This is a genomic window from Micromonospora sp. CNZ285 (genome assembly GCF_004637285.1).
Map to the genome: position 1 here is coordinate 3697907 of NZ_SPQD01000001.1, position 54970 is coordinate 3752876.

General features: G+C 73.8%; 59 protein-coding genes and 1 riboswitch (2 of these 60 cut by a window edge). Of the genes, 35 read left to right on the forward strand and 24 right to left on the reverse strand.

Annotation, left to right across the window (positions count from 1 at the left end; genetic code table 11):
* Positions 1-31, forward strand: the end of a protein-coding gene (aceE, locus tag CLT75_RS16610; protein WP_135241457.1) for a pyruvate dehydrogenase (acetyl-transferring), homodimeric type. 2714 nt of this gene lie to the left of the window's left edge; only the last 31 of its 2745 coding nucleotides appear in the window; its start codon lies beyond the left edge, outside the window; the stop codon is at positions 29-31.
* A 132-nt stretch (positions 32-163) separates the two neighbouring features.
* Here the strand turns inward: aceE and CLT75_RS16615 are convergent, their stop codons facing one another.
* Positions 164-610 carry an SRPBCC family protein gene (locus tag CLT75_RS16615; protein WP_013287829.1) on the reverse strand — a complete coding sequence of 149 codons (447 nt, stop codon included), beginning with the start codon at positions 608-610 and terminating at the stop codon, positions 164-166.
* Positions 611-811: 201 nt separating this feature from the next.
* On the opposite strand from CLT75_RS16615, the gene CLT75_RS16620 reads away from it, so the two are divergent.
* The 3 genes from CLT75_RS16620 to gltX are packed head-to-tail and all read left to right on the forward strand — an operon-like array spanning position 812 to position 4858.
* Entirely contained in the window at positions 812-2125 is a 1314-nt protein-coding gene (locus tag CLT75_RS16620) for a GH1 family beta-glucosidase (protein ID WP_135244041.1), read from the forward strand.
* A complete protein-coding gene (locus CLT75_RS16625; RefSeq protein WP_135241458.1) occupies positions 2122-3399 on the forward strand; it encodes an MFS transporter in 1278 nt (425 codons plus the stop codon). Before CLT75_RS16620 ends, CLT75_RS16625 begins: the two co-directional genes overlap by 4 nt.
* Positions 3400-3448: 49 nt before the next feature.
* Entirely contained in the window at positions 3449-4858 is a 1410-nt protein-coding gene (gene gltX, locus CLT75_RS16630; RefSeq protein WP_135241459.1) for a glutamate--tRNA ligase, read from the forward strand.
* Between the two features lie 5 nt (positions 4859-4863).
* Here gltX and CLT75_RS16635 read toward each other — a convergent pair whose 3' ends face one another.
* Positions 4864-5445, reverse strand: a complete 582-nt coding sequence (locus tag CLT75_RS16635) for a copper resistance CopC family protein (protein WP_486485201.1) — start codon at positions 5443-5445, stop codon at positions 4864-4866.
* Between the two features lie 213 nt (positions 5446-5658).
* Between CLT75_RS16635 and CLT75_RS16640 the strand changes: the two genes are divergently transcribed.
* A complete protein-coding gene (locus tag CLT75_RS16640; RefSeq protein ID WP_135241461.1) occupies positions 5659-6321 on the forward strand; it encodes a hypothetical protein in 663 nt (220 codons plus the stop codon).
* An 18-nt stretch (positions 6322-6339) separates the two neighbouring features.
* On the opposite strand, the gene CLT75_RS16645 is transcribed toward CLT75_RS16640, so the two are convergent.
* Positions 6340-6669, reverse strand: coding sequence for a hypothetical protein (locus tag CLT75_RS16645; RefSeq protein WP_135241462.1), 330 nt, complete (start codon positions 6667-6669; stop codon positions 6340-6342).
* A 104-nt stretch (positions 6670-6773) separates the two neighbouring features.
* Here CLT75_RS16645 and CLT75_RS16650 point away from each other — a divergent pair, with 104 nt between their 5' ends.
* From CLT75_RS16650 to fabF, 5 genes are all read left to right on the forward strand, one after another.
* Positions 6774-8048 (forward strand): PucR family transcriptional regulator, encoded by a 1275-nt coding sequence (locus CLT75_RS16650; protein ID WP_318335156.1) that lies wholly within the window; start codon positions 6774-6776, stop codon positions 8046-8048.
* Positions 8049-8145: 97 nt separating this feature from the next.
* A complete protein-coding gene (locus CLT75_RS16655) occupies positions 8146-9315 on the forward strand; it encodes an acyltransferase domain-containing protein (RefSeq protein ID WP_135241464.1) in 1170 nt (389 codons plus the stop codon).
* Positions 9316-10260 carry a beta-ketoacyl-ACP synthase III gene (locus CLT75_RS16660; protein WP_135241465.1) on the forward strand — a complete coding sequence of 315 codons (945 nt, stop codon included), beginning with the start codon at positions 9316-9318 and terminating at the stop codon, positions 10258-10260. It begins immediately after the preceding gene.
* A gap of 82 nt (positions 10261-10342) precedes the next feature.
* Positions 10343-10582, forward strand: coding sequence for an acyl carrier protein (locus CLT75_RS16665; RefSeq protein WP_007072348.1), 240 nt, complete (start codon positions 10343-10345; stop codon positions 10580-10582).
* A 2-nt stretch (positions 10583-10584) separates the two neighbouring features.
* Complete coding sequence (gene fabF, locus CLT75_RS16670; protein ID WP_135241466.1) at positions 10585-11811, forward strand: beta-ketoacyl-ACP synthase II; 1227 nt, start codon at positions 10585-10587, stop codon at positions 11809-11811.
* 54 nt (positions 11812-11865) lie between these two features.
* Here fabF and CLT75_RS16675 read toward each other — a convergent pair whose 3' ends face one another.
* The 3 genes from CLT75_RS16675 to CLT75_RS16685 are packed head-to-tail and all read right to left on the reverse strand — an operon-like array spanning position 11866 to position 14391.
* Positions 11866-12087 (reverse strand): hypothetical protein, encoded by a 222-nt coding sequence (locus CLT75_RS16675; protein WP_013287840.1) that lies wholly within the window; start codon positions 12085-12087, stop codon positions 11866-11868.
* A gap of 54 nt (positions 12088-12141) precedes the next feature.
* Positions 12142-13866, reverse strand: a complete 1725-nt coding sequence (locus CLT75_RS16680; RefSeq protein ID WP_135241467.1) for a glycoside hydrolase family 3 protein — start codon at positions 13864-13866, stop codon at positions 12142-12144.
* A gap of 33 nt (positions 13867-13899) precedes the next feature.
* Positions 13900-14391, reverse strand: coding sequence for a DUF3145 domain-containing protein (locus CLT75_RS16685; protein ID WP_135241468.1), 492 nt, complete (start codon positions 14389-14391; stop codon positions 13900-13902).
* A gap of 327 nt (positions 14392-14718) precedes the next feature.
* Between CLT75_RS16685 and CLT75_RS16690 the strand changes: the two genes are divergently transcribed.
* A complete protein-coding gene (locus CLT75_RS16690; protein WP_099164126.1) occupies positions 14719-15048 on the forward strand; it encodes a hypothetical protein in 330 nt (109 codons plus the stop codon).
* Positions 15049-15085: 37 nt separating this feature from the next.
* Here the strand turns inward: CLT75_RS16690 and CLT75_RS16695 are convergent, their stop codons facing one another.
* Positions 15086-15709: a carbonic anhydrase gene (locus CLT75_RS16695; RefSeq protein WP_135241469.1), complete on the reverse strand. Its 624-nt coding sequence runs from the start codon at positions 15707-15709 to the stop codon at positions 15086-15088.
* 148 nt (positions 15710-15857) lie between these two features.
* Here CLT75_RS16695 and CLT75_RS16700 point away from each other — a divergent pair, with 148 nt between their 5' ends.
* The 4 genes from CLT75_RS16700 (at position 15858) to CLT75_RS16715 (ending at position 21376) form a co-directional block, all read left to right on the forward strand.
* A complete protein-coding gene (locus CLT75_RS16700) occupies positions 15858-16772 on the forward strand; it encodes an alpha/beta fold hydrolase (protein ID WP_135241470.1) in 915 nt (304 codons plus the stop codon).
* A 124-nt stretch (positions 16773-16896) separates the two neighbouring features.
* Complete coding sequence (locus CLT75_RS16705; RefSeq protein ID WP_135241471.1) at positions 16897-19014, forward strand: AAA family ATPase; 2118 nt, start codon at positions 16897-16899, stop codon at positions 19012-19014.
* Positions 19015-19105: 91 nt separating this feature from the next.
* Entirely contained in the window at positions 19106-20020 is a 915-nt protein-coding gene (locus CLT75_RS16710; protein ID WP_135241472.1) for a cation diffusion facilitator family transporter, read from the forward strand.
* Positions 20021-20164: 144 nt separating this feature from the next.
* Positions 20165-20295: riboswitch (cyclic di-AMP (ydaO/yuaA leader) on the forward strand.
* A 4-nt stretch (positions 20296-20299) separates the two neighbouring features.
* The gene (locus tag CLT75_RS16715; RefSeq protein ID WP_135241473.1) at positions 20300-21376 is read left to right on the forward strand and encodes a VldE C-terminal domain-containing protein; all 1077 of its coding nucleotides are present in this window, start codon (positions 20300-20302) and stop codon (positions 21374-21376) included.
* Between the two features lie 25 nt (positions 21377-21401).
* Here the strand turns inward: CLT75_RS16715 and CLT75_RS16720 are convergent, their stop codons facing one another.
* Positions 21402-21854, reverse strand: coding sequence for an SRPBCC family protein (locus CLT75_RS16720; RefSeq protein ID WP_135241474.1), 453 nt, complete (start codon positions 21852-21854; stop codon positions 21402-21404).
* 101 nt (positions 21855-21955) lie between these two features.
* Complete coding sequence (locus CLT75_RS16725; protein ID WP_135241475.1) at positions 21956-22315, reverse strand: STAS domain-containing protein; 360 nt, start codon at positions 22313-22315, stop codon at positions 21956-21958.
* Between the two features lie 419 nt (positions 22316-22734).
* Between CLT75_RS16725 and CLT75_RS16730 the strand changes: the two genes are divergently transcribed.
* The 3 genes from CLT75_RS16730 (at position 22735) to CLT75_RS16740 (ending at position 24667) form a co-directional block, all read left to right on the forward strand.
* The gene (locus tag CLT75_RS16730) at positions 22735-23139 is read left to right on the forward strand and encodes a hypothetical protein (protein WP_135241476.1); all 405 of its coding nucleotides are present in this window, start codon (positions 22735-22737) and stop codon (positions 23137-23139) included.
* A 161-nt stretch (positions 23140-23300) separates the two neighbouring features.
* Complete coding sequence (locus CLT75_RS16735; RefSeq protein ID WP_135241477.1) at positions 23301-23975, forward strand: BON domain-containing protein; 675 nt, start codon at positions 23301-23303, stop codon at positions 23973-23975.
* A gap of 137 nt (positions 23976-24112) precedes the next feature.
* Positions 24113-24667, forward strand: coding sequence for a DsbA family protein (locus CLT75_RS16740; protein WP_135241478.1), 555 nt, complete (start codon positions 24113-24115; stop codon positions 24665-24667).
* 3 nt (positions 24668-24670) lie between these two features.
* Here CLT75_RS16740 and CLT75_RS16745 read toward each other — a convergent pair whose 3' ends face one another.
* Entirely contained in the window at positions 24671-27445 is a 2775-nt protein-coding gene (locus CLT75_RS16745) for a winged helix-turn-helix domain-containing protein (RefSeq protein ID WP_135241479.1), read from the reverse strand.
* 151 nt (positions 27446-27596) lie between these two features.
* On the opposite strand from CLT75_RS16745, the gene CLT75_RS16750 reads away from it, so the two are divergent.
* The 5 genes from CLT75_RS16750 to serS all read left to right on the forward strand — a co-directional run bounded on the left by CLT75_RS16750 (position 27597) and on the right by serS (position 33221).
* The gene (locus CLT75_RS16750; RefSeq protein ID WP_135241480.1) at positions 27597-28040 is read left to right on the forward strand and encodes a hypothetical protein; all 444 of its coding nucleotides are present in this window, start codon (positions 27597-27599) and stop codon (positions 28038-28040) included.
* Positions 28037-29173, forward strand: a complete 1137-nt coding sequence (locus CLT75_RS16755; protein WP_135241481.1) for an alcohol dehydrogenase catalytic domain-containing protein — start codon at positions 28037-28039, stop codon at positions 29171-29173. Before CLT75_RS16750 ends, CLT75_RS16755 begins: the two co-directional genes overlap by 4 nt.
* 31 nt (positions 29174-29204) lie before the next feature.
* On the forward strand, positions 29205-30380 hold the full coding sequence (locus CLT75_RS16760) for a saccharopine dehydrogenase NADP-binding domain-containing protein (RefSeq protein ID WP_135241482.1): 1176 nt from the start codon (positions 29205-29207) through the stop codon (positions 30378-30380).
* Positions 30381-30411: 31 nt separating this feature from the next.
* Positions 30412-31506 carry a DNA polymerase III subunit beta family protein gene (locus tag CLT75_RS16765; protein ID WP_135241483.1) on the forward strand — a complete coding sequence of 365 codons (1095 nt, stop codon included), beginning with the start codon at positions 30412-30414 and terminating at the stop codon, positions 31504-31506.
* Between the two features lie 431 nt (positions 31507-31937).
* On the forward strand, positions 31938-33221 hold the full coding sequence (gene serS / locus CLT75_RS16770; protein WP_135241484.1) for a serine--tRNA ligase: 1284 nt from the start codon (positions 31938-31940) through the stop codon (positions 33219-33221).
* On the opposite strand, the gene CLT75_RS16775 is transcribed toward serS, so the two are convergent.
* The 4 genes from CLT75_RS16775 to CLT75_RS16790 are packed head-to-tail and all read right to left on the reverse strand — an operon-like array spanning position 33208 to position 37940.
* Positions 33208-34185, reverse strand: a complete 978-nt coding sequence (locus CLT75_RS16775) for a sulfite exporter TauE/SafE family protein (RefSeq protein WP_135241485.1) — start codon at positions 34183-34185, stop codon at positions 33208-33210. The genes serS and CLT75_RS16775 overlap by 14 nt on opposite strands.
* Positions 34182-34769 (reverse strand): redoxin family protein, encoded by a 588-nt coding sequence (locus CLT75_RS16780; RefSeq protein WP_135241486.1) that lies wholly within the window; start codon positions 34767-34769, stop codon positions 34182-34184. The genes CLT75_RS16775 and CLT75_RS16780 overlap by 4 nt, the downstream gene beginning before the upstream one ends.
* Positions 34770-34785: 16 nt before the next feature.
* Positions 34786-36252, reverse strand: a complete 1467-nt coding sequence (locus CLT75_RS16785; protein WP_120568599.1) for an NADH-quinone oxidoreductase subunit NuoF family protein — start codon at positions 36250-36252, stop codon at positions 34786-34788.
* On the reverse strand, positions 36249-37940 hold the full coding sequence (locus CLT75_RS16790; RefSeq protein ID WP_486485202.1) for a ferric reductase-like transmembrane domain-containing protein: 1692 nt from the start codon (positions 37938-37940) through the stop codon (positions 36249-36251). The genes CLT75_RS16785 and CLT75_RS16790 overlap by 4 nt, the downstream gene beginning before the upstream one ends.
* Before the next feature lie 238 nt (positions 37941-38178).
* Here CLT75_RS16790 and CLT75_RS16795 point away from each other — a divergent pair, with 238 nt between their 5' ends.
* Positions 38179-39624, forward strand: a complete 1446-nt coding sequence (locus tag CLT75_RS16795) for an alpha-amylase (protein WP_135241487.1) — start codon at positions 38179-38181, stop codon at positions 39622-39624.
* Between the two features lie 72 nt (positions 39625-39696).
* Positions 39697-40587 carry a L,D-transpeptidase gene (locus CLT75_RS16800; protein ID WP_135241488.1) on the forward strand — a complete coding sequence of 297 codons (891 nt, stop codon included), beginning with the start codon at positions 39697-39699 and terminating at the stop codon, positions 40585-40587.
* Between the two features lie 6 nt (positions 40588-40593).
* Here CLT75_RS16800 and CLT75_RS16805 read toward each other — a convergent pair whose 3' ends face one another.
* From CLT75_RS16805 to CLT75_RS16825, 5 genes are all read right to left on the reverse strand, one after another.
* A complete protein-coding gene (locus CLT75_RS16805; RefSeq protein WP_043329150.1) occupies positions 40594-41214 on the reverse strand; it encodes a response regulator transcription factor in 621 nt (206 codons plus the stop codon).
* Entirely contained in the window at positions 41211-42362 is a 1152-nt protein-coding gene (locus tag CLT75_RS16810) for a histidine kinase (RefSeq protein ID WP_135241489.1), read from the reverse strand. Before CLT75_RS16810 ends, CLT75_RS16805 begins: the two co-directional genes overlap by 4 nt.
* A gap of 21 nt (positions 42363-42383) precedes the next feature.
* Positions 42384-43184, reverse strand: a complete 801-nt coding sequence (locus tag CLT75_RS16815) for an ABC transporter permease (RefSeq protein ID WP_135241490.1) — start codon at positions 43182-43184, stop codon at positions 42384-42386.
* 23 nt (positions 43185-43207) lie between these two features.
* Positions 43208-44098 (reverse strand): ABC transporter ATP-binding protein, encoded by an 891-nt coding sequence (locus tag CLT75_RS16820; RefSeq protein ID WP_135241491.1) that lies wholly within the window; start codon positions 44096-44098, stop codon positions 43208-43210.
* 110 nt (positions 44099-44208) lie between these two features.
* The gene (locus tag CLT75_RS16825; protein ID WP_135241492.1) at positions 44209-44952 is read right to left on the reverse strand and encodes an SDR family oxidoreductase; all 744 of its coding nucleotides are present in this window, start codon (positions 44950-44952) and stop codon (positions 44209-44211) included.
* A gap of 139 nt (positions 44953-45091) precedes the next feature.
* On the opposite strand from CLT75_RS16825, the gene CLT75_RS16830 reads away from it, so the two are divergent.
* Positions 45092-45943, forward strand: a complete 852-nt coding sequence (locus CLT75_RS16830) for an alpha/beta fold hydrolase (RefSeq protein WP_135241493.1) — start codon at positions 45092-45094, stop codon at positions 45941-45943.
* Between the two features lie 13 nt (positions 45944-45956).
* Here the strand turns inward: CLT75_RS16830 and CLT75_RS16835 are convergent, their stop codons facing one another.
* Positions 45957-46211, reverse strand: coding sequence for a hypothetical protein (locus tag CLT75_RS16835; protein ID WP_013287870.1), 255 nt, complete (start codon positions 46209-46211; stop codon positions 45957-45959).
* Positions 46208-46522 (reverse strand): DivIVA domain-containing protein, encoded by a 315-nt coding sequence (locus tag CLT75_RS16840; RefSeq protein ID WP_135241494.1) that lies wholly within the window; start codon positions 46520-46522, stop codon positions 46208-46210. The genes CLT75_RS16835 and CLT75_RS16840 overlap by 4 nt, the downstream gene beginning before the upstream one ends.
* 366 nt (positions 46523-46888) lie before the next feature.
* Here CLT75_RS16840 and CLT75_RS16845 point away from each other — a divergent pair, with 366 nt between their 5' ends.
* Both CLT75_RS16845 and CLT75_RS16850 read left to right on the forward strand, forming a co-directional pair.
* The gene (locus tag CLT75_RS16845) at positions 46889-47767 is read left to right on the forward strand and encodes a Scr1 family TA system antitoxin-like transcriptional regulator (RefSeq protein WP_209310337.1); all 879 of its coding nucleotides are present in this window, start codon (positions 46889-46891) and stop codon (positions 47765-47767) included.
* Positions 47760-47960 (forward strand): DUF397 domain-containing protein, encoded by a 201-nt coding sequence (locus CLT75_RS16850; RefSeq protein ID WP_135241496.1) that lies wholly within the window; start codon positions 47760-47762, stop codon positions 47958-47960. Before CLT75_RS16845 ends, CLT75_RS16850 begins: the two co-directional genes overlap by 8 nt.
* A 27-nt stretch (positions 47961-47987) precedes the next feature.
* Here CLT75_RS16850 and CLT75_RS16855 read toward each other — a convergent pair whose 3' ends face one another.
* Entirely contained in the window at positions 47988-48479 is a 492-nt protein-coding gene (locus CLT75_RS16855) for a DUF1648 domain-containing protein (RefSeq protein WP_135241497.1), read from the reverse strand.
* Positions 48480-48657: 178 nt separating this feature from the next.
* Here CLT75_RS16855 and CLT75_RS16860 point away from each other — a divergent pair, with 178 nt between their 5' ends.
* From CLT75_RS16860 to CLT75_RS16875, 4 genes are all read left to right on the forward strand, one after another.
* Entirely contained in the window at positions 48658-49086 is a 429-nt protein-coding gene (locus CLT75_RS16860; RefSeq protein WP_135241498.1) for a hypothetical protein, read from the forward strand.
* Complete coding sequence (locus tag CLT75_RS16865; protein WP_135241499.1) at positions 49080-49307, forward strand: helix-turn-helix transcriptional regulator; 228 nt, start codon at positions 49080-49082, stop codon at positions 49305-49307. Before CLT75_RS16860 ends, CLT75_RS16865 begins: the two co-directional genes overlap by 7 nt.
* Entirely contained in the window at positions 49304-50281 is a 978-nt protein-coding gene (locus tag CLT75_RS16870) for an NAD(P)-dependent alcohol dehydrogenase (protein ID WP_135241500.1), read from the forward strand. The genes CLT75_RS16865 and CLT75_RS16870 overlap by 4 nt, the downstream gene beginning before the upstream one ends.
* Positions 50282-50365: 84 nt before the next feature.
* Positions 50366-51505 carry a site-2 protease family protein gene (locus CLT75_RS16875; protein WP_135241501.1) on the forward strand — a complete coding sequence of 380 codons (1140 nt, stop codon included), beginning with the start codon at positions 50366-50368 and terminating at the stop codon, positions 51503-51505.
* 1 nt (position 51506) lies between these two features.
* Here the strand turns inward: CLT75_RS16875 and CLT75_RS16880 are convergent, their stop codons facing one another.
* Positions 51507-52733 (reverse strand): FAD-binding protein, encoded by a 1227-nt coding sequence (locus CLT75_RS16880; protein WP_135241502.1) that lies wholly within the window; start codon positions 52731-52733, stop codon positions 51507-51509.
* A gap of 67 nt (positions 52734-52800) precedes the next feature.
* Between CLT75_RS16880 and CLT75_RS16885 the strand changes: the two genes are divergently transcribed.
* A complete protein-coding gene (locus tag CLT75_RS16885) occupies positions 52801-53229 on the forward strand; it encodes a hypothetical protein (RefSeq protein WP_135241503.1) in 429 nt (142 codons plus the stop codon).
* A gap of 140 nt (positions 53230-53369) precedes the next feature.
* Here CLT75_RS16885 and CLT75_RS16890 read toward each other — a convergent pair whose 3' ends face one another.
* Positions 53370-54299, reverse strand: coding sequence for an LLM class F420-dependent oxidoreductase (locus tag CLT75_RS16890; RefSeq protein ID WP_135241504.1), 930 nt, complete (start codon positions 54297-54299; stop codon positions 53370-53372).
* Between the two features lie 87 nt (positions 54300-54386).
* Here CLT75_RS16890 and CLT75_RS16895 point away from each other — a divergent pair, with 87 nt between their 5' ends.
* Together CLT75_RS16895 and CLT75_RS16900 are read left to right on the forward strand one after the other, a co-directional pair.
* Positions 54387-54695, forward strand: a complete 309-nt coding sequence (locus tag CLT75_RS16895) for an ArsR/SmtB family transcription factor (protein ID WP_013475589.1) — start codon at positions 54387-54389, stop codon at positions 54693-54695.
* Between the two features lie 3 nt (positions 54696-54698).
* Positions 54699-54970 carry the 5' portion of an SRPBCC family protein gene (locus CLT75_RS16900; RefSeq protein WP_135241506.1) on the forward strand. It continues 259 nt past the right edge of the window, so 272 of the gene's 531 nt are visible here — the first part of the coding sequence; it begins with the start codon at positions 54699-54701; its stop codon lies beyond the right edge, outside the window.

Below are 54970 nucleotides of genomic sequence, written 5' to 3' on the forward strand. Positions count from 1 at the left end.
CCCGGTCGGCGAGACCGGCGGCGACAGCTAGTACCCGTCACGCGAGAAGGGCCCGGCGCCAGGCGCGCCGGGCCCTTCTCGTCCCCCGATGCGACGACGGCCCGGCGTCCCTGGCGGGAACGCCGGGCCGTCACCATCGCGGGCGACGCCGGGACGGGCTCGGTCAGCCGACGGCGGCCAGGTCGGTCAGCCGGGCCAGCGAGTCCTCCAGGTCGGCGCCGACCCGGCGCAGGCCGAGCCGGAGCAGGGCCGCCTTGACGGGTCCGGCGGGCCACCGCACGACGATCAGGCGTACGACGGTGCCGCCGCCCTCCTCGTCCGGGGTCAGCTGGACGTAGATCTCGGTGCGCGCCTCGGCCCGGGCGCCGGCACCCTTCGCGCGTTCGCGCCAGCCGATCAAGGTCGGCTCCTGGAAGGCGATCACCTCGGCCTCGTGCGCGGCGCCGCGTCCGGCCTGGACCAACTGCCGCCGCCCGAATCCCTCCCCGGACAGGACCTCGGCCGCGCGGACTCCCGCCAGCCAGGCCGGCAGCTGCTCGGCGCGCTGCACGACGTCCCAGACCACATCCACCGGCGCCGCCACGTGCGCACTTCGTTCCACGAGGATCATGAGTATCTTTCCCCCACTTAAATCACATCCGCGATATTTGGCACTCTATGTGTAAATCGGACTTAAGCGGACGGGTTCGGAAAAGACACGCCGAACTCCCTTGCGCCACCCAGTCATCTCGGCCTATGGCGCGCCGGTCCGCGGAGCCCTAGAGTCGCGAGCACGCTTCACGTTCTGGAGGGTGACTTGACGACCGCGCCGATGCCCGAGTTCCCCGCCGGCTTCCGCTGGGGGGTCTCCACCTCCGCGTACCAGATCGAGGGCGCGACCTCGGTCGACGGACGCGGTCCGTCCATCTGGGACACGTTCGCCCACGACCCGGGCCGGATCGCCGACGGCAGCACCGGCGACCAGGCGTGCGACCACTACCACAGGTACGCCGAGGACACCGCGCTGCTGGCCGGGCTGGGGGTGTCCGCGTACCGGTTCTCGATCGCCTGGCCCCGGATCCAGCCGGCGGGCACCGGCCCGGCGAACGCCGCCGGGCTGGACTTCTACGACCGGCTGGTGGACGGACTGCTCGCCGCCGGTGTGGACCCGGTCGCCACGCTGTTCCACTGGGACCTGCCACAGGCGCTGGAGGATGCCGGCGGCTGGCTCAACCGGGACACCGCCGCCCGCTTCGCCGAGTACGCCGACCTGACCGCGGCCCGCCTCGGCGACCGGGTGAAGCTCTGGATCACGCTCAACGAGCCGTTCATCCACATGAGCCTCGGTCACGGCATGGGCGAGCACGCGCCGGGCCGGACGCTGCTGTTCGACGCCTTCCCGGTGGCCCACCACCAGCTCCTCGGGCACGGCCTCGCGGTCGCCGCGCTGCGCGCCCGCAGCACGTCCCCGGTGGCGATCGCCAACAACTACTCCCCGGTGCGCCTGGCCGGCGACACCGACGCGGACCGGGCCGCCGCCGCGGCGTACGACGCGCTGCACAACCGGCTGTTCACCGATCCGCTGCTCGGACGCGGCTACCCGGACGCGCTCGGCCCCGACCCGGGCGTGGTGCGCGACGGCGACCTGGACGTCATCGCCGCCCCGATCGACGTGCTCGGCGTGAACTACTACAACCCGACCGGCATCCGGGCGCCCGAGGCGGACTCGCCGCTGCCGTTCGAGATCGTGCCGCTGGAGGGCTACCCGCGTACCGCGTTCGACTGGCCGGTGGCCCCGGACGGCCTGCGCGAGCTGCTGCTCCTCCTGCACGAGCGGTACGGCGACGCGCTGCCGCCGATCCAGGTCACCGAGAGCGGCTGCGCGTACGACGACGCGCCGGACGCCGACGGCCGGGTGCACGACCCGGAGCGGATCGCGTACCTGGACGGGCACATCCGCGCGGTGCGCGAGGCGATGGCCGGGGGCGTGCCGGTGACCGGGTACTTCGTCTGGTCCCTGCTGGACAACTGGGAGTGGGCCGAAGGCTTCACCAAGCGGTTCGGCCTGGTGCACGTCGACTTCGACACGCAGCGGCGGACGCCGAAGTCGTCGTACACCTGGTTCCGGGATCTGGTCCGGCGGTGACCACGATGAACCCGACGCCGGCGTCGCTGCCGGCGGCGCTCGCGGAGCCGACCGTGCCGGTGCGGCGCGGCTGGATCGCGCTGATCTTCGCGGCCAACCTGGGCGTCTGGATGGCGTTCTTCACCCCGATCCAGGTGCTGCTGCCGCAGCAGGTGGAACGGATCGCCCCGGCCGACAAGGAGGCCATGCTGGCGGTGGTCACCGGCATCGGCGCGCTCGCCGCGGTGCTGGCGAACCCGCTCGCCGGGGCGCTGTCCGACCGCACCTCGCTGCGGCTGGCCAACCGCCACTTCGGCCGCCGACACGTCTGGACCGCGCTCGGCGCGGTGATCGGCGCGCTCGCCCTGGTGCTGCTGGCCCGGCAGAACACCATCGCCGGGGTGGCGGTCGCCTGGGTGGCGGCGCAGGTCTGCTTCAACGCGATGCTGGCGAGCCTCACCGCCGCGATCCCGGACCGGGTGCCGGTGGCGCAGCGCGGCGGCGTGTCCGGCTGGGTGGGCATCCCGCAGGCGCTGGGCCTGGTGCTCGGCGCGGTGCTGGTCACCGCCGTGGTCACCGGCAACGCCGCCGGGTACGCGGCGATCGCGCTCGCCGTGCTGCTGCTGTCGCTGCCGTTCGCGCTGCTGACCCAGGACGACCACCTGCCCCGGGAGCACCGCTCCCCGCTGCGGCTGCGGTCCCTGTTCGCCTCGATGTGGATCAGCCCGCGCCGCCACCCCGACTTCGCCTGGGCCTGGTTCACCCGGTTCCTGGTGCAGACCGGAAACGCGCTGGGCACGCTCTACCTGCTCTACTTCCTCACCGACGGGGTACGGGTGGCCGACCCCGAGGGCTCCCTGCTGGTGCTGATCCTGCTCTACACGCTGGGCATGATGCTCACCGCCGTGGTCGCCGGGCGCATGTCCGACCGCTCCGGCCGGCGCAAGGTCTTCGTGATCACCTCCGGGCTGATCATGGCGGTGGCGGCGACGCTGCTGGCGGTGGCGCCCACCTGGCCGATGGCGATCGTCGCGGCGCTGCTGCTCGGCGCCGGGTACGGCGTCTACCTGTCGGTGGACGCCGCGCTGATCACCCAGGTGCTGCCCGCGGCCACCGACCGGGCCAAGGACCTCGGCGTGATCAACATCGCCAACTCGGCGCCGCAGGTGCTCGGGCCGGCGCTGTCCGCGCCGATCGTGGTGCACCTCGGCGGCTACCCGACGCTGTACGCGGTCACCGCGGCGGTCACCCTGCTCGGCAGCGCCCTGGTCGTGAAGATCAAGTCGGTGCCCTGACCCGGCCCCCTGCCGGAAACCCGTCGCGGTCCGCCGTAGGCTGGGGGGCGTGACGGTACGTGTACGCTTCGCCCCTTCCCCGACCGGTATGTTCCACGTCGGCGGCGCCCGGTCGGCGCTGCAGAACTGGATCTTCGCCAAGCAGCAGGGCGGGGTGTTCGTGCTGCGCATCGAGGACACCGACGCGGCACGTAACCGGCCCGAGTGGACCGAGGGCATCCTCTCCGCGCTCGACTGGATCGGCATCGCCCGGGGCAGCTACGAGGGCCCGTACTTCCAGTCCTCCTACGCGGGCGAGCACCGGGCCGCCGCGCAGCGGCTGTACGAGGGCGGCCGGGCCTACTACTGCGACTGCACCCGCGAGGACGTGCAGGCGCGTACCGGGCCGCAGCAGCGCGGCTACGACGGCTTCTGCCGGGACCGCGGCCTGGAGCCGGGCGAGGGCCGGGCGCTGCGCTTCCGTACGCCCGACGAGGGCGAGACAGTGGTGGTCGACCTGGTCCGCGGCGAGCCGACGTTCGAGAACAAGCTGATCGAGGACTTCGTCATCGCCCGCGGCGACGGCTCCCCGGTGTTCCTGCTGGCGAACGTGGTCGACGACATGAGCATGGGGATCACCCACGTGATCCGGGCCGAGGAGCACCTGCCGAACACCCCGAAGCAGCAACTGCTGTGGGACGCGCTCGGCGTCAAGCCGCCGATCTGGGCGCACGTGCCGGTGGTGGTGAACGAGAAGCGGCAGAAGCTGTCCAAGCGGCGGGACAAGGTCGCGCTGGAGGCGTACCGGGACGAGGGCTACCTCGCCGACGCGATGCGCAACTACCTGATGCTGCTGGGCTGGGCACCCTCGGGCGACCGGGAGATCGTGCCCTGGTCGGTGATCGAGGAGGAGTTCCGGCTGGACGAGGTCAACCCGTCCCCGGCGTTCTTCGACGAGAAGAAGCTGCGCGCGTTCAACGGCGACTACATCCGGGCGCTGCCGGTGGCGGACTTCGTCGAGGCGTGCCGGCCGTGGCTCACCGGCACCGAGACCATCGCCCCGCCGCCGTGGCAGCCCGACGAGTTCGACCCGGCCGCGTTCGCGGCGGTGGCCCCGCTGGCGCAGACCCGGATCGCGGTGCTCAGCGAGATCGTGCCGAACGTCGACTTCCTGTTCCTGGCCGACCCGCTGATCGACGAGGCGGCCTGGGCCAAGGCGATGAAGGAGGGCGCCGCCGACCTGCTGGACGCGGCGATCGTCGCGTTCGAGGCGCTGGAGTCCTGGGACGCCGAGTCGCTGAAGGCCACGCTGGAGGCGGTCGGCGCGGAGCGCGGGCTGAAGCTCGGCAAGGCGCAGGCGCCGGTACGCGTCGCTGTCACCGGGCGCACCGTCGGCCTGCCGCTGTTCGAGTCGCTTGAGGTGCTCGGTCGCGACCGCACGCTGACCCGGCTGCGCGCCGCCCGCGTACGCCTGGTCTGAGCCGCTCAGCGCCGGGCGGCGCGGCGGCGCAGCAGCAGTCCGCCGCCCAGCGCGGCCAGCACCACCACGGCCCCGGCCGCCCACAGCCAGCCCGTACCCCCGTCGTCGTCCGCCCCGGCGGCGGCCGGGGTCGGGCTCGCTGGAGACGGCGCGGCGCTGGTGGGCGCGGCGGTCGGTGCGGCGCTGGTGGGCGGCACCGTCGCCGACGGCGACTCGGCCGGCGTGCCGGTGGTCAGGGTGAACCGGACCTCCCCCTTGATCGGGTGCCCGTCGTCGGAGGCCAGCCGGTAGGTGACGATGTAGAGGCCCGCCGCGCCCGGACGGAACGGCACGATCACGCGCTTGCCGGAGAAGGTCGGCGCGCCGCCGGTCGCGGCCACGTTGTCCGGGCCGGTGACGGTGACCTCGGTGGTCGCCTCCTTCGGCGTGGCGAGGAACCGCAGCTCGATCCGCTCCGGCGCGGCGGCCAGCCGGGCCCCGTCGCGCGGATCGCTGCCGGTCAGCGAGTTGTGCGCGGCGGCTGGCGCGGCCGGCAGCAGCGCGAACGCCGCCACCACCCCGAGCACGACCATCCAGGTACGTGTCACACGGGCGACCCTGCCCCCCATGGTTCCCTCCGTCCGGGTAGGATCCGGCCGATGATCATCGACCGCTCATTGGTCGGTCTCAGCTCGCAGATAGTTCCAAATACTCTTCCACCAGCTGCAACCGAGCGCCGTTCTGCGGAGTCTTTGTGGTGGACACCGGTCCAGTGTGACCTGCAGCGGAAGCCAGCCATCGAACGGGGCGAGGAGGCGGCGATGGTCCGAAGGGTGAGACGGTTGCTCGTCGCCGTGACCGGGAGCGTGGCGGCCCTGGCGTGCACGCTGGCCCTGGCCGGCACGGCAGCGGTTCAGGCCGCGCCGAAGCCCAAGCCGGCCCCGACCGGCGTCGACATCACCGGCGAGCGGCTCGACGCGCCGTTGCAGCTGCGCGCCGACGTCAGTCCGAACGAGGTCAACCTGGTGGTCGACCAGGTCAAGTGGCTCGGCACGACCGGTCAGCTGCGCGGCCCGGCCGCCAAGGATCTCGGTCCGAAGTACACGGTGGTGGTGCTCGCCGCCGCCGGCCCGCAGCGCACCTACGACCTGTTCCCGCTGGCCAAGGGCGGTCCCCGGATCTACCGGCCGGGCAAGCAGCCGGACCTGAGCAGCACCCGCGCCGGCTGGTTCTTCGGCCGGCTCAACATGCCCGAGACGCTGCGCTCGGTGGGCGTGCCGATGCCGGCGCAGTTCGACACGCTCGCCGGCGGCATCGGCGGCGGCGAGCGGGTGCTTCCGGAGGAGGCGCTCGACCCGGTGCAGAACATCGACACCGCGCTCGGCGAACTCCAGCGGCTGCTGCTGCTCAACGTGGGCATCGTGCTCGTCATCACCGCCGGGCTGGCCGGCATCGCGCTGCTGGTCCGCCGCCGCACCCGCTGAGCCGCATCGGGCGGCGCGTCAGCACCAGCGGCGCGGCGGGCGCTCCCGGCGGACGGTGCGGTTGCGCGGGCGTACCGCGCCGTGACGGTGGGCGCCCGCCCAGCCCGCGAGATCACTGCGGCAACTCCGGTCGACCGGTTCCTCGTCGGCCGGGTGCGCCGGCTCCGCCGCCCGCTGCCGGGGCACACCCGACTCGTCCTCGGCGCGCTCCGGCGCCCGGCCGGCCGGCTGCTCGCCCTGCTGGTTCAGGCACGGCCGGCGCGGGTGTGTGGCAGTCGCCGGCTGGTCGTGGCCGCGCCGGCAGGCTTCACCCTGGGCGCAACCGTGCTCGGCCTCCCCCTGCGCCATCCCGGCCCCCCTCACGCGTCGCTCTCGCCCGCCCGGCCGGAGTCTGGCCCGGCGTGCCCTGACACCGTACTGGCCCGGCCGGACGAGATCGTCAGCGCGTACCGGTGGAGATCGTCACGCCACCGCGGGCCCGCCGCCTCGAAGTGGATCCGCTGGTCACGCCGTGTCAGGCTGGTGCGGTGAGCGAACCGGGCGGAACGGAGACGTCGGCGACGCTGCGCCGCATCGAACGGGCGGCGGGCGGCCTGGCGACCGCCAGCGTGGCCCGGATGGACGAGACGCTGCCGTGGTTCCGCGAGCTGCCCGCCGACCAGCGCTCCTGGGTCATGCTCGTCGCCCAGGCCGGCGTGCGCTCCCTGGTGCAGTGGCTGCGCCAGGGCGGCGGCGCCACCGACCGCACCCAGGAGGTGTCGGACGAGGTCTTCGCCGCCGCGCCGCAGGCACTGGCCCGCTCGATCAGCCTCCAGCAGACCGTGGCGCTGATCAAGGTGACCATCGACGTGGTCGAGGAGCAGGTGTCGGACCTGGCCGTACCGGGCGAGGAACAGTCGCTGCGGGAGGCGGTACTGCGCTTCTCCCGGGAGATCGCGTTCGCCGCCGCGCGGGTGTACGCCCGGGCCGCCGAGAGCCGCGGCTCCTGGGACGCCCGGTTGCAGGCGCTGCTTGTCGACGCGCTGCTGCGGGGCGACTCCCCGGACGTGCTGGCCAGCCGGGCCGCCGCGCTGGGCTGGACGGACGCGCCGCCGGTGGCGGTGGCGGTGGGCCGCTCCCCCGGCGGCGAGGTGGCGGCCGTGCTGCACACCGTCTACCGGCAGGCCCGGCGGATCGGCGTCGAGGTGATCGGCGGCGTGCACGGCGACCGCCTGGTCATCGTGCTGGGCGGGGCGGCCGATCCGGTGGCGGCCACGGAGAAGCTGCGTACCGCCTTCGGTGAGGGGCCGGTGGTGGTCGGCCCGGCGGTGCCCAGCCTGGACGAGGCCACCGAGTCGGCGCGGGCCGCGCTGGCCGGGTTCCGGGCCGCGCCGGCCTGGCCGACCGCGCCGTGCCCGGTCGCCGCCGACGAGCTGCTCCCGGAACGCGCGCTGGCCGGGGACACCGAGGCCCGCCGCCGGTTGCGCCACGACGTGTACGCGGCACTGGCCCGCTCCGGCGGTGAGCTGCTGGAGACGCTCGACGCGTTCTTCGCCGCCGGCGGCACGCTGGAGAGCGCCGCCCGGGCGCTGTTCGTGCACCCGAACACCGTGCGCTACCGGCTGAAGCGGATCGCCGAGGTGACCGGTTTCTCCCCACTGGCCCCGCGCGACGCGTTCGCGCTGCAGGTCGCGCTGACGGTGGGACGCCTCGACCCGGTGGTGCCGGCGGTCTCCGACAGGCGATGACCTCCGACGATCTTTGTAGGATTCCTCTAAAGGTTCTAGTGTGGTTTGGTGCCGTACGTTACAGCGCGGCACGCCGGGATCCGTCAGAGTCGTACACGTGCTCGCCGTACTCTCTCCCGGACAGGGTTCACAGAAGCCCGGCTTCCTCGCGCCGTGGCTCGACCTCCCCGGCGCCGAGGCGCGTCTGCGCTGGTGGTCGGCGCTCGCCGGGGTGGATCTGATCCACCTGGGCACCCGGGCGGACGCGGACGAGATCAAGGACACCGCCCGCACCCAGCCGCTGCTGGTCGCCGCCGCGCTGCTCGCCGCCGAGCATTTGCCAATGCGCGACGTGGGGCTGGTCGCCGGGCACAGCGTCGGTGAACTGGGCGCCGCCGCGCTGGCCGGGGTGCTCCCGGCCGAGGCCGCCGTGACGCTCGCCGGCGTACGCGGGCGGGAGATGGCCGCCGCCTGCGCGCTGGAGCCGACCGGGATGGCCGCCGTGCTCGGCGGCGACCCGGACGAGGTGCTCGCCGCGCTTCAGTCGCACGGGCTGCACCCGGCCAACCGCAACGGCGCCGGTCAGATCGTCGCCGCCGGCGCGGTCGACGCGCTGGACAAGCTGGCCGCCGAGCCGCCCACACGCACCCGGGTCATCCGGCTCCAGGTGGCGGGCGCGTTCCACACGCCGTACATGGCGCCGGCCGAGACCGCGCTCGCCGCGGTCGCCGCCGGTGTCCCGGCCTCCGGCCCGGCCCGGATCCTGCTGTCCAACCTCGACGGCGCACCGGTCGGGCACGGCCCGGAGACGGTACGCCGGCTGGTCCGGCAGGTGACCGCCCCGGTCCGCTGGGACCTGTGCATGCGCACGCTGGCCGACCTCGGCGTCACCGGCGTGATCGAGCTGCCGCCCGCCGGCACGCTCGCCGGGCTGGTCAAGCGGGAGCTCAAGGGCGAGGGCGCACCCGAGATCGTCACCCTGAACACCCCGGCCGACCTGCCCGCCGCGCGCCGCCTGATCGCCCGGCACGCCGGCCTCGCCGCCCGCCCGACCGCGCCGTCGTTCCGGGTGGTCGTCTCCCCCGCCGCCGGGCGCCTCGACCTGTCGGCCGGACCGGCCGAGGGCGCCGAGGTACGCGCCGGTGAGGTCCTCGGCCACGTCACCACCGGCCGGGGACCGGTCGAGGTGACCGCACACGACAACGGGCCGCTCGTCGAGTGGCTCGCGCACCACGACGACCCGGTCGCACCGGGCCAGCCCCTCGTCCGTATCGGAGGAACGCACTAAATGGCCGGCAGCCGGATCGTCGCGATGGGGCACTACCAGCCCTCCCGCGTCGTCACGAACGACGAGATCGCCCAGATGGTCGACACCAACGACGAGTGGATCCGGGACCGGGTCGGCATCGTCACCCGGCGGATCGCGGGCGACGAGACGGTGGCCGACATGGCCGCCGCCGCCGCCGGCAAGGCGCTCGCCAACGCCGGGCTGACCGCCGCCGACATCGACCTGGTCGTGGTGGCGACCTGCACGTCCGTGGACCGCAGCCCCAACGTGGCCTGCCGGGTCGCGGCCAAGCTGGGCATCAACGCGCCCGGGGCGTACGACCTCAACACCGCCTGCTCCGGCTTCGCGTACGCGCTGGGCACCGTCGACCACGCGATCCGGGCCGGCGCGGCGCGCAACGCGATCGTCATCGGCGCGGAGAAGCTCTCCGAGTTCACCGACTGGACCGACCGCTCGACCTGCATCATCTTCGGTGACGGCGCCGGGGCGGCGGTGGTCAGCGCGACCGCCGACGACGAGCCGGCCGGGATCGGGCCGGTGGTCTGGGGTTCCGCCCCGGAGAAGAGCGACGCGGTCCGGATCGAGGGCTGGCAGCCGTACATCACCCAGGAGGGCCAGTCGGTGTTCCGCTGGGCCACCACCGCGCTGGCCCCGCTCGCGCTGCAGGCGTGCGAGCGCGCCGGGGTGGACCCGTCGGAGCTGGCCGCGTTCGTGCCGCACCAGGCCAACGCCCGGATCATCGACGGCATCGCCAAGCGGCTGAACATCCCGGACGCGATCATCGCCAAGGACATCGTCGAGTCCGGCAACACGTCGGCGGCGAGCATCCCGCTGGCCCTGTCGAAGCTGGTCGAGCGCCGCGAGGTGCCCTCGGGCGCCCCGGTGCTGCTGTTCGGCTTCGGCGGCGGCCTGACCTACGCCGGTCAGGTCGTGCGCTGCCCCTGAGACCCCCTCGGGCGCGAACGCGCCGAGGTGCGTGACCGGCGACGCCGGTCACCGGAACCCCCGATGAGAGGAACCAACCGCAATGACCCGTGACGAGATCACCGCCGGCCTCGCCGAGATCCTCGAAGAGGTTGCCGGGGTGAACCCGGACGACGTGGCCGAGGGGAAGTCCTTCACCGACGACCTCGACGTCGACTCGCTCTCCATGGTCGAGGTCGTGGTGGCGGCCGAGGAGAAGTTCGGCGTCAAGATCCCGGACAACGAGGTGCAGAACCTCAAGACCGTCGGGGACGCGGTCAGCTACATCGAGGCGCAGTCCTGATCATGAGTCGTCCCGACGTCGTCGTCACCGGGCTCGGCGCGACGACCCCGCTCGGCGGGGACGTCGCGTCGACCTGGGACGCCATGCTCGCCGGCCGCTCCGGGGTGAGTGCGCTCACCCAGGAGTGGGCCGCGCAACTGCCCGTACGGATCGCCGCCGAACTGGCGGTCGACCCGTCCGAGGTGCTGGACCGGGTGAAGCTGCGCCGGCTGGACCGCTCGGAGGCGATCGCCATCATCGCCGCCAAGCAGGCGTGGGCCGACGCCGGTCTGGACGAGGCCGCGCCGGATCCGGAGCGCCTGGCGGTCAGCGTGGGCTCGGGCATCGGCGGCGCCACCACCCTGCTCGCCCAGGACGACATCCTGGAGGCGTCCGGACCGCGGCGGGTCTCCCCGCACACCATCCCGATGCTGATGCCGAACGGCCCGGCCGCCTGGGTCGGTCTGGAGCTGGGCGCCAAGGCCGGCGTCCACACCGTGGCCAGCGCCTGCGCGACCGGCGCGGAGGCGATCGCGCTGGGCCTGGACATCATCCGCGCCGGCCGGGCCGACGTGGTGGTGGCCGGCGGCACCGAAGCGGTCATCCACCCGCTGCCGATCGCCGGCTTCAGCTCGATGCGGGCCATGTCGACCCGCAACGACGAGCCGGAGCGGGCCTCCCGGCCGTGGGACTCCGGTCGCGACGGCTTCGTCCTCGGTGAGGGCGCGGGCGTGGTGATCCTGGAGCGCGCCGACCACGCCGCCGCCCGGGGCGCCCGGGTGTACGCGCGCCTGGCCGGTGCGGGGATCACCTCGGACGCGTACGACATCGTGCAGCCGCACGCCGAGGGTGAGGGCGCCATCCGCGCCATCGCCCGGGCGGTCGCCGACGCGGACGTGGCCCGTACCGACATCGTGCACGTCAACGCGCACGCCACCTCCACCCCGGTCGGGGACATGCTGGAGATCGGCGCGCTGCGTCAGGCGGTCGGCGACCACCCGGTGCTCACCGCCACGAAGTCGATGACCGGGCACCTGCTCGGCGCGGCCGGCGCGCTGGAGTCGATCGCCACCATCCTGGCCATCCGGGACGGCGTGATCCCGCCGACGATCAACCTGGACGACCCGGACGAGGGCCTGACGCTGGACGTCGCCGCGCACAAGGCGCGTCACATGGAGATCCCGGCGGCGCTGAACAACGCGTTCGGCTTCGGCGGGCACAACGTGGCGCTGGTCTTCACCCGCCCCTGATCGGATGCGCGGAAGGGCCCCTACTCCGTCGGAGTAGGGGCCCTTCCGCGCCTCTCAGCCGCGGTTGCGGGGGTGCTGCCGGGCGGTCCGCTCGTTGCCCCGCCGGTAGTTGCCGGTCCACCGCGCCATGGCCAGCTGCGGGTCGTCGCCGACCTCGGCCAGGAACTGCGCGGCCCGGCCACCGCGCAACGTGCCGGCGACCCGGCCGTGATGCGTGATGACCACCGTGCCGTCGGCGCGTTCGACGTACCGGAATCCCTGTGCCGCCTCTCCCATGGGCGCCACCCTGCCAGCCGGCCGCCCCGGGCCGCATCCGAGTTACGGCGGCGGTCAGGTACGGCAGGTCGTGGCGGGCAGGCCGGAGACCGGCACCGGGGAGCGGCCGGCCGGGCGGGCCTTGCCGGCGAGCACCGCGGCGAGCCCGGTCATCGAGGCCCGGGTGGACGAGTAGGTCGCCATCAGAGTCGGGGACTTCGCCCCGGACAGCACGTACGGCGTGTCCATCGCCACCGTCACGGCGGCGCCGGCGCTCAGGTCCTTCGCGCCGTCGCCGTACCCGACCAGGTGCACCACGGTGCCACCGGAGGGCACCACCTTGACCCCGGCCGCGGTGAGCGCTTCGGTCAGCAGCTTGCGGGTGCGCTCCCGGCCACCGGAGGAGGTCACGCTCACCGGGCCGGGCACCGCGCCGCCGCACTTGCCGCGCAGCACCGTCACCGCGGCGGTGGCCAGGTCGTCGGCGGCCTTGCGGTGGGCGGCGCCGTCGAGCGTGGACAGCGCCGGGGTGTCCCGCCCGGCCAGCCGGAACTTCATGGTCAGCACCCGGGTGACCGCCTCGACCAGGCGGGCGCGGGGCAGCGAGCCGTCCTTGAGCGCGGCGCGCAGCCCGTCGTACGCCTGGGTGACGTTCGGGGGCATCAGGATGAGGTCGTTGCCGGCGTTGAGCGCGCGTACGGCGGCCTCGCCCGGCGACCACTTCTTCGCCGGGGCCATGTTCATCCCGTCGGTGATCACCACGCCCTGGAAGCCGAGCTGGCCGCGCAGCACGTCGGTGAGCAGCTTGCGGGAGAACGTCGCGGGGGTGCCCGGGTCGACGGCCTTGACGTCCAGGTGGGCCGACATCACCGCCATGGCCCCGGCGCCGATGCCGGACCGGAACGGCGGGAACGCGAGGCGGTCCAGCTCGGCGCGGGACTGCTTGATCACTGGAAGTTCGGTGTGCGAGTCCTCGGCGCTCAGGCCGTGCCCGGGGAAGTGCTTGACGGCGGCGCCGACGCCCTCGGCCTGCAGGCCGCGGACCGCGCCGGCCACCTGCGGGGACGCGGTCGCCGGGTCGGCGCCGAAGGAGCGGGAGCCGATCACCGCGCTGCGGGTCGCCAGCACGTCGGCGACCGGCGCGAAGTCGAGGTTGATGCCCATCGCGGCCAGCTCGGCCCCGGCGGCCCGCCAGGCGGCCTCGGTCAGCGCCGGGTTCCCGGCGGCGCCGGCGGCGAGCGGGCTGGGCAGCAGCGTCACCCCGTCGGTGATCCGGGTGACCACGCCGTACTCCTGGTCGGTGCCGATCAGGAACGGCGCGGCGCCGGCGGGCAGCTTGCCGGCGGCGGCGCGCAGCCCGTCGGTGAGCGCCCGAACCTGCTCGGGGTTGTCCACGTTCGTGGTGGCCTGGTTGCCCGAGGTGGGGTCGTCGGCGCTGAAGCCGACCAGGATCAGCCCGCCGAGCCGGTACTTCGCCACCATCTCGGCGGGGGTGTCGACGCCGGCGAGCGCCCGGTTCCCGGCCGCCGAGCCGGCTGACACCTGGGTGGCGGAGCTGCCGTAGGCGTACGGCATCAGCACCTGCCCGACCAGGTCCTCGTCGCTCAGCGTGCCGACGAGCGCGGCCGCGCGGGCGGCCGGATCGGCGGCCGGCGGGTCACTCGGCGCGGGGGCGGCCGACGACGGCGCCGGGCTCGTCGGGGCGGGCCGGGGCCGGTCCGGCCCGTCCGAGCACCCGGAGACGAGCAGCGCGGTCAGTGCGGCGAGCGCGACGGCGGAGCGCCGCGGGGAAATCGACACGCGGCCCACCGTATCGGGGCAACTCGGCCGCCGTCACCCGACCCGGGTGAGCAGCGTCACCGGCGCGCCGTCGCCGGCGTACCGGTAGGGCTCCAGCTCGGCGTCCCAGGCGGTGCCGAGCGCCTTGTCCAGGGCGTGGGCCAGCGCCTCCGGGCCGCGCGCGGCGGCCATCAGGCTGCGGAGTCGGTCCTCGCCGAGCTGGATGTCGCCGGCCGCGCCGACAGCGGCCCGGAACAGGCCCCGGCCCGGTACGTACATGAAGCGCTCGCCGTCGACGCCGGGACTGGGTTCCTCGGTGACCTCGAAACGGATCATGGGCCACTGCCGGAGGGCAGCGGCCAGCTCCGCGCCGGTCCCCGGGCTGCCGGTCCAGCCGCACTCGGCGCGACGGGCGCCCGGATCGACGGGCTGCGCCGTCCAGTGCAGGTTGACCGGCGCGGCGAGGACGCGCGCGATCGCCCACTCGACGTGCGAGCACACGGCGAGCGGGGTCGAGTGGACGTATACGACGCCACGCGTTGGCACGGTGACCTCCCGGTGAGCCGAGGTGCGTCTTCCCCTACGACCTCGTCCTACCGAGTGGTACCTGGCACACATGATGACCCGAGTGACTGGTGGTGCGCCAGCGAATCGGAAAATTCGCCGGGCCCCGGAGCGGGAAATACCCGGGTGGCGGACCCGGTTATGCCCTCTGACGCCGCGACGACCAGCCAGGTGTCGTGGTCGTGTACAGTTCTCTGGGCGGTTCTGTGCCGCCGTACATCTTCGCGGGCCGGCGCCCACCCGGGCGTCATCCGCATACAGCCCCCGGACGGCTTCCGTCCCCACCGTACGTCTGCAAGGAGTACCTCCGTGGCGAGCAACACCTCTAAGACCGCGCGCGCGTCCGTCCGGGCCGGCCAGGCTGGCCAGGGTGGCGCCCTCAGCGTGCTGGGCGAGTTCAAGTACCTGATCCCGCTCAACGGCGGCAAGCACGCCTACGTGCGCAACCTGACCAACGGCAAGACCGCGCACCTGCGCACCGACTCCGACGCCTTCGTCGAGGAGATCCGCGTGCTGGCCGCCGCCGGCCACGCCGCCAAGATCCGCGCCGAGATCAACGGCCTGGCCGCCGCCCACCCGGGCCACGGCTGGGACGCCACCGAGAAGCGCCTGGTCGAGGCCGGCGTCTTCGAGGGCTGAGCACCCTCACCCGCACCACCGCGACCGCCCGCCGGGATCACCCCGGCGGGCGGTTTCGCGTCTGCTCCTGCGGCAGCAGCGTCACCTCGCCGGTGGCCAGGTCGTAGAGCGCGCCCTCCACTGCCAGCTCACCCGCCTCCACCGGCCCGGCCAGCCGGTCGTCGCGGCGCAACGCGGCCACCGTGCGCCGGACGTGGCGGCGGATCGCCAGCGGATGCGCGTCCGGGTCGTCCACCCCGACGTCGGTCACCGCCGGGGCGATCCGGTCCACCACGTACGCCAGGTCGCCACCGGGCCGCCGCCCGGTGCGCAGCGCCTCGACCGTGGAGCCGACCGCGCCGCAGCGCTCGTGCCCCAGCACCATCACCAGGCGTACGCCGAGCTGCTCCACCACGTACTCGATCGAACCCCGGACGGCCCGGTCCAGCACGTGCCCGCCGGTACGGATCACGCAGATCGAACCGAACGTCTGGTCGAAGATCGCCTCCAACGGCACGCGGGAGTCGATACAGCCCAGCACCACCGCGTACGGCTGCTGGTCGCCGGAGGCCACCGCCGCGGCGGCGGTGACGTCGTGCCCGTGCACCGGCTGGCCGCTGACGAAGCGGCGGTTGCCGGCGAGCAGCTCGGCCAGCGCGGTGCGCGGACTGGTGGACGGCATACCTCCCAGCCTGGTCACCGATCCGACGCCGTGGGGCCGGACCGGAATCTTCTCTCCGGGCCGGTTGCCGTGGTCTCATGGCGGGTAACGCCGGTGTCACCGCCGGGTCATCCGGTGGACACACACCGGCGGGCCCGGGAGGTGGACGATGCCGGACCTGGAACTGCGGCTCCCCGACGACGTACGCCTGCACGTCAGCGTCACCGGGCCGGTCGACGCCGAGGTCACCGCCGTCCTGCTGCACGGCTGGACGCTGGACGGGCGCAGCTGGCACCGTCAGGTCGCCGAGCTGCGGGAACGCTTCGGCGGCCGGGTCCGCCTGGTCACCTACGACGCGCGCGGCCACGGCCGGTCGAGCTGCCTGGCGCTGCGCGACGCCACCCTCGCCCAGCTCGGTGACGACCTGGCGGCGGTGATCGACGAGATCGTCCCGTCCGGCCCGATCGTCCTGGTCGGGCACTCGATGGGCGGGATGACGGTGATGGAGTACGCCCACCGCCACCCCGACCGGTTCGCCGCGCGTACCGCCGGTCTGGTCTTCGTCTCCACCACCGCCGAGGGGCACACGCACACCGCGTACGGCCTCTCCCCCCGGATCACCCGGCTGATCCGGCTGGCCGAGACGACAGGCGCCGGGGTGCTGGCCCGCTGCGGCGGCTGGCGGCCCCCGCACGCGCTGCTGCGCGCGCTGCGCCCGAGCATCCGCTGGATGCTGTTCGGCGACCGCTGCGACCCGGCTGACATCCGGCTGGTCACCTCCGCGGTGGCCCGGGCCACGCTGCGCTCGATCGGCGGTTTCCGCGCCTCGATCGGCGCCCAGCACCGGCTGGAGACGCTCGCCGCGCTCGGCGGGCTGCCGGCCGCCGCGCTGGTCGGGGACCGGGACCGGCTCACGCCGCCGCCCTGCGCCGAGTCGATCGCGGCGGCGCTGCCCACCACGGAGCTGACGGTCTGCCCGGGTGCCGGGCACATGCTGATGATGGAGCGCCCCGACGAGGTGAACGCGGCCCTCGCCGGCGTGCTGGACCGGGTGCTGGCCGAGCGCCCGGCGACCCGCCTCTGAGCGTCTCCGGCTCGCGAGCGGCACTGACGTACGCCACGTGCGCGGCATGCCCCGGCGTGCCGGTTGCCGGCGGCCCGTACCCTCATTCAGCCCGTCGTGCCCTCCGAACACAGGAGCATCCGCGTTGACCGACCAGACCACGCTGGACCGGGAGATCGCCGCCGAGCAGCGCCACCTCGACCGGGTGTACGCCCGGCTGGCCGAACTGCGCCGGTCGGCGGCCGACGCCGAGCGGGAGGGCTACCGGCTGGCCCGGGTCGGCAACTTCGGCGCGCTGGTCGAGCGGGACGCGATGGTCTTCCACGCCGCCCAGCGCCGGCACGTGCTGGACGCCGAGCACGAGGGGCTGGTGTTCGGGCGGCTGGACCTGCGTACCGGGCAGGTGCTGCACGTCGGCCGTCTCGGTGTGCGGGGCGTGGACGCGGAGACGCTGGTGGTGGACTGGCGGGCACCCGCCGCCGCCGCGTTCTACCAGGCCACGCCCGCCGAGCCGCGCGGCGTGGTGCGCCGGCGCACGATCCAGTCCGCGTCGGAGAAGGTCACCCGGATCGAGGACGACCTGCTGGACCCGGAGGCCGCGCCGCCGGACATGGCGGTGGTCGGTGACGGGGCGCTGCTGGCCACGCTGTCCCGGGCCACCGGCCGGGGCATGCGCGACATCGTCGCCACCATCCAGCGCGAGCAGGACGAGGCGATCCGTTCCCCCGGCAACGGCGTCACGATCGTCTCCGGCGGCCCCGGCACCGGGAAGACGGCGGTGGCGCTGCACCGGGCCGCGTACCTGCTCTACTCCGACCGGGCCCGGTACGCCGGCGGCGGCATCCTGGTGGTCGGACCGTCCGGTGTGTTCGTCGAGTACATCGCCTCGGTGCTGCCGTCGCTGGGCGAGGAGACCGCCACGCTGCACTCGCTGGGCTCGCTGTTCCCCGGCCTGTCCGCGTCCCGGACCGACCCGCCGGACGTGGCGGCGGTGAAGGGGTCGCTGCGGATGCGCCGGGTGCTGGAACGCGCGGTACGCGACGCGGTGCCGGACTCCCCCGCCGAGCTGCGCCTGCTCTACCGGGGCGAACTGCTGCGCCTGGAACGTCCCGCGCTGGACGCGATCCGGGACCGGACGCTCGCCCGTGGGGCGCGCCGCAACGAGGTACGCCGGGCGGCGTTCGACGCGGTGCTCGCCGCGCTCTACACGCAGGCCCGCACGCTGCGGGTGGGACGCCTGCCGGAGCAGCCCGCGTTCGAGGACGAGATCATCGAGCGGCCCGAGTTCCGCGAGTTCCTCAAGGCGTGGTGGCCCCGGCTGCACCCGCGGCACGTGCTGGACTGGCTGGCCCGCCCGGACCGGCTGCGCCGCTACGCCGGGGGGATCCTCTCCTCGGCGGAGATCCGGCTGCTCGGCGACGCGTACCGGACGCTGGCGACCGAGGGCCTGACGGTGGCCGACATCGCGCTGCTGGACGAGCTGGACGCGCTGCTCGGCAAGCCGGTGCAGCGGGCCCGGCCCAAGCGCGACCCGTACCAGCTCGCCGGTGGCGTGCGCGAGCTGAGCACGTACGCCGACCGGCAGCGTGCCGCCCGCGCGGCGGCGCGGGAGCGTCCGGACGACTACCGCGACTACGCGCACGTGGTGGTGGACGAGTCGCAGGACGTCTCGCCGATGCAGTGGCGGATGGTCGGCCGGCGCGGGCGGCTGGCGTCCTGGACGGTGGTCGGTGACCCGGCGCAGACCGCCTGGACCGGCGACCCGCAGGAGCTGGACCGGGCCCGTGACCAGGCGCTCGGCCGGCGAAAGCGGCACCGCTACGAGCTGACCACCAACTACCGCAACTCGGCGGAGATCTTCGCGGTGGCGGCGGCGGAGATCCGCCGGCTCTACCCGGACCTGCCGCTGCCCGACGCGGTGCGGTCCACCGGCGTGCCGCCGATCGAGCGCACGGTGCCCGCCGCCGACCTGCCGGCGGCCACCGTCGAGGCGGCCGAGGCGCTGCTCGCGCAGGTGGAGGGCACCGTCGGCGTGATCACGCCGGTGCCGCGCCGGGACGAGGTGGCGGGCTGGCTGGGCGGGCTCGGCGCGGGCCGCCTCCAGGTGGTGACCAGCCTCCAGGCCAAGGGCATGGAGTACGACGGCGTGGTGCTGGTGGCGCCGAGCGAGATCCGGGCCGACCCGGGATCGGGTGTGCGCACGCTCTACGTGGCGCTGTCCCGGGCGACCCAGCGCCTCACCACGCTCGACCCGGTGGGGTGACCGGCCCCGCCGTCACCCACAGTTCAGTTGCATACATAGCGATGTGAACATACATTGGGCCTGGCCGGTACGGGGCAGGAAGGGTGTTGGCGTGGGCGCAGGTCATGACCACAGCGGCGCGGTGACCAACGCGGCGCACCGCCACCGGGGCCGCCTCTGGGCCGCCTTCGCGCTGCTCGCCGCCCTGATGGTGGTCGAGGCGGTGGCCGCGTTCACGACCGGGTCGCTGGCACTGCTCTCCGACGCCGGGCACATGTTCACCGACGTCCTCGGCATCGGCATGGCGCTGGCCGCGATCACCGCCACCCGCCGCGCCGGCACCGACCCGCAGCGCACGTTCGGGCTCTACCGGCTGGAGGTGCTCGCCGCCCTCGCCAATGCCGTACTGCTCGGTGCCGTCGCGATCTACGTCCTGGTCGAGGCGGTACGCCGGTTCGGCGAGCCGCCGGAGGTGCTGGCCGGCCCGATGCTCGTGGTGGCGGTGCTCGGCCTGCTCGCCAACATCGTCGCGTTCGCGCTGCTGCGCGCCGGGTCGAAGGAGAGCATCAACCTGCGCGGGGCGTACCTGGAGGTGCTCGGCGACCTGCTGGGCTCGCTCGGCGTGATCGCCGCCGCGCTGGTCATCGCGGTGACCGACTGGTGGTGGGCGGACCCGCTGGTCGCCGTCGGGATCGGCCTGTTCATCCTGCCGCGCACCTGGCGGCTCGGCCGGGCCGCGCTGCGCATCCTGGTGCAGGCCGCGCCGGAGCACCTCCAGGTCACCGCCGTGCACGACCGGCTGGCCGCCGTACCGGGCGTGGCCGAGGTGCACGACCTGCACGTCTGGACGCTCACCTCGGGCATGGAGGTGGCCTCGGCGCACCTGACCACCGACCCGGGTGTGGACCCGGCCGGGGTGCTGGCCGCCGCGCGGGCCGCCCTGCACGAGGACTTCTCCATCGATCACGCCACGTTGCAGGTCGAACCCGGAGCGTCGGCCGGAGTGTGCGGACAGACCGAGTGGTGATTAGGACACACTTAAATCACTGTGGCTAATGTAGTCTTATGCCGGTTTTGCCCCGCCTAGTGGCGCTGCTCGACGGAGCCGCGCCCGGGCAGCGCCGGTAGTCTCGGTCGCGGCCGCACCCGCGGACGCCACCCGGCCCCGGTGGGGCGGCCGTCGCCTAATCGTCCGCAGGGACGAGCCGGGGAACCACGTACGTGGGGTGCATCCGCGTCAGCGGTAGGGATCTTCCGTCCCGAACCCGTCAGCTAACCCGGTCGGCGTTGACGGAAGGACGTGTGAATGCCCCCAGTGGCACCTGTACGACGGACGGCCGCCCGGTTGGCGGCCCTGCTCGTCGCGACGCTGACCCTCGGCGTCGCGACCGTTCCGGTCTCCCCCGCCTCCGCGGCGCCGGTGACCGGCCTGCTCGCCGCCGCGCCCGGCGGCGACGACGAGGGCGGCACGCCGGAACTGCGCGCCCAGCTCGACGCGGCCAGCAAGGGCTGGCTGGAGGCGAAGGCCGCGCTGAACCGGTCGGTGACCCGCCAGAAACAGCTCAACGACCAGCTCAAGACGGTCGGCGCCGAGCTTGCCGTCCGCGACGCCAAGGTCGGCGAGATCGCCGCGGTGGCGTACCGCAACGGCCGCCTGGGCACCGCCGGGGCGCTGCTCGGCAGCAGCAGCCCGGAGGGCTTCATGGACCGGGCCGCCGCGCTGGAGCAGGTCGCCGCGCACGAGGACCGTACGCTGCGCGACCTGATCGCCACCCGCGATGAGGCCACCCGCACCCGCGCCCAGCTCGACGGGGAGATCCGCGAGCAGCGCAAGCAGGTGACGGTGATGGCCAAGCGCAAGGAGCAGGCCGAGCGCGCCCTTGAGGTGGCGAACGACCGGGCCTCGCGCAGCAGCAGCGGCGGTGGCAGCGTCCAGGGCACCTCCAGCAAGAACGCGAAGCCGGCGCCGCGCAACTCGGACGGCTCCTGGCCGTCGGAGTCGTGCAGCGTCAACGACCCCACCCCGGCGGACGGCTGCATCACGCCGCGCACGCTGCACGCGCTGCAACAGGCCAAGGCGGCCGGCTTCACCAGGTACGTCTCGTGCCACCGGCCGAGCGGCTCGGGTGAGCATCCGAAGGGGCGGGCCTGCGACTTCGCCGCGCAGAAGGACGGCTTCGGCGGCGTCGCCTCCGGCGGTGACCGGACGTACGGCAACAACCTGGCCGCGTACTTCGTGCGCAACGCCGACCCGCTCGCCGTGCTCTACGTGATCTGGTTCAAGCAGATCTGGCTGCCCAGCAGCGGGTGGAAGTCGTACAGCGGCGGCAACGGCGACCCGTCCAGCGACCACACCAACCACGTGCACCTGTCGGTGTACTGAGCCACGCCTGAGAGGGTCGGCCGGATCAGGCCGGTCGGCCCTCCAGGGTCGCGCCGAGACGCGCCGCCAGGCCCAGGTGAGCAGCCCGGGCCTGGCGGAACGCGTACCCGAACAGCGGTGCCGGCGCGGTGAGCGTGATCTCCACGTCGATGCGTACCGTGCCGTCCGGCTCGTCGCGCAGGCGGGTGTGGTTGCGGACGGTCGTCGCGGGTTGCTGCCGCGCCACTGTGACGACCTCGTCCTCGCTGGCGACGAGCACGTCCGCCTGGTACGTGACCGGGAAGTGCAGCGGGCCGAGTTGCAGCCGGTCCGTGATCGCGTAGCTGGCCAGCGCGCCCGGCCGGGCCGGCAGCTTCCGGACCCGGACGATCAGCGGATGCAGCTCGCCCTGGCGACTCAGGTCACCCAGCAGGGCCACCGCTTCGGCCCGGGTGCACCGGGCCTGCACGGTGTAGCTGAAGCTGTCGCTGCTCTGCAAGCGGGCCCCCTCGCCGTCGTGCGTCGCGACGATCGTCCCGTACCGACGCCGGACTGGCAACGGGTAGAAGGTCCCCTGGCCGCAGGGGGTGTGAACGGCGCTCAAGCGCCGGGCAGCACCTCGGGGGTGTCGTCGGCGAACCACGGCTCGGGCGCGCCGAACAGGCCGAGCAGGCCGGTCACCCAGAGCTGCCGGTGCACGAACCGGCTCGGCTCGATGACCACGAGCTTGACGCCGCTGACCTCGCAGGTCTGGAAGCCCGCGACCATGGCGCTGATGCCGACCGAGTCGATGAACGTGACAAGCCGCATGTTCAGCTCGATCCGGGACGGACGGCCCTTCGCGAGCACCTCGGCGATCGCTTCCCGCACCTCGTACGCGGTGTCGACGTCGATCTCCCCACGGGGCGCGATCTGGACGACACCACCCGGCCGCACCGACTTCACGATCGACAGGCTCACGCGAGCACCTCCACTCGCCCATGACGGGCGCCTCATCAGTACGCGGGCCGCGACCGAGAGTATTCCTCCAACGGCCCGGTCGCCACCCCCCGGGATGAGCAATTCGCGAACTGGGCACACCTGGACGTACCCAATCCGAACCTCCGGGTTCCAGTTTCCCCTGTATGGCGGGTCGCGGCCAACCGTGCGACCGGGCGGGCCCGCCGATCCGCCGACCAGGGTAGCGGGCGCACGCACGTCCCGTCGGCACCGGTCCCGGCGCGTTCGGGTGGTTCGTCCCGTTCGCTGCTCGCAGGCCGGGAACCACCGCGTGGTTTGCCGCGGGCGCCGGTGGGGCACTGCCCGAGACAGTGAACCCGCCGGATGGACACCGGAGTCCGAAGTGGCCGCCGGCCTTCGGCACCCGAGGAGGTAGAACGATGTTCGGATCCAACCTGCTGGACCGCCGGGGCAAGGCCGAGCGGGTCGCCGACCAGGCGTGGCAGAACCTGCTCTCCGCCGTCGGTTCCGCCGGCGACAGCGTGCGCGACGCCACCCGGACCGCCCGCCGCAGCTCCTCCGGCCTGGCCGACGACGCCACCGACCTGGTCGGCTCCGCCGCCGACGAGGCACGCCGCCGGGCGTCCCTCGCCTTCGACGCGCTCGCCGGCCGCCGGCCCGCCCTGCCCTGGACGCTGCTGATCGCGGCGGCGCTCACCGGCGCGGCGATCGGCTGGGCCGCCGGCACCGCGGCGCGCGCCGCGGGCAGCCGGGACCGCGCCGCGGACGAGATCGAGTTCGTGGACGTGGACCGGCCGAACTCGCCGGCCGGCCTGGACGGCTGACCCGCCCGTACGACACGACGACGGCCGCTCCCGGGACCTCCCGGGGGCGGCCGTCCTGCTGCCTCACCCGCAGCGGGTGAGGGCCGTTCACCCGGGGCGGACGCAGGATCGCGGGTGCGGGACCACGTGCCCGCGCCGCGACCGACGGGAGGGAGAGCCGGATGACCACCGACACGATCACCCGTACCGACCGGGACATCCAGTCCGCCGTGCTCGACGAGCTGACCTGGGAACCGCGGGTCGGCGCGGACGAGATCGGGGTGACTGTCACCGAGGGCGTGGTGACGCTCACCGGCCGGGTCGACAGCTACGCCAAGAAGTGGGCCGCCGAACGGGCCGCGCACCGGGTCGCCCGGGTCCGCGCGGTCGCCAACGACCTCGCCGTCCGGATCGACACCGCGGCCGGGCGGGAGGACCCGGAGATCGCCGTCGCGGCCGTACGGGCGCTGGAGTGGGACGCGTTCGTGCCGATCGAGGCGTTGCAGGTGACGGTGGCCGACGGCTGGGTCACGCTGCACGGCGAGGTCGAGTGGGAGTACCAGCGGCGGGCCGCCGAACGCTCGGTCGCCCGGCTGACCGGCGTGTGCGGGGTGAGCAACGGCATCGCGGTACGCCCCGCGGTGCGCGCCGACGGCGGTGACCTGGCCGAGCGGATCGTCGACGCGCTGGCCCGCAACCGCGCCACCGAGGCCGAGGAGGTCGACGTGCGGGTGCACGGCGACACGGTGCTGCTGGACGGGCGGGTCCACTCGCCCGGCGAACGCGAGGAGATCGAGCGGGTGGTGTGGAACGCGCCAGGCATCCGGGAGGTGCGCAACCACCTCGCCGTGCGATGACGGGGAACCACCCCGCCCGGGTGAGCCCGCCTCACCCGGGCCGCGGGCATCGTGGGCGGCATGAGTGATCCGAACGGGCTGGTGGTGCTGGCCTTCTACCCGCACGGCTGGACTGGGATCGGCGGGGTGAGTGCCGGATGACCACGCCACTTCAGGTCACCACCGCGCGGCTGCGGATCCCGGTGACCGACCGAGACCATGTCCGCGGGCCGGTGGACGCGCCGGTCACCATCGTCGAGTACGGCGACTTCCAGTGCCGGTTCTGCGGCGCCGCGTACCCGAACCTGGCCGAGGTGCTGCGCCAGCGGGCCGACATGGTGCGGCTGGCGTACCGGCACTTCCCGATCACCAACGTCCACCCGTACGCGGAGAGCGCCGCGGAGACCGCCGAGGCCGCCGCCGCCCGGGGCCGGTTCTGGGAGATGTACGACTGGCTCTACCAGCACCAGGACCAGCTCGACCCGGTACACCTGTCGCTGGGCGTCGAGCAGATCGGCCTGTCGCCGGAGGAGATCGCCGCGGAGGTCGGCCGGCAGGAGTACGCCGACCGGGTCCGACAGGACTTCGTCGGCGGCATCCGCAGCGGCGTCAACGGCACGCCGACCTTGTTCGTCAACGACGTCCGGCACGACGGCGGCTACGACCTGGCCGAACTGCTGGCAGTGGTGGACGCCGCCACCGACGACGGCTGACGGTCAGATCAGCCGCAGCTCGCGCGCCCGCCGGACGGCGTCCCGCCGGCGGGTCGCGTCGAGCTTGCGGTAGATGTTGCGCACGTGCGTCTTCACCGTGTTGACCGACAACGACAGCTCGGCGGCGATCTCCACGTTGGACAGGATGCTCTGGAGATAGCGCAGGATGGTCAGCTCCCGCTCGGTGAGCGGCTCGTCGAGCGTCCGGGCCGGACCGTCGGCAGTCGCGGCCACCGGTTGCGCGTCCACGCCCCGCACCAGCTCGCTCACCGTGGCCCAGTACGCGGTGCCCGAGTCCAGGCGCGCGGCGAGCAGGTCCCGCACCCCCGGGTCGGCGCGGGTGAAGACGCGCCGGAAGCCGTCCGGCTCGGCGAGCGCCAGCACCTCCTCCAGCAGCCGCCCGGCGCGCCGGGCGTCACCGGAGGCGTCGGCGAGCGCCGCGTCGAGCAACCCGGCGCCCAGCCGCACCGGCAGCGGCCAGTCCGCAGCGCCGGACCCGGTCCAGTCGGGCAGCGCCCGCTCGGCCGCGCGGGCGTCACCGGCACGCCACCGCAGCCGCGCGTCCGCCAGCGCCGGCGCCGGCCCGTCGCCCGCCGCGTCGAGCAGCGCCCGGGCGCCGTCGACGTCACCGACGACGGCGCGTACCTGCGCCTCGTCGGCGGCGAGCCACGCGCCCAGCTCCGGGCCGGGCGCGGCGGTCCGCGCCTCGGCGAGCGTGCGCAGCGCGCCGCCCGGGTCACCGCCGTCGGCCAGCAGCCCGGCCCGGCACAGCGCGGTGAGCGCCGCGCCGCCCGGCTCCGCGCCGGCCGGCCCGGCGAGCGCCAGGTGGGCCGTGGCCTCCGCCGGCCGGTCCCGCTGCCAGTCCACGAACGCCAGCGCCAGGTACGCGTAGCCGCAGTCCGACCGCGACGACCAGCCCTGACACGGCGGCATCGCCAGCGCCTCCCGGGCCAGCTCCTCGGCGGTCCGCAACGCGCCCCGGGCCGCCTCCAGCAGCGCCGAGCGGCTGACGCAGAGCAGTTCGGTACGCGGCCGCCCGGCCCGCCGCGCCGCCTCCCGCGCCGTGGCGAACCGGTCCCGGGCGGTGGACAGCTCCCCCTCGGCCAGCGCGACCAGCCCGTGCGCGGCGCCGGCCACCGCGCGCACGTCGTCCCGCTCGGCCGACCCGGCGCGGGGATCGCCGGCTCCGTCGTCCGGGCCCGGGGACTCCTGCGCCGGGCCGGTGTCCAGCAGGCGGTCGGCGGCCCGGCGTACCTCCTCGTGGTCGCCGCCGAGCCGGGCGAGGCTCAGCTCCACGGCGGCGGCCAGCCGGCCGAACCGGTCGCGGCGCGGCGCGGGCAGGCCGGCGGCGTCGGCGAGGGCCCGCCGCATCTGCGCGCCGGCGGTGGCCGGATCCCCGGCGTACGCCCGCTCGGCGGCGGCGGCGAGCGCCAGCTCCGGATCCCGGCGGACGGCCTCGGCGGGCGGCTCGGGTGGGGCCGGTACGGCGGCCGGCTCGTCCGGCGCCAGCTCGGGCCAGCGGGTGACGAGCAGCTCGGTGGCGTCGGCCCACTCACCGGCGAGAAGCGCGTGCCGCAGCGCCTCGGCCGGACGGTCGTGGGTGCCGTACCACCCGGCCGCCCGCCGGTGCAGCTCCCGCACCTCGTCGGCGGGCAGCCGGTCCAGCTCGTCGCGCAGCACGTCGGCCAGCAGCGGGTGCGGCCGGTACCACTGCGGGCTGCCGCCGTCCCGGTGCAGGAAACCGCCCTCCCGGGCCGCCTCGGCGAGCAGGTGCCCGGCGTCGGGCCGCCCGGTCAGCGCGGCGGCCAGATCGGCGTGGACCGCGACGGCCACCGCCACGCGGCGCAGGACGTCGCGGGTCGCCGGTTCCAGCGGGGCCAGCACCTCGTCCCGCAGGTACGCGGCGACGTCCGGCTGGTCACCGGCGAACCGTTCCACCGCGCGGGCCGGGTCGGCGCCGTCGCCGAGCGCGAGCGCGGCGAAGCGCAGCCCGGCCGGCCAGCCGCTGGTGCGTTCGGCCAGCCGGCCCACGGCCGGGGCGGGTACGGCCACGCCGTGCGCGACGAGCAGGTCGGCCACCTCGTCGGCGGTGAACGCCAGGTCGTCGGCGCCGATCACGGTCAGCTCACCGGCCAGCCGCCAGCGGTGCAGCGCCAGCGGTGGTTCGCCGCGCGCGCCCGCCACCAGCCGCAACCGGCCGTCGGAGTGCCGGAGCAGGAACTCCAGCCCGGTCAGGGCGGCCGGGTCGGTGACCCGGTGCAGGTCGTCCAGGACCAGCAGCACGGGCCGTTCCCGGGCGGCGAGCGCGGCGGCGAGCGTTTCGAGCTGCTCGGGCCGGGGCGGTCCGTCCGGCACCGGCGGCGGCCCGTCGTCCGGGTCGTCGGCGGCGGCGGTACGCAGGGCCGCCGCGAGGTAGCCCCAGAGCCGCCGGGTGGTCTCCCCCTCGGCCACCGTCACCCAGGCCGGCGCCGGCCCGTCCCGCTCCCCCTGCGCCCAGGTCGACAGCAGCGTGGTCTTGCCCCAGCCGGCCGGCGCGCAGACGAGCGTCACCGGCCCGGACGCGCCCTGTTCCAGCCGGTCCAGCAGCCGCGGACGCAGCAGGACCGGCTCGGGCGGCACGGGCGGCGTCAACCGGGACGCCAGCAACGGCGGGCCGCCCGGCAGCGCACCACCGGCGACATCGGGCGAATCGAGGACGGTGGTGAGCAGATCGGGCGTACCGGTGATGTCGCTTGTGCCGCTCGGTGCGGTGACGACCTGGTCTGCCTCCTCCGGCATGCGTCCCTCCCCCCGTCGGTGCGGGCAGCGGTTACCCGCACCGCGCCGGTTCACCCCTTCCGGGCGAACCCCGCTCACCCGGGCGCCGCGCACCCTGTAGGCACGCGGGGCGGCGGCCGGGTGGCGGCCGCCCGGGACGGCGGGAGGTCAGGTGGCGCGGAGCGGACGGCTCGCGGCGGGCGCGCTGGCGCTGGCGGGGGCACGGGTGCTGGCTCCGGCGGGCGTACGGGTGCTGGCCCGCCGCCGGGCGCGGCGGTCCGGCGCCGACACTCGGCCGGGCCGGTGGCAGGTGGTGACCATCGCCGGGGCGCCCGAGCAGGTGCTCCCGGCCGGGCGGTGGCCCGAGCCGCTGCGCCGCCTCGACGGCGCGGTCGAGCTGTGGGCCCGACCGGCACCGGGCGGGCGCGGCACGGAGCTGGCGGTCCGCCCGCTGGGCGGGGAGTGCACGCTCCCGGGGTTCGCCGCGCACCTGGTCGGCGACGACCCGGGCCGGTTCCTGCGCCACGTGCTGCGGCAGACCAAGCAACTCCTGGAGACCGGCGAGGTGCTGCGGGCGGACCGTTCGCCGCTGGACCGGCCGGGGACCGCGACGTGAGGGCGCTCTGCTGGGCCGGAGCCGGCCTCGTCGAGGTGCGCCGCGTCCCGGACCCGGAGCTGCGCAACGCCCAGGACATGATCGTCCGGGTCCGGCGCAGCACGACCTGCGGCGCCGACCTGCCGCTTCTCGGTGGGCAGGTGCCCGAGGCGTCCGCCGGGGAGGTGCTCGGACGCGAGTTCCTCGGCGACGTGGTCGAGGTCGGTCCGGAGGTACGCCGGCACCGGGTCGCCGACCGGGTGGTGGTGGGCACGGCGGTGGCCTGCGGGGCGTGCTGGTTCTGCCGGCAAGGGCTGCCGGCGTGCTGCGACAACGGCACGAGCGGCGTGGCGGCCGAGCCGGAGTGGGGGCAGCCGCCCGCCGGCGGGTACGGCCGCCCGGCCCGGCTGGGCGGCTTCGCCGGTGGCCACGCCGAGTACGTGCGGGTGCCGTACGCCGACGTGGGCGCGTTCGCCGTGCCGGAGTCGGTGAGCGACGACCGGGCGGTGTTCGCCGCCGACGCCGCGCCGGCCGGCTGGTACGGCGCCGAACTGGGCGAGGTCGCCCCCGGCGACGTGGTGGCGGTGTGGGGCGCGGGCGCGGTCGGCCAGCTCACCGCAGACGCGGCGGTGGCCCGGGGCGCGGACCGGGTGGTGGTGGTCGACGACCGGGACGACCGGCTGCGGATGGTCACCGGGCACGACGGCGTGGAGGCGCTCAACCACAGGTACGTGGACGTGCTCGCCGAGCTGCGCGAACGCAGTGGCGGCCGGGGACCGGACGTGTGCGTCGACGCCTCCGGGGTGCCGGCCGTGCCGGGCCGGTGGCCGATCGCCGAGCCGGACGGCGGTGCGGCGCTGCGCGAGGCGGTGCACGCCTGCCGCAAGGGCGGCGTGGTGGTGGTGCTCGGCGCCCGGCCCGGATTCGTGGACCGGTTCCCGCTCGGCGCGTTCGCCGACAAGGGGCTCGCCGTCCGCGCCGCCCGGCGCCGGGGCAGTGCCGCGATCCCGGCGCTGCTGGACCGGATGGCCCGCGACGAGCTGGTCACCGAGCACCTGGCCACGCACCGGATGCCGCTGGAGCGCGGCGCCGAGGGGTACGCGTTGTTCCGGGACCGGGCCGACGGCTGCGTCCGGGTGGTCTTCACGCCGTGAAGGTGAGCGCCGTGGATGGCACACTCGGCGGATGCGCGCAGACCGTCCGTACGACCTCGTCCTGTTCGGCGCCACCGGCTTCACCGGCGGGCTGACCGCCGACTACCTGGCCCGGCACGCGCCGGACCGGCTGCGCTGGGCACTCGCCGGGCGTAACCCGGACAAGCTGGCAGCGGTACGGGACCGGCTGGCCGCGGTCGACCCGGTCCTGGCCGAGCTGCCGCTGCTCACCGCCGACGTGACCGACCCGGCGTCGCTGCGGGCGGTGGCGGAGAGCGCCCGGGTGGTAGCCACGACCGTCGGCCCGTACGTGCACCACGGTGAGCCGCTGGTGGCCGCGTGCGCCGCGGCCGGCACCGACTACCTCGACATCACCGGTGAGCCGGAGTTCGTGGACCTGATGTACGTGCGGCACCACGCCGAGGCGGTGCGCACCGGGGCACGGCTGGTGCACGCCTGCGGCTTCGACTCGATCCCGCACGACCTGGGCGTCTGGTACACAGTCAAGCAACTGCCCGCGGACGTGCCGATCGCCGTGGACGGCTACGTCCGGGCCGGTGGCCGGTTCTCCGCCGGGACGTATCACTCGGCGCTCACCGCGTTCTCCCGTACCGGTGAGATGAGCCGCGCGGCGCGGGCCCGCCGGGCGATGGAGCCCGGCCCGGACGGACGCCGGGTCCGCGCGGTGCCGGGCAAGGTCGGCCGGGTACGCGAGTTCGGCCAGTGGGCGGTGCCGCTGCCCACCATCGACCCGCAGGTGGTCCGCCGGTCCGCGGCGGCCCGCCCGGAGTACGGCCCGGACTTCCGCTACCGGCACTTCGCCGCGATGAAGCGGCTGCCCACGGTGCTCGTCGCCGGCGTCGGGCTGGCCGGTGTGGTGGGGCTGGTGAAGGTGGCGCCGACGCGGCGGTGGCTGCTCGGGCGGCTCGCCTCCGGGCAGGGCCCGACCGCCGAGCAGCGGGCGAAGTCGTGGTTCCGGGTGCGGTTCGTGGGCACCGGCGGCGGCCGGCGGGTGGTGACCGAGGTGGCCGGCGGCGACCCGGGGTACGACGAGACGGCCAAGATGCTCGCCGAGTCGGCGCTCTGCCTGGCCTTCGACGACCTGCCGGAGACCGCCGGGCAGGTCACGCCGGTCGCCGCGATGGGTGACGCGCTGCTGGACCGGCTGGTAAACGCCGGCATCACGTTCCGCACGCTGCCGGCGTGAGGTTGACCCTCGACCTGCTTGAGGTCACAGGATGACGGCCGTGGAGAGCGAGCTTCGCAGCATCGGCGAACTGGCCCGGGCCAGCGGGTTGACGGTCAGCGCGCTGCGGTTCTACGACCGTTCCGGGGTGCTGGCCCCGGCCCGGGTGGACCCGGTGACCGGCTACCGCTGGTACACCGAGGAGCAGGTGGACCCGGCCCGGCTGGTGGCCGGGCTGCGCCGGGTCGGGATGCCGCTGGCCGGCATCGCCGAGGCGCTGCGGAACCGGCACCGTCCGGCCGAGGTGCACCGGCTGCTGGACGCGCACCTGCGCCGCCTGGAGGACGGCCTGGCCGACGCGCGTCGCGAACTCTCCCGGATCCGTAGCCTGATCGACCCGGAGGAGACCATCGTGACCACCCGCCTCGTGCTGTCCCGCACCGACCTCGCCGCCGCCGTGGACGCCGTACGCTTCGCCGTCGGCGCCGACCCCGGCCTGCCGGTGCTGTCCGGCGTGCTGGTGGAGGTCGAGCCGGACGGTGTCCGGCTGGTCGCCACCGACCGGCACCGGCTCGCCGTGTGCCGGGTCGGGGGCACCGTCGACGGCCCGCCGGTGAGCGCGCTGCTGCCGGTGGCCGCCGTCGACGAGCTGCGGGCGCTGCTGGACCTCGACGGCGCCGATTCCGCCGAGGTAGTCGTCGCCACCGGCCGGGTGACCGTCACGGTGGCGGGCCGGCCGCTGACCTCGGTGCCGCTGCCGTTCGACTTCCCGGACTACCGGCGGCTGCTGCGGGCGCAGCTCGGCGACGTACCCGCGTACCGGATCCCGTTCGACGGCGCGGCGCTGCGCGCGGCGCTCACCGCCGACGGCGTCCCGGTCTGTCACCGCGCGCACGAGGGCGTCGAGCACGAGGTGGTGGCGCTCGGCCTGGACGGCCGGGGCGAGCTGCGCCTGGTCGATCCGAACGGCGTGGGCGACGCTGCGGATGCGCTTCGCGTGGCGGTCAACCGGGAGTACCTGCTGGACGCCCTGGGGTCCGGCGACGGCCAGCTCGTCCTGGAACTGGACGGCCCGATCGCCCCGCTGGCCGTGCGGCGGCCCGACGACGCGCACGCCTTCTCGGTCCTGATGCCGGTACGCCTCTGACGTTCCGCGCGCCGCTGCCGGCGCCGGCAGCGCTCCGCGGCAGCCATCCGTGACCGTGCGTGACGTCGCCGCCCTCCCGGGTGCTTCACCCCTCGCGCACTTTGCTCTGCAGCCATCGGCGCGACGCTGACGCTCCGTCTAACGCCGCGTCGGTGGCTGCAGAGCAAAGTCGCCGGAGGGGCATGTGCGCCGGAGAGCGGATCCGCGAGATTGACCAGGTCAGCGAACCGGCGAGCCGCAGCGGGGCGGCGCGGACACCGGAGCACCATCACGCAACGTGAGCACCGCCTGCCGACGGCATCGCCACCAGGCACCGTCACCAGAAAGGGCCTCGCGGCGGCGGGCTGCGCGGGCCGGGCCGGGGCGGCGGGGACGCGACGGTAGCATCTGGAGGTCCCACCTGACTGCCTGGACGGAGGCGTACGAGCAGCATGCTCGACATGGAGTTGATCCGGAAGGATCGCGAGGCGGTGGCGACCGCGCTGGCGAAGCGTCTGGATCCCGCCGAGGTCACCCGGGCGCTGGACGACATCCAGCGGCTCGACCAGGAACGACGCGCCCTGATCACGGAGATCGACGCCGAGCGGCAGCGCCGCAAGGCCGAGGCGCGCGCGTACGCGGAGGCGAAACGGTCCGGCGGCACGCCGCAGCCGGTCGCCCCGGAGGCCGAGCGCAAGCAGCTCGCGGAGCTGGAGTCCCAGCTCGACGAGGTGCAGTCCCGGCTCCGCTCGGCGATGAGCGAGCTGCCGAACCTGCCCGCCGACGACGTGGTCCCCGGCGGCAAGGAGGCCAACCGGGTGGTGCGCACGTTCGGCGAGGCGCCGGCCATCGAGAAGGTACGCGACCACGTGGAGCTGAGCCGCGCGCTCGGCCTGGTCGACCACGAGCGGGGCGTCAAGCTCGGCGGCTCGGGCTTCTGGATGTACACCGGTCTGGGCGCCCGGCTCGAGTGGGCGCTGGTGAACTGGCTGATCGAGCAGAACATCCAGGCCGGCTACGAGTTCCTGCTCCCGCCGCACCTGCTGCTGGACAGCGCCGGTTTCGCCGCCGGGCAGTTCCCGAAGTTCCACGACGACGTCTACCACATCGACAAGCAGTCGTCCTCGCGCGGCCAGTTCCTGCTGCCCACGGCGGAGACGGCGATCCTCGGCGCGTACCAGGACGAGATCCTGGAGACGCCGAAGCTGCCGTTGAAGGCGTTCGCGTACACGCCGTGCTATCGGCGTGAGGCGGCCGGTTCGCACTCCGACGAGCGCGGCACCGTACGCGGCCACCAGTTCAACAAGGTGGAAATCTTCCAGTTCACGCTGCCGGAGCAGGCGGGCGAGGCGCTGGAGGCGATGGTCGGGCACGTCGAAGGCCTGGTCGGCAAGCTCGGTCTGCACTTCCAGACCAGCCTGCTCGCCGCCGGTGACGCGAGCGCCTCGATGAAGAAGACGCTCGACGTCGAGGTGTGGATGCCGAGCACCGGCAAGTACAAGGAGGTGTCGTCGGTCTCCTGGGCCGGCGACTACCAGGCCCGCCGGGCGGCGATCCGCTACCGCGAGCCGGGCGCGAAGCAGACCCGTTTCGTGCACACGCTCAACGGTTCGGCGCTGGCCACCAGCCGCCTGTTCCCGGCCATCCTGGAGCAGCACCAGCAGCCCGACGGCTCGGTGGTGGTCCCGGAGGTCCTCCGCGACAAGCTCGGCACCAACCGCCTCACCCCGCGCTGACCCGCTCCCCCGCCGTCCCCGCCTCGCCCGCCGCTCCCCCGCGATCTTGCACTTCCGGCCCGCCGGCAGTCCGCTTCACCCCTTCTGCCCGGGCACCAACTGCAAGATCGCGGGAGAGGGAGCGGGAGCGAGGGTGGGCGCGGGGGCGGGGGCGGGCGCGGGAGACGGCGAGGGCGGCTAGGAGCAGCGCGGCTAGGAGGGCGGGGCCCAGGGTGTCGACGGCGCTCACCACGGACTGCTGGATGCGGGCGGCGGTGCGGATGATCGGGTCGGTGAAGGCGTCGTAGCGGCCCTGGGCGAGACGTACCTCGTACCAGCCGTACCAGGCGACGTAACCGCCCGCTACCAGCAGCACCAGGCCGCTCAGCCGGGGCACCCACGCGCCCGCACCGCGCAGCCGCGCCACGACCCGGCCGCGCAGCAGCGCCACGGCGAGCGCGGCCACGCCGACCACGAGCGCCATCCCCAGCGCGTACGCCCCGAACAGCGCCAGCCCGCGCAGCGGCGACCCGGCCCGCAGGCTTGTCACCACGATCGCCAGGAACGGCGCGATCGCGCAGGTCAGCGACGTCAGCGCGTACGCCGCGCCGAACAGCGCCATGGACGGCCAGGTGCGGGTGAGCCGGGGCGCGACGCGCAGCGGGCGCGGTGCGGGCAGCTTCCGGCCGGCGAGCAGCCAGCATCCGGCCAGCGCCAGCAGCACGCCGAGCGTCACCGTCAGCCACGGCAGCCGGGGCCGCAGCCAGTCCGCCGCCGGTGCCAGGGCCAGCCCGAACGCGCCGAACACCAGCACGTACCCGAGGGTGAGCCCGGCCGTCGCGGTGAGCGCGCGGCCGACCGCGCCGCGCCCGCCGCCGGGGCCGGCGACGAGCAGTGACAGGTACGCGGGCAGCATCGCGAAGCCGCACGGGTTGACCGCGCCGAGCATGCCCGCGGTCAGCGCGAGCAGCAGCGCGCCGGTCATCCCCGGGCCAGCGTCTCGACCTGCCGGGTCAGTGCCTCGCCGTCCAGGAATCCCTGGTGGACGACCCGGCCGGTGCGGTCCAGGACGACGAACGTGCTCTGCTCGGCCACCTTGAACCGGCGCCACAGCGCGCCCGCCCGGTCGTCGATCTGTGTCGTGCCGCCCAGGTCGAACTCGGTGACGAACGACTTCATGGCCTTCTGCTCGCCCAGCCCGGCGACGCCGACGATGGGGACGGTGTCGCGGTAGGTGGGGGCGATCTCGGCCACCGTCCACGCCTGGCTGGCGCAGGTGGCGCACCAGGGCGCCCAGAACCAGAGCACGACCGGCCGCCCGGCCAGGGCGGCGGCGTCGAACGCCGTACCGTCGAGGGTCTTGCCGGTGAACGACAGCGCGGCCGGCACCGCGGCCGGTGACGCGGACGCCGGCCCGGACGTCGACCCGGACGGGGACGCGGCGGCCGGGGGCGCCGGCGCGACCGCTCCGGCGCGGGTGCCGGGCTCGGGCCCGGCGGCGCAGGCGGTCGTGGCGGCGAGCGTGGCGGCCAGGACGGCGGCGGCTGTCACACGAACGGCGGTACGCATCGGCGGCTCCTGGGTTCTACTCGGCCCGGACCAGGCGGAGCGCGAGTTCGGGACAGACCTTTACCGCCTTGAGCGCGCCCTCGCGCAGCCACGTCGGCACCGGGGTGGGTGGGAACGCCGGGTACCCGTTGCCGTCGAGCCGGATGAAGTCCGGCACCACGTGCGCGCACAGCCCGTGCCCGTCGCAGCGCGACCAGTCCAGGGTGAGCTTCTGCGGGTTGCCGTCGGGCGCGCCGGGCAGGCCCATCATGCCCTTGACCCGCTTGCCGCAGCCCTCGCCGGTGGCGTGCAGCCGCAGGTCGTCGGCGAACACCTCCATGGCGGACAGTGCGAACCGGGCGGTGCCGTCCGGGTGGCTGCACGCGCCGCGTCCCTTGACGTCGCCGGCCGCGGCGCGGACCAGCTCGACCGGTGCGCTGCCGGAGACCGCGAGGTCGACCGAGCGGGCCAGGTCGGGCAGGCCCATCTTGCACGGGCCGCACTGCCCCGCGGACTCGCCCGCCAGGTACCGCACCACCTGCGCGGCCTCGCCGAGCGGGCAGGTGTCGGCGCCGAGCGGCACGATGATGCCGGCGCCGAGCGTGCCGCCCACGGCGGTGAGCCCCTTGCGGGACACCTCGGCCCGCTCGGCGGCCGCCGCGGTGATCCACTTGCCGTGGTAGCCGCCCATCAGGATGCCCGGGCCGGGCGGCACCTCGCACAGGTCGAGGATCTCGCGCAGCGGGGTGCCGGCGGCGCACTCCACCACGGCGGGGCGCTTCGCCGACCCGGTGACGGTGAGCAGCACGGTGCCCGGCTCGTCGTCGGTGCCGAGCGCGGCGTACTCGTACGGGCCGATCCGGGCGGCGACGGCGAGCTGGGAGTACGTCTCGGCGTTGGACAGCAGCGTGGGCAGCCCGCCGACGCCGGAGTCGCTGGACCGCTTCTTCGTGCCGGGCGGGATGTGCGGCAGTCCGTTGATGCCGTTGACCAGCGCGCCGCCCTCACCGGAGATGAACCGGTGCGGCACGGTGACGATCGTGGTGGGCACCGGCATCCGCCGTTCCTGCAGCGCCTCGGTCAGCGAGGGCCGGCCCACGTCGTCGTCGGCCACTCCGATCACGATCTCCTCGGCGTCGAGCGCGAACGCGGCGAGCGCGGCGCCGTCGAGGATGAGGTGCGGGGCGCGGGTGAGCAGCACCTTGTCCTTCCAGCTCGCCGGTTCGCCCTCGGTGGCGTTGACGACCACCACGGCACCGAGGTCCTGCCGCTCGCAGGACTCCAGCACCGCGCGCAGCTTGCGGGCGAACGGGAAGCCCGCGCCGCCCTTGCCCTTGAGGTCGATGGCCTCGGCGAGCCGCAGCAGCGCCGCCGGTTCCATCGGGCCGATCGGGCCGTGCACCTCCTCGTGGGCCAGCAGGTCGAGCCGGCCGAACTCGGCGAACCCGGCGGTCAGGCGGGGTTCGCCGACACAGGCGACCGGCGGGACCGTCGTGCGCTTCACCGGGCCTCACCCCGCAGCCCGGCCCAGTACGCGCCGTCGACCGCGTCCGCGTCGGCCCGCTTGCGGCGGCTGGACCGGCTCTCCTTGCCCGCGCGCATCGCCCGGCGGGAGGCGAGGTCGACGAGCGTCGGGGTGTCGTCGACGAACGCCTCGTCGGCGGCGTAGCGGGCCGGCGGGCGCCAGTAGTCCGGCTCCTCCGGCACCTCCTCCTCGTCCCGGTAGCGGCGGCCGGATCCGCTGAGCGGTTCTGCCGTGACCGGGGTGCCGGAGATGGGGCCGGCCGAGATCGGCTCACCGGAGACCGGGCGGGTCTCCCAGCGGCGTGGGCTGTCCCACGGCTCCTCCGGCTCGTCAATCGCGCGCGGCGGCGCGGAGTAGCGGGCCACCTCGGCCGCCGTGGCGTACCGGCTGCTGTCCGGGGGTGCGGAGTGGCGGCCGCCGGTGTCCGGCGGCGCCGAGTGCCGGCCGCCGCTCTCCGGCGGCGCCGAGTACCGGGCGACCAGGTCTTCGTCGTCGCGGGACCGGCGGCTCACCCGCTCCCCGGTCCGGGAGCGGCGGGTCACGCGTTCCTCGTCGTCGCGGCGACGGCGGCGGGGCCGCTCGCCGTCGGTTCGGCGGGCCGGCGCCGTCTCCTCGTCCCGGGCGCGGACGACGGGCTCGCGCTCCTCGTCGCGCCGCCGGGCGGCGGCCGCGCGGACCGGCTCGCGCAGCGATCCGGGTTCCGGCACCACGGGTACGGCGAACCGCTCCGGATCGCGCCGCCGGGCGGTGCCGGCCGGTGCGGTCCAGGTGGCGGTCGCCTCGGCCCAGCGGCCCCGGCCGGCGCCCTTGTCCTCCTTGTCGGCGGCCTTCTTGCGGGTGAGCGCGGCGAACACGCCGGTACGCTCCTCGCCCTTGCCGGCCATCGCCTTGTTGAGCGCGACCGCCTGGTGCTGCTCGCGGCTGCGCTTGCCGAGGTGGACCGAGACGCGCACCAGCAGCGCCATCACCACGAGCACCACGCAGGCGAGGTAGCTCAGCACCACCCAGGCGGCGGCCGGACGGCCGGCGTTGAGGCCGTGCACGAGCGCGAACGGCCAGGACACGTACGCCATCGAGTGCAGCGCGCGCCAGAACCACTTCGGGCCGACCCCGGCGAACCGGACCCGGATGATGCCGGTCCAGAGCACGCCCACCATCAGCAGCGCGGCGACGGTCCCCAGTCCGACGTAGAGGCCGCTGCCGCTGAGGAACGGCACCACGGCGTCGGTCGGCCCGGCCCGGCCGATCGCGACCTTGGTGATGACGTGGAAGACCAGCCCCGCCACGCCGAGCACGCCGGTGGCCCGGTGCGCCGACTGGAGCAGCACGCGGTGCCGGATGAGCAGCACCAGGCGGTCGGTGGCGAGCAGGCCCAGCATCACTGTGATGCTGAGCGAGACCAGGGCGACCACCCCGGCGAAGAACTCGGTGAAGAAGAATCCGTACGAGTACATGACGCCGCCGGCACCGGCCAGCTCCACACCCGCCCATGCGAGGCCGAGCGCGGAGGCGGTCAGTGCCACCATCGCGGACTTCGACATCGTCCGGGCACCACGGCTGGTGCTGGTGGTCCGGACGGTCGTCGCCTTCTCGTTCTGCTGTGCCCGGGCCATCTGCTCCTCGATCGTCTCGCGGCGGCGCCCCCACCGGCCGACCCTGCTCCCCACTCAGGTACGGAGGGACGGCGCGGACGGATCACCTCCGGTGGCGAATTTCTCGGCCGGATTCTCGAACCGTCCAGCCCGGACGCGCGTGTAGCGCCTGACGCAACGACGGATGCCCATGCGTTGACAGACTTTGCAACAGGCTCGTAACCTTGCCGCAAAATTTCAGGTTGACTTGCAAGAAGCCAGCACTGAAACAGGCTCCACTCCCCCGCATCCCCCGCACCCCGCAGGAGTCCTGATGCATCGACGCCGATGCCGCGCCGCCGCGCTCGCCCTGAGTCTGGCCGCGAGCCTGCTCGTCCCCCTCACCGCGGCGGCACCCCCGGCCGCCGCCGCCACCCCCGGCGCCAAGAAGGTCATCGTCCAGCTCTTCGAGTGGAACTGGACCTCGGTGGCCGCCGAGTGCACCAGCACGCTGGGCCCGAAGGGCTACGGCTACGTGCAGGTGTCCCCGCCGCAGGAGCACGTCAACAGCAACCAGTGGTGGGTGTCGTACCAGCCGGTCAGCTACCGGATCGAGTCCCGCAAGGGCACCCGCGCGCAGTTCCAGTCCATGGTGAACACGTGTCACGCCGCAGGCGTCAAGGTGATCGTCGACGCGGTGGTCAACCACATGTCCGGGCAGGAGAACGGCGGCACCGGCTGGGCCGGCTCGTCGTACGGGCACTACAACTACCCGGGCGTCTACTCGGCGCAGGACTTCCACTACTGCGGCCGCAACGGCAACAACGACATCGCCAACTACAACGACCGGTACGAGGTGCAGAACTGCGAGCTGGTCAACCTCGCCGACCTCAAGACCGAGTCGGAGTACGTGCGCGGCCGGCTGGCCGCGTACCTCAACGACCTGCTCTCGCTCGGCGTCGACGGCTTCCGCCTCGACGGCAGCAAGCACATGCCGGCCGCCGACATCGCCGCGATCAAGGCCAAGCTGTCCCGCAGCGCGTACCTGGTGCAGGAGGTCATCTACGGCGCCGGCGAGCCGATCCAGCCGACCGAGTACACCGGCAACGGCGACGTGCACGAGTTCCGGTACGGCAAGGACCTGGCCCGGATGTTCACCAACGAGCGGCTCGCGTACCTGAAGACCTTCGGCGAGTCCTGGGGCTACCTGTCGAGCGCGAAGGCGGTGGTCTTCACCGACAACCACGACACCCAGCGCGAGGGCGGCGTGCTGACCTACCGCAACCGGGGCACGTACGCGCTGGCGAACGCGTTCATGCTCGCCTGGCCGTACGGCACCCCGGCGGTGATGTCGAGCTTCACCTACAGCGGCCGGGACCAGGGCCCGCCCGCCGACGGCAGCAACCGGATCACCAACGTCACCTGCTACTCGGGCTGGGAGTGCGAGCACCGCTGGCCGGTCATCGCCAACATGGTCGGCTTCCGCAACGCCACCGAGGGCGCCGGCGTCTCCAACTGGTACGACAACGGCTACCAGCACATCGCGTTCAGCCGTACCGGCAAGGGCTACCTGACGATCAACGACGAGGACAGCGCGGTGAACGGCCGGTCGTACTACACCGGGCTGCCGGCGGGCCGCTACTGCGACGTCATCCACGGCACGTTCGGCAACGGCTCGTGCAGCGGTCCGGTGATCACCGTGGACTCGTCCGGCTGGTTCGCCGCGAACGTCCCCGCGCACGACGGGATCGCCATCCACATCGGCGCGAAGCTGAGCTGAGCCACCCGGCCGCGGAGCCCCCGTACCCGTAGTACCGGGTACGGGGGCTTCCGGTCGGTTACAGTCGTTTTCGTGCTGTTCGACCGGTTCACCACGCGCCGGCCTCCCGGCTGGCTGATCGCCGCGCTCGCCGTACCGCTGCTGCTCGTCACCGCGCTGCTGGTCGGCCGCGCGCTCACCGCCACGCCCGCGCGCCAGGCGGCGCCGCCCGCCGCCGCGCCCCCGGCCACGACCGCCGCGCCGAGCCCGTCGCCGGTGGAGTCGGTGCCGCCCGCCGCGCCGGCACCGGACGACCTGCCGGTGGTCACCTACGACCCGGCGCCGCGCGGCTTCCCGCCCGACCCGGACCCGGCCGACACCCGCCCGCTGAGCGAGGGGTTGCGCCCGAACCGGAACGTGGCCGCCTACGACGCACCGGGCGGCCGTCCGCTGGCGTTCCTCGCGCCGACCATCAGCGGCGTACGGCTGACGGTGCCGATCGTCGACCGTCGCTCCGGCTGGACGGCGGTGCTGCTGCCGTCGGCGAACCGCACCATCGCCTGGCTGCCGTCGGGTGGCTGGACCACCGTGGTGCTGCGCGACCAGATCGTGGTGGAGCGGCGCACCCACCGCCTCACCTGGAGCCGGGACGGGCGGGCGATGCGCACCTGGCCGGTCAGCCTCGGCATGTCCGGGCAGCTCACCCCGCTGGGCCGTACGTTCGTGCTGGGCCGCACCCCGCCCCCGGAGGCCGTCTACGGCGGCGTCGACATCTTCGCCCTCGGCGCGATCCCCGACGACCCGGGCGCGGTGCCGACCGGGCTGCGCGGGGCCCACATCGGACTGCACAGCTGGTACAACGACGACACGCTCGGCAAGAACGTCACGAACGGCTGCATCCGGCTGACCCGCAGCGCCCAGCGCCTGCTGCTGACCGAGGTCGAGCCGGGCACCGCCTTCGTGGTGGTGGACCGCCTGCCCTGACCGGGCTCAGCCCAGCAGCCAGCCGTTCGCCTCCGCCACCCGCACCGCGTCGGCCCGGTTGCGGGCGCCGGTCTTGCCGATCGCGGCGGAGAGATGATTGCGGACGGTCCCCTCGGACAGGTGCAACGTCGCCGCCAGCTCGGCCACCGTGCCGCCGCCGCGCGCCGTACGCAGCACCTCGGTCTCCCGCTCGGTGAGCGGACTCGGCCCGGTGGCGAGCGTCTCGGCGGCGAGCGCCGGGTCGACCACCCGCAGCCCGGCGTGCACCCGGCGGACCGCGTCGGCGAGCTGCCGGGCCGGGGTGTCCTTGACCACGAAGCCGTTCGCGCCCGCCTCCATCGCCCGGCGCAGGTAGCCGGGACGCCCGAACGTGGTCACCACGAGCACCCGGCAGGACGGCAGCGCGGCCCGCAGCGCGGCGGTCGCGGCCACCCCGTCCAGGCCCGGCATCTCCACGTCGAGCAGCGCCACGTCCGGGCCGGTGCGCAGCGCCTCCGGCACCACCTCGTCGCCGCGGCTCACCTCGGCCACCACTGTGAGGTCCGGCTCCAGCGACAGCAGCGCGGCCAGCGCGCCCCGGACCAGCGCCTGGTCGTCGGCGAGCAGCAGCCTGATCGGCTCGGTCACAGGTGCGCCCCTCCGTCCGCAACCGCCCCGGGCACCGTCACCCGGAGCAGGAAACCACGCCCGTCGTCCGGCCGCGCCACCGTCACCGTCGCGTCCAGCCGCCGGGCCCGCTCCCGCAGCCCGGCCAGCCCGTGTCCGGCCGTACCCCGCTGGTCCGCCGGACCCCGGCCGTCGTCGCGTACCTCCACCGCCGACGGCTCCACCCGGATGACGCACCGCCGGGCGCCGCTGTGCCGCACCACGTTCGTCACCCCCTCGCGGACCGCCCAGCCGAACAACTCGTCGCGGTCCGCCGGCAGCGGCGGCACCGACTCCGGCAGCTCCGCGACGACGCCCGCGGCGGCGAGCGCCGACCGGGCGCCGGCCAGTTCGGAGGCCAGATCCACCCCGCGGTACGCCCCGACGGTGCCCCGCACGTCCGCCAACGCCTCCCGGGCCAGCCGCTCCACGTCGGCGATCTCGGCGGCGGCGCGGGCCGGGTCCAGCTCCATCAGCCGCCCGGCCAGCTCGGCCTTGACCGCCACCACTGTGAGCGAGTGCCCGAGGATGTCGTGCAGGTCCCGGGCGGCGCGGGCGCGTTCCTCGGCCACCGCCAGCCGTCGGATCTCCTGCTGGGCGGCCTGGAGTTCGCCGTTGCGCTGGGCCAGCCGGCTCACCCCGAACATCGCGAACGAGGCGAGCAGCACCGCGAAGACCAGCGTGCTCTCGTGCTCCCAGCCGGGCACCAGACGCGCGGTCACCGGCGGCGCCGCCGCGGCCAGCACCACCACGACCAGCGCCTCCACCGACGGCAGCAGGAACACCGCGGCTGCCGCCACGAAGACCAGTGTGGTCAGCCAGTCGCCGCCGGTGCCGGGGATCCCGGCGAGTCCGAGTGCGAGCAGCACGGCGATCAGCAGCCGGGCCCGGCCGGGCGGTACCGGCTGGTGGCGCTGCCGGCGGGCCCGCGACCACTCGAAGATCAGCACGTACGCCACGGCGAACGCGACGAGCGAGCCGATCCCGATCAGCCGCCGCCACACCTGCGGCTGGTGCAGTGCGGTGGTGAACGGGATGTTGAGGAAGAACAGCCAGACCGCCGCCAGCAGCCAGCCGGTGAACCGCCAGTGGCGGTTCACCGGCCGGGCCGGTACGGGCGGTGACGTCACGCCGATCACGCTAGACCTCGCTCAGACGCGTGTGGTGTCCCGGCGGAACAGCCGGGCCGCGCCGAGGCCGAAGAACACGGTCCAGGCGGTCACGTTCGCCACCGCCGCCCAGTCAACCCCGGTGCCGGTCAGCGGCGCGCGGGCGAGCTGACCGACCCCGTACACCGGGGTGAACGTGGCGATCTGCTGCATCACGTCGGGCAGCAACTCCAGCGGGACGAACAGGCCGCCCAGCATGGCCAGGATCGCCAGTGCCGGGCCCATGAACTGCATGACGTTCTCGGCCGGGGCGAGGTAGCCGACGAACAGCCCGAACGCGGCGAACACGAGCGCGCCGATCCAGGCGGTCAGGCCGGACTCCACCCAGACGTGCGCCGGCAGCCGGACCCCCGATGCGGCGCCGACGGCGAACTCGACGAGGACGCCGAGCAGGCCGAGCACCATCGCGGTGGCCACCTTCGTCGCCACGTACGCGGCGGGCCGCAGCGGAGTGAGCCGCAGTTGCCGGCTCCAGCCCAGCGCGCGTTCGGTGGCGACGGCCGCGCCGGCGCTGGTGGTAGCGACCATGGCCGCGTACACGGCCAGGCTGATCATGATCCAGCCGGTGACCGGCAGCCCGTTGTCCAGCTTCTCCCCGCGCGTGGGCAGCCCGAACAGCAGGAAGAACACGGCCGGCATGACCAGGATGAACAGCAGGGTACGACGGTTGCGCAGCACCCGGCGTATCTCGATGCCGAGTACCGGCGCGCAGAAACCGCCGAGCGCGGGCGGGCGGCGGTCGGCCGCGCGGGTGCCGGTGGTGGACGAGGTCGTGGCGGTCATGGCAGGACTCCCCGAGGGTCGGTTCAGGCGGAGGCGGTCAGGGTGAGGAACGCGTCCTCGAGGTTGCGTGAGGTGATCTCCAGGTCCCGGGCGCCGGTGCAGGTCAGCAGGTGCCGGGCCACCACGTCGGAGTCCTCGCTGTGCACGAGCACCACGTCGCCGCGTACCTCGACCGACCGGACGCCCGGCAGCGCGGCGAGCGCGGCCTGGTCGGCGCCGGGCAGCGTGGCCCGCACGACCCGGCCGGCGGCCAGGTTCTTGATCTCGGCGGTGGTGCCGTCGGCGACCACGCGGCCCTGGCGGATCAGCACGATCCGGTCCGCGTACGCGTCGGCCTCGTCCAGGTAGTGGGTGGCGAACAGGACGGTCCGGCCGGAGCGGGCGTCGGCCCGGATCGCCTGCCAGAAGTCGCGCCGGCCCTCGACGTCCATGCCGGTGGTCGGCTCGTCCAGCACCATCAGGTCCGGGTCGGGCAGCAACGCGAGCGCGAACCGCAGGCGCTGCTGCTGACCGCCCGAGCACTTGCCCACCGCCCGGTCGGCGATCCCGGCGATGCCGGCGCGCTCCAGCACCTCGGTCACCGGCCGGGTGTGGCCGTAGAAGTGCGCGGTCATCCGTACCGTCTCGGCGACGGTGAGGTCCTTGAGCAGGCCGCCGGTCTGCATCACGGCGGCGACCCGGCCGAGCCGGACGGCGTCCGCCGGGTCGCCGCCGAACAGGCGGACCGTGCCGGCGTCCGGGCGGGCCAGGCCGAGCAGCATGTCGACGGTGGTGGTCTTGCCGGCGCCGTTGGGGCCGAGGAACGCCACCACCTCGCCGGGGGCGATCCGCAGGTCGAGCCCGTCGACGGCGGTCACCGGGCCGAAGGTCTTGGTGAGTCCGGCCAAGTCCACGGCCGGTGCGGGTTCGGTCATGCCCACGATGCTCCGGCCCACGGTGTCCGCTTCCCCGGAGCGGCAGTCACCTTCCGGCCGTGACATTTGTCAGGCGGTCACACCGCCGACGCCGGGCGCTCGGGAGCCGCTCAGGCCGTCGCGCCGCCGTCGACCGCGATCGACGCGCCGGTGATGTGCCGTCCGCCGACGCCCACCAGGTGACTGACAGTCGCCGCCACGTCGTCCGGATCGGCGTACCGGCCGAGGGCGATGTGCGACCGCTGCCCGTCCGCGCCCGCGCTGTCCGCCGGGTTCATGTCGGTGTCGGTCGAGCCGGGCAGGATCAGGTTGACGGTGATCCCACGCGGACCGAGTTCGCGGGCGAGCGCCCGGGTCAGCCCGTTCACGGCGCTCTTGGTCATCGCGTACGCGCTCACCCCGGGAGCCGGGACACGGCTGGCGAAGCTGCTGCCGATGTTGACGATCCGCCCACCCGCACCCATGTGGCGTACCGCCGCCTGGGTGGCGAGGTAGACCCCGCGCACGTTCACCGCGATCGCCCGGTCCAGGGCGTCGAGGCTGACCGACTCGATCGGCCCACCCGCGAACACCCCGGCGTTGTTGACCAGGATGTCCAACCGCCCCAACTCGGCGACGGTCCGCTCCACGGCGCCGACCACGGCCGTCGCGTCGGTGCTGTCCGCGTTGATCGCCAGGCCGGTCCGCCCGTACGCCTCGATCTCGGCCACCACGGACTTCGCGCTGTCCTCCGCGGTGCGGTAGGTGAACGCGACGTGGATGCCGTCCTCGGCCAGCCGGCGCACGACGGCGGCGCCGATTCCCCGGCTCCCGCCCGTCACCAGGGCGACCCTGTCGGCAAGTCTGACCGTCATGCCGTCATCCTGACAGTCGACTCAGGACGCTGATCATCCGGGTCACCCGCCCGTTTCCCGTCCGTTCGATCAGACAGGATTGCCGGCGCCCAGTCCGGGTACGCGCGGGCCGTCCAGCGGCGGAACGGGGAGACTAGACATGAGCGCACCGACGGGACGGGTCGACACGATCGTGCTCATCCACGGGCTCTGGATGACCTCGCGGAGCTGGGAGCACTGGGCGCAGCGGTACGCCGCGCGCGGCTTCCAGGTGCTCACGCCCGCCTGGCCCGGCATGGACCGCGAGGTGGAGGAACTGCGGGCCGACCCGGCGCCGATCGCCGCGCAGCGCATCGCCGACATCGCCGACCACTACGAGGCGATCATCAGGGACCTGCCGCGCCCGCCGATCATCATGGGCCACTCGTTCGGCGGCCTGATCGCCCAGTTGCTGGCGGACCGCCACCTCGGCGCGGCGGTGGTCGCCGTGCACCCGGCACCGGTACGGGGCGTGCTCAAGCTGCCGCCCAGCACGCTGCGCTCCGGGTACTCCATCCTGCACAACCCGGCCAACCGGCACCGCGCCGTGCCGTTCACCCCGGAGGACTTCCGGTACGCCTTCGGCAACACCATCAGCCAGGAGCAGTCCGACGCGGCCTGGGAGCGCTACGCCGTACCGGGCGCCGGGCACGTGCTGTTCGAGGCCGCGTTCGCCAACCTGGACCCGAACTCGGCCACCGAGATCGACAAGAAGCGCAGCGACCGCGCCCCGCTGCTGATCACCGCGGGCGGCGAGGACCACGTGGTGCCCGCGTCGCTTGCTACCAGCATCGCCAACCTCTACCGGAGTTCCACGGCGCTCACCGGCTACCGGGAGTTCCCCGGCCGGTCGCACTTCGTCGGCGGCGAACCGGGCTGGGAGGAGGAGGCGGACTTCGCGCTGGAGTGGGCGGTCGAGGCGGCGAACGAGTTCTCCCCGACAGTGGTCTCCGAGGCCCCTGGACGGCGCTGACCCCGCCGGGCGCTCATCGCGGCCGGAACCGCCGGGAGCACTCACCGTCGTGTCCGGGCCGGAGCAGACACCGCTGCCCACCGGGCAGCAACCGGTCGCAGAACACCCAGTGCCGGACGTTCTGGTCGTCCTCCGCCGAGACAGTGGTGCCGCCGGGCTCGGTCTGTGGCAGGACGTGGGTCCAGTGCGCCACCACCCGGGCCAGCCGCTGAGCGGAGAGCAGGTCGTTGACGACGACCGGCAGGTGGATCACCCAGCGCTCGGTCACCTGTCGTACCCCCGTTCGTTGCGCGCCCGGGCCTGCTCCGACTGCCAGCGGCGCAGCGCGTTCTTGATTCGGTCCGTCTCCCGGCGGCTCTGCGCCAGCGCGTCGTAGACAGCGGCCAGGTCACCGGCGACGCGGTCGAGGAACTCCCGCACCTCCTGCGGGTCGAGCCCGCGCCGTCCCAGCGGGGTCGGTCGGAAGCTCCGCTCGCGCACCTGCCAGGGGCGCAACGGACGGTAGGCCGACGAGCGGTAGCAGGTCGATCCGAGGACCGACCGCCGGCGACCTCGGACCCGCCGGAGGAAGACGCGCATGACAAGACCTGCCTCTCACCATCGAGATCGAACCGTGGAAGGGCGGGCCCGCCGGCCCGCCCCGCACCGGCGGACCCACCCCGGCACCTGCCACCGCAGCCTTCAACCAGCAGTACGTCAGCAGGGCTCATATGACCACTGAGCAGGGAGAACTCCACAGTGGTCGCAGAGGCAGTGAAACACCGCATCAGATCAAATGCAACGTCTAACAAACGGCGTATTAGCAGCGCCTGACATCATTGATAGAACCCAGCGTGACGTGTCTATTGTTTCTGATACATCGGAGGCGTTAAATTGAGCGAACACGCGTCAACCGCTACCTGACCATCGGAGGCAGGGGTGTCACAGGCCGTAACGGGATCAACGATGCTTCGGCGGCAGCTCGGCAGGAAGCTCGAATCCCTTCGTAAGGCTGCCGGGCTGACGATGGAGAAGGCCGCCGAGGAACTCGACCGGGCGCGGGCGACCCTCTATCGCATCGAGAGCGGTGCCGAGAACGTCCGCTTCCGTGCCGCCGACGTCAAGGAGATGCTCAGGCTCTACGGAGCTTCCGAGGACGACACCGAACTGGTCCTCGCGATGGCATCGGCCACGCGGGAGAACAAGAACTGGTGGCACGACTACATCGGCTCGGGCCTGCCGCGCTGGTTCCAGCTCTACATCGGCCTTGAAGCCGCCGCCGCCGACATCCGTAAGTACCAGCCCGAACTGGTTCCTGGCCTGTTCCAGACCCGCGCCTACGCCGAGCAGGTCTTCAAGATGCCGGGTGGCTCGATCGACGCCAGCGACAGCGACGAGCGGCAGCGCGCGGTCCAACTCCGAATCGAACGGCAAGGGCTTCTCACCCGCTTCTCGGCTCCGCAACTGAGCGTAATAATGAACGAGGCGGTCTTGCGCCGGCCCGTCGGTAGCGCCACGATCATGGCCGAGCAACTGAGCCAGATCTTGAAGGCTGCCGAACTACCGAACGTGACCGTGCAGGTGCTGACTTTTTCTTCTGGCCTTCACGCCGGGGCAATGGCCGGAGCCTTCTCGATCATGAACTTTCCTCGGGACGGCAGCGGGAAGGAGATTGAACCGCCTGTGGCTTACCTGGAGGCCGCGACCGGGGCGATGTACCTCGACAAGCCCCATGAGGTCGCCGCCTACGATGCCATCTGGACCGACATGGCGAGCCGCGCCCTCAACGAGTCCCGATCGAAGACTTTGATCCAGCAAGTCGCAGAGGAGTACTCCCGTGCCTGACCTGACCGGTGCCGTCTGGCGCAAGTCGACCCGCAGCAACAACGGCGGAGACTGCGTCGAGGTCGCCGACAACCTGCCCGGCCTGGTCGGGCTACGCGACAGCAAGAACAGCACCGGCCCGGTCCTCGCCTTCCAGCGGAGCAGTTGGGCCGCCTTCATCCGGGCCGTCAAGAACGAGACGCTGAGCCGCTGACGGGTCGCCGCGACCGGCCTGGAAGCGCTAAGGACGGTCAACGCGGTAACGGCCCGTCAGCAGCCAGCCGGTCCAGCCCGCGAGGTAGGCGAGATAGCCGGCCAACAGCACGACGGCCCACCAGGACAACTCGTGCCGCCCGGTGACGGCGGCCTCGGTGACGAACCCGAAGACCCCGGCGAGCAGCACGAGGGTTGCCGCGCCCACCTGGTACATGTCGTCGGCCAGCATGCGACGTAGCCGCTGCTCGTTCTCGAGCGCCTTCCAGAACTCCGCGTGCCGCACGATGACGAGGTCCAGGTCGATTCGCCCGGCGATCCAGGCACAGCCCGCGAACAGCGCGACCATCGAGCAGCCGATCGACGCGGCCAGAGCCACACCGGCCCACTTCGACCCGTACGAGTCAGCGCCCAGCCCGAAGCCGAAATGCAGCGGAACCCGCTCGGGCCAGAACAACGCGCAGCACACCACCACTACCGCATAGAGGCCCGCCGCAGCGGTGAAAGCTCGTCGGGTCATCCGACCAACTGAGCTTGATCTTCGGGGAGACCCGGGCCGACCTGCATCGACATTGGCTGATCATTATCGACCCCTTGCCATCGGGCGAGGGATCGCCTCCGGTGTAAAAGTTTCTAGACATGGTGTCAAAGTCGTCATACCATGAGCATGTCAAGGATTCTTTACAAGGGAGGCGGCCGTGACGCACGAGGAGAAGCGAGCCTGGATCATGCTGGTGGTCAGCGTGGTGGGATATTCCGTCTATGCCGCCGTCGTCCTGGACAAGGCCGACGGCGGGCCGCTCACCGCCACCCCGTACGCGGCTGTTCTGCTGTGGACGATCGGCGGGGCCGTCGTCGCGAACATCGTGGCCGAGATCGGGGTGGGCGTGGTGAACCCGCACGCTTCCCGGGTCAGGGACGTACGCGATCGGGAGATCGGACGGCTCGGCGACCACGTCGGCCAGGCGTTCGTTGCCCTCGGCGCGGTGTCGGCGATGCTGATGGCGCTGGCCGAGTGGGACTGGTTCTGGATCGCCAACGTTATCTACCTGTGCTTCTTCCTGTCCGCGGCGGTCGGCTCCCTGGCCAAGGTGATCGTCTACCGCAGGGGTGTCCCGCAGTGGTGAAGCCGACCCGTGTCACGAACAGCATCCGCGCACTGCGCTTCGCACACGACGAGATGACCCAGGCCGAACTCGCCGACCGGATTGGCGTGACCCGGCAGACCGTCATCGCCATCGAGCAGAGTCGCTACTCGCCGTCGCTGGAGATGGCGTTCAAGATCGCCCGAGTGTTCGGCGTACGCATCGACGACGTGTTCCAGTACCCCGAGGAGGCGACACTGTGAAGGCCATCGTCCAGGACAGCTACGGCCCAGCCGACGGGCTCCACCTTCGCGACATCGACACGCCGGCCGTGGGCGATGAGGACGTTCTCGTCCAGGTCCGCGCCGCCGGCGTCGACCCCGGAGTCTGGATCTTCATGACCGGCCGTCCCTATCTGGCGCGGCTGGCCAGCGGGCTGCGTCGGCCTCGGGTTCCGGTGCGCGGCCGGGACCTGGCCGGGGTGGTGGCCGCGGTCGGCGCCCGGGTGACCCGGTTCCGGCCCGGCGACGAGGTGTTCGGCACCTGTCTGCGCGGCTCGTACGCCGAGTTCGCGAGCGCGCCGGAACGGCGGCTGGCCCGTAAGCCGGCAAACGTGTCGTTCGCGCAGGCCGCCGCCGCGCCGGTCTCCGGGATGACGGCGCTTCGCGCGGTCCGCGACAGCGGCGCGGTGCGCCGGGGACACCGCGTGCTGGTCATCGGCGCGTCCGGTGGTGTCGGGTCGCACGCCGTGCAGATCGCCAAGGCGTACGGGGCGACGGTCACAGCCGTCTGCACGCCGGCCAGGGCCGCGTTCGTACGTTCCCTCGGCGCCGACGACGTCCTCGACTACACAAGCGAGGAGGTCGACCGCGACGGACCGATCTACGACGTGGTCATCGACACCGGCGGCGACCGGTCGTTCGCACTCCTGCGGCGCGCCCTCACCCCACACGGGACACTGGCGCTCGTCGGCGGCTCGTACACCAAGGGTCCGGTGCTCAGCGGCTACGACCGGCAGATGTTCCGCGCGCCGCTGCTGTCCCTGCTCGTCGGTCAACGGCTGCGCAGCGTGAGTGCGGTTGAGCGGACCGAGGACCTGAGGGAGCTGGGGACCCTCATCGAATCGGGGGCGCTCACCCCGGCGGTCGACCGCACTTATCCCCTGAGCCAGGCGGCGGACGCGATCCGGCACCTCCGGGACGGGCACCCGGCGGGGAAGATCGTCGTCACCATCTGACCCGATGGTTGTGACGCACCCGCGCAGCGCGTGTCCGGTCCCACACGCTGGTGTGGGGGTGTCTGCGCCGGGTATGACGGGAACATGAGGGCGAGTTTCCGTCTGGGTCGGATCGCCGGCGTACCGGTCGGCGTCAACTGGAGTGTCCTGGTCATCTTCGTGCTGATCGCGTGGGCGCTGTCGGCAAGCCTGTTCCCATCCTCGTACCCCGGTCACTCCCCCGTCGCCTACTTCGCGGCCGGCCTGGCCGCCGCTGTGGTCTTCTTCCTCGGCCTGCTCGCCCACGAGGTGGCGCACGCGGTGGTCGCCAAGCGCAACGGCATCGAGGTCGAGGGCATCACGCTGTGGCTGTTCGGCGGCGTGGCCGAGCTGAAGGGCGAGGCGAAGGACCCGGGCGCCGAACTGCGGATCGCCGGGGTCGGGCCGCTGGTCAGCCTGATCATCGGCGTGGTCTTCGCGGCGATCGCGGTGGCGGTCGCCGCCGCGGGCGGGCACGGGCTGCTGCTCGGCGCGCTGGCGTGGCTGGCGGGCATCAACGTACTGCTGGCGATCTTCAACGTGCTGCCGGCCGCCCCGCTGGACGGCGGGCGGCTGCTGCGCGCGGCGGTCTGGAAGTTCACCGGCGACCGGACCAAGGCTTCCGTGGTGGCGGCCCGCGCGGGCTGGGTGCTCGGCGTGGTGCTGATCGGGCTGGGACTGTGGCGGTTCTTCACCGGCGCCGGGTTCGGCGGGCTGTGGCTGGCGCTGATCGGCTGGTTCCTGCTCGGCGCCGCCGGCCAGGAGGAACGCGCCGCCCGGATGGGCGACGCGCTGCGCGGCATCCGGGTCGGCGACGTGATGACGGCGCAGCCGCAGACCGCGTCCGGTGACCTCACCGTGGCCGACTTCGTCGACCACTACCTCTTCGCGTACCGGCACTCGGCGCTGCCGCTCACCGTCGACGGCAGGCCGGTCGGTCTGGTCACGCTCGATCGGGTACGCGGCATCGCGGCGGACCGCCGCGCCTCGACCACGCTGGCCGAGGTGTCCTGCCGGGCCGACGAACTGGTGCTCGCCCGCCCGGAGGAGCAGCTCACCGACCTGCTCCCCCGGCTCAACGAGTGCACCGACGGCCGGGCGCTCGTGGTGGTCGACGACCAACTTGTCGGCATCGTCTCGCCCAGCGACATCAGCCGCGCCGTCCAGCGTGGCAGCCTGCGCCAGCAGACGCCCGCCGGGCGGTAAATCAGTCCCGGGGGAAGTAGCGGTCCATCTCGGCGGTGCGGAACTTCCCCTTCGGGTCGAACTCGCGCAGCAGCGCGGCGAAGTCGGCGTGCCGGGGGTACGCGGCGGCGGGATCGCGCTCGAACAGCTTGCCCCAGTGCGGGCGCGGCGCGAACGGGGCGAGCCGCTCCTCCACCTCGGCCAGCACCGGCGCCACAGCCACCGGGTCGCCGATCCAGGTGAAGTGCAGCGCCAGCGACTCGCGCCGGAAGTTCGGGCTCAGCCACAGCTCGTCGGCGGCGACCGTCCGCAGCTCGCAGATCTGGAGCACGGCGGCGATCCGGTCGGCGACCGGGTCGAGCGCGGCGAGCGCCGCCGACGCGTCGCTGCGGGCCACGTGCCACTCGGACTGCAACTCGTCGCCGCTGCTCGGGGTGAAGCCGAGCCGGAAGTGCGGCAGCCGCTCGTGCCACGGCCCCGGCTCGCCGAGCTGTGCGGTGCAGTGCTCCGGTGACATGCCGGGCACCGGGTGCCGGGGCGAGTCGGCGGCCACCGTGTCCAGCCAGTCGGCGGGCGGCGGGGCCTGGTCGGCGTACTGCTTCACCCACACCTGGTCGAAGCGCTCCGAGCGCCACGAGGTGAAGACGCTGACGCTGTACGCGGCGTCGAGCGCCTCGTCCAGCGCCGCGCGGGGCAGGCCGAGGCGGACGTACTGCCGGATCTCGTACGTGGGCACCACGTCGAGCGTGAGCCGGGTGACCACGCCCAGCGCGCCCAGGTTGACCACCATCCCGGCGAAGCGCGGGTCACTGCGGTCGACGGTGATCAGGTCGCCGTCGGCGGTGACCAGTTCCAGCGCGGCGACGGCGGCGGCCAGGTTGCGGTTCCGCGCGCCGGAGCCGTGCGTGGCGGTGGCTACCGAGCCGGCCACCGAGATGTGCGGCAGCGAGGCGAGGTTCGCCAGCGCGTACCCCTTTGCCTGGAGCGCGGTGGCCAGGTCGCCGTAGCGGACACCGGCCGCGACGGTGACGGCGCCGCGGTCGGGGTCGAGCGCGACGGCGGGTGGCAGGCCGTCCAGCGCGACCTGGACGCCGGTGGTGTCGCCGAGCCGGTTGAACGAGTGGCCGGTGCCGACGGCCCGGACCAGGTCGGCCTCCGCGACCAGCCGGCGCAGCTCGTCGGTCGAGGTCGGCCGCGATCGGGTACGCGCCGACCAGCTGACGTTTCCGGCCCAGTTGGTGTCCGTCATGCGCTGCATCATGCGCCATCATGCGCCGGCAGGGTTGCCCCGGCCACTCGGCGGGAATCCTGGCGGGATGAGCAGCTACCGCGACCCGAGCCTCCGCGGCGACGTGTACCCGTCGGAGGAGGAGATCGACCCGACCGGCGTGGACCCCGACGTTGCGGAGATGCCGCCAGCCGCTGCGGAGCCCGCCGCTGCGGGGGCGACGCCTGCCGCTGTAGGGGTGACGCCCGCCGCGACCGCGCCGGTGCCGGGGCCCACGCCGGAGCCCGAGCCGGACCCGGTGCCCCATCCGGGGCCGCCGCCACGCCAGGCGTCCGGCCGGTCGATCGTGACCCGGCACCTGGACGGTTCTGTCGAGGTGGTGACGGACCTGGACGGCGACGGCGTGGCCGACGTGGTGCAGGTCGACCTGGACGGCGACGGTGTGCCCGACGTGACGTACCTGGACAGCGACCGCGACGGCCGCCTCGACACCGTCCGCCGCGCCACCGCGACCTGACCCGTCCGCCGCCCCGGCTCGGCCCGCCCCGGCTCGTCGATCTTGGAGTTGTGGCGCCCGGATTGTCGCTCAAGCGAGGCTTGTCAGGTGCCACAACTCCAAGATCGACGGGGCGGCCCGGGGCGGCCGGGCGCGCCGGGTCAGACCTGGGGCATCACCTCGGCGGCTACCAGCTCCAGGTGGTCCAGGTCGGTCAGGTCCAGCACCTGGAGGTAGGCGCGCGAGCTGCCCGCCTCGGCGTACCGGCCGAGCGTCTCGACCACCTCGGCGGGCGTGCCGGCGGCGCCGTTCGCGCGCAGCTCGGCCGGGTCGCGCCCGATCGCCTCGGCGCGGCGCTTCATCTCGGCCTCGTTGCGGCCGCAACAGAGCACGAGCGCGTTGGACCAGGTCATCGTGGACGGGTCGCGGTCGATCGCGGCGCACGCGTCGCGTACCCGCCCGAACTGCGCGACGGTGTCCTCGACCGAGGCGAACGGCAGGTTGAACTCGTCGGCGTACCGGGCGGCCAGGCGGGGCGTGCGCTTCGGGCCCATGCCGCCGAGCAGGATCGGCGGGCGGGGGCGCTGCACCGGCTTTGGTAGCGCGGGCGAGTCGCTGACCGGGTAGTACGTGCCTGGGAAGTCGAACGTGGCGCCGTCCGGGGTGGACCAGAGCCCGGTGATGACGGCGAGCTGCTCCTCCAGCCGGTCGAACCGCTCCCCCAGCGACGGGAACGGGATGCCGTACGCGGAGTGCTCCTCGGCGTACCAGCCGGTGCCGATGCCCAGCTCGACCCGGCCGCCGCTCATCTGGTCGACCTGCGCCACGGTGATCGCCAGCGGGCCGGGTAGCCGGAACGTGGCGGCCGTCATCAGCGTGCCGAGCCGGATCCGGGTGGTGTCGCGGGCCAGCCCGGCGAGCGTGGTCCACGCGTCGGTCGGGCCGGGTTCGCCGCTCACCGAGCCCATCTTCAGGTAGTGGTCGGAGCGGAAGAACGCGGCGAAGCCGGTCTCCTCCGCGCGGCGGGCCACGGCGAGGAGCTGGTCGTATGTGGCGCCCTGCTGGGGCTCGGTGAAGATCCGCAGTTCCATCCCCCGAGCATATGGAGCCCGCCGGGCCGGGGCAGCGCGACCTGTCGTTCCTTGCCAGGCATATAACCGATGGGGCATATTGCAAGGGTGACCGTCGACGCCTTCACCGTGCTGGCCGAACCCTCCCGCCGCCGCATCCTGGACCGGCTGCGCCGGGCGGAGAGCAGCGTCGGCGAACTGGTGGACGCGCTGGGCATGAGCCAGCCGGCGGTCTCCAAGCACCTGCGGGTGCTCCGCGACGCCGGCCTGGTCACCTGCCGTACGGCGGCGCAGCGGCGGATCTACCGGGTCGACGTGGCGCCGCTGCGGGCCGTGGACGACTGGCTCGGGCCGTACCGGTCGATGTGGACCGCGCATCTCGACGCCCTGGAACGCCATCTCGACAGTCAGGAGTGACAGATGGACCGCGACACGTTCCGTCCCGGCCCGCTCGCCCGGGTGGAGCTGGAACCCGCGAACGACAGGTGGGACCTGGTCTTCGTCCGCGACCTGCGGCACCCGCCGGAGACGGTGTGGGCCGCGCTCACCGACCCGGATCAGCTCGCCGCGTGGGCGCCGTTCCTGGCCGACCGCGACCTGGGCCGCACCGGTGACGCCGTGCTCAGCACCGTCGACGGCGAGCAGACCCACCCGGCGCCGGCCCGGGTGCTGCGCGCGGACCGGCCGCACCT

Bases quoted from the DNA above. Each gene is read 5' to 3' on its own strand.
- CLT75_RS16855 (WP_135241497.1), bottom strand. From the start codon at position 48,479: ATGACCCGACGAGCTTTCACCGCTGCGGCGGGCCTCTATGCGGTAGTG.
- CLT75_RS16715 (WP_135241473.1), top strand. From the start codon at position 20,300: ATGCCCCCAGTGGCACCTGTACGACGGACGGCCGCCCGGTTGGCGGCC.
- CLT75_RS16760 (WP_135241482.1), top strand. From the start codon at position 29,205: ATGCGCGCAGACCGTCCGTACGACCTCGTCCTGTTCGGCGCCACCGGC.
- CLT75_RS16875 (WP_135241501.1), top strand. From the start codon at position 50,366: ATGAGGGCGAGTTTCCGTCTGGGTCGGATCGCCGGCGTACCGGTCGGC.
- CLT75_RS16795 (WP_135241487.1), top strand. From the start codon at position 38,179: ATGCATCGACGCCGATGCCGCGCCGCCGCGCTCGCCCTGAGTCTGGCC.
- CLT75_RS16645 (WP_135241462.1), bottom strand. From the start codon at position 6,669: ATGGCGCAGGGGGAGGCCGAGCACGGTTGCGCCCAGGGTGAAGCCTGC.
- CLT75_RS16830 (WP_135241493.1), top strand. From the start codon at position 45,092: ATGAGCGCACCGACGGGACGGGTCGACACGATCGTGCTCATCCACGGG.
- CLT75_RS16640 (WP_135241461.1), top strand. From the start codon at position 5,659: ATGGTCCGAAGGGTGAGACGGTTGCTCGTCGCCGTGACCGGGAGCGTG.
- CLT75_RS16740 (WP_135241478.1), top strand. From the start codon at position 24,113: ATGACCACGCCACTTCAGGTCACCACCGCGCGGCTGCGGATCCCGGTG.
- CLT75_RS16620 (WP_135244041.1), top strand. From the start codon at position 812: ATGCCCGAGTTCCCCGCCGGCTTCCGCTGGGGGGTCTCCACCTCCGCG.
- CLT75_RS16880 (WP_135241502.1), bottom strand. From the start codon at position 52,733: ATGACGGACACCAACTGGGCCGGAAACGTCAGCTGGTCGGCGCGTACC.
- fabF (WP_135241466.1), top strand. From the start codon at position 10,585: ATGAGTCGTCCCGACGTCGTCGTCACCGGGCTCGGCGCGACGACCCCG.
- CLT75_RS16695 (WP_135241469.1), bottom strand. From the start codon at position 15,709: ATGCCGTCCACCAGTCCGCGCACCGCGCTGGCCGAGCTGCTCGCCGGC.
- CLT75_RS16840 (WP_135241494.1), bottom strand. From the start codon at position 46,522: ATGCGCGTCTTCCTCCGGCGGGTCCGAGGTCGCCGGCGGTCGGTCCTC.
- CLT75_RS16775 (WP_135241485.1), bottom strand. From the start codon at position 34,185: ATGACCGGCGCGCTGCTGCTCGCGCTGACCGCGGGCATGCTCGGCGCG.
- CLT75_RS16675 (WP_013287840.1), bottom strand. From the start codon at position 12,087: ATGGGAGAGGCGGCACAGGGATTCCGGTACGTCGAACGCGCCGACGGC.
- CLT75_RS16745 (WP_135241479.1), bottom strand. From the start codon at position 27,445: ATGCCGGAGGAGGCAGACCAGGTCGTCACCGCACCGAGCGGCACAAGC.
- CLT75_RS16765 (WP_135241483.1), top strand. From the start codon at position 30,412: ATGACGGCCGTGGAGAGCGAGCTTCGCAGCATCGGCGAACTGGCCCGG.
- serS (WP_135241484.1), top strand. From the start codon at position 31,938: ATGCTCGACATGGAGTTGATCCGGAAGGATCGCGAGGCGGTGGCGACC.
- CLT75_RS16820 (WP_135241491.1), bottom strand. From the start codon at position 44,098: ATGACCGAACCCGCACCGGCCGTGGACTTGGCCGGACTCACCAAGACC.
- CLT75_RS16890 (WP_135241504.1), bottom strand. From the start codon at position 54,299: ATGGAACTGCGGATCTTCACCGAGCCCCAGCAGGGCGCCACATACGAC.
- CLT75_RS16615 (WP_013287829.1), bottom strand. From the start codon at position 610: ATGATCCTCGTGGAACGAAGTGCGCACGTGGCGGCGCCGGTGGATGTG.
- CLT75_RS16815 (WP_135241490.1), bottom strand. From the start codon at position 43,184: ATGACCGCCACGACCTCGTCCACCACCGGCACCCGCGCGGCCGACCGC.
- CLT75_RS16825 (WP_135241492.1), bottom strand. From the start codon at position 44,952: ATGACGGTCAGACTTGCCGACAGGGTCGCCCTGGTGACGGGCGGGAGC.
- CLT75_RS16885 (WP_135241503.1), top strand. From the start codon at position 52,801: ATGAGCAGCTACCGCGACCCGAGCCTCCGCGGCGACGTGTACCCGTCG.
- CLT75_RS16665 (WP_007072348.1), top strand. From the start codon at position 10,343: ATGACCCGTGACGAGATCACCGCCGGCCTCGCCGAGATCCTCGAAGAG.
- CLT75_RS16660 (WP_135241465.1), top strand. From the start codon at position 9,316: ATGGCCGGCAGCCGGATCGTCGCGATGGGGCACTACCAGCCCTCCCGC.
- CLT75_RS16780 (WP_135241486.1), bottom strand. From the start codon at position 34,769: ATGCGTACCGCCGTTCGTGTGACAGCCGCCGCCGTCCTGGCCGCCACG.
- CLT75_RS16845 (WP_209310337.1), top strand. From the start codon at position 46,889: ATGCTTCGGCGGCAGCTCGGCAGGAAGCTCGAATCCCTTCGTAAGGCT.
- CLT75_RS16730 (WP_135241476.1), top strand. From the start codon at position 22,735: ATGTTCGGATCCAACCTGCTGGACCGCCGGGGCAAGGCCGAGCGGGTC.
- CLT75_RS16735 (WP_135241477.1), top strand. From the start codon at position 23,301: ATGACCACCGACACGATCACCCGTACCGACCGGGACATCCAGTCCGCC.
- CLT75_RS16700 (WP_135241470.1), top strand. From the start codon at position 15,858: ATGCCGGACCTGGAACTGCGGCTCCCCGACGACGTACGCCTGCACGTC.